Consider the following 57671-nt stretch of genomic DNA (forward strand, 5'->3'; position numbering starts at 1 on the left):
TTTAATTTCGGGGTCATGATCATGACACCCTGTACTATACCAAGAGGGCTCTTTTTTGTTCAATCCTCAAATTTCTTCATTACAGGAATGCTCCTCGTACTAGAAATTTAATAAGTCCAAATTGCTGACGATAATTAAGTCATGCTTTATTATCTGAAAACGAATTTGACGGAAAATTACGATATTTAAATTTCCTAAAAGAGTCGCTATACCCTTAATTCCCTTTTGCAACAATTTCTGGTAAGAATATTACGCTTGTAGTAAAAAATAATTTTATGGAGTAGAAATCTTGCCCAATCATCCCTCGCGAGAGAGACTAGCTGAGCAAGAAGCAATCACTTTTACGTTTATAGAAGATCAACATCCTCCTTTTAGTTTAGCTTCTATTAGTTCAAATTGGGCAGGAATATCAATCCTTGGTTGCACTTGAGAAAAGGAGAAGGAACATCATTAACATTATACTTAGATAGATGCCCATATCTCCTATTTATACAATAATGCTTCGTTATGACTTCAACCACTCTAACGAAAAGGAAGCAAACTGGATATCCATTTTATTCCAGTCATTATGATCATGAATGCGTTCATAGAGAACACCGATTTCTCCATTTTTCATCACCGTTAAACATGAATAACCATAATAACCATCCTCAATCACCTTGCTGTATGGCCATGTCTTTCCGCCGTCTTCACTTAAGCGAATCGTGCCTGTAATTCTTTTCTCCTCATTAGCAGGATTTGAAAATAAAACACGCGTTTTGCCATCGCCAAGATCTGGATAGAGAATGACACTTGATTGGCAAATCGGGTCAAGCAGTGATTCATCAAATTGAACTTCTCCCCAGGTTTCTCCACCATCTGTACTTGATGTGACAGCTGTCCTTTGTCTTCCATAATGATTCCGTAAGTAATATTTCAACTCACCAGTCGGTAGTTCAAGCACTTGTGATTCCGTTAAAAATTGCTTTTCTTCTGAAATTGTTTCTGCTGTCAGTTTCTCTCCATCTAGTACTCGACCATCATTTGGTGATTCTCCCCGCTGCCATGTAGCACCATGATCATCACTATAAATACAAGCACAAGACAAACAGCCAGTTTCATTAGAAAAATAAATCGGAAAAATTAAACGGCCCTTTTTATCCCCATGTTTTATTTGAATACCAAATCCAGGCCCTGAGCCGATAAATCGCATCCATTCTTCTTTTACCATAAGATTGAGTTCCCTTGGTTTTGACCATGTTAAACCATCATTATCACTTTGAATAATATGCAAAAAAGAAGTTCTTTCTTCTAGCAAACTCTCATTTAAATCAATCCCCTGTTTTAAATAAATATTCCCTTTTCTTTCCTTCCCTTTGAATACTTCGCCATCTTCATCAACTGAGTAATCAGTTTCCTGTCCATCTTCATCTAGAACCCTACCATCTGTTTCCAATAGAAATAACTTTCCTTCATGATCATATAGTTTTTTACGTCCCTTAATATCAAATCCAACTCCAGGAACACTATTCCATAAGCCAATCCCACCAGGTGTATGACAATAGATCATAAATATCGATCCTGTTTCCTCATCCTGTAGTAACGATGTATCAATCGCTGCTGCTCCATCTAGGCCCTCGCCCGCAAAAGCTACTAAATTTTGCACAGGTTCCCATGACTCACCATGATCTTCACTACGCCTTATAGTCGCAACAATTTTATTAGGATTATCCCTTTGATCTACGATTCTTGCATCAATACCAGCAATTACCGTTCCCTCTTTCGTTGTGATCATAGATGGAATTCGATAAGCTTTTGAACCAGCCAAATCCGGATAAAAAACCGCTTGTTTATGAATATTTGTCATGTTTATACCCCCAACTCATCACTTTTCTCGGTCAAAACCTGAATCAATTCCTCAATTTCAAGATTAAGGGCCTTTAGCTCGCTCCAATTCTCCTCTTTAACTGATAGAAGTGGTAAGCGAGGAGAACCCGTTTCAATACCTCTTAAACTTAAAATGGCCTTACAGGCACCATACAAGGAAGGAAATGTTAATAGTCTCGTTATAAAACGGTTAATATTTGATTGAATAAATTGCGCTTTTTCAATTTCACCTGCAATAAAACATTTATCCAATTCACAATACAATTCAGGCATTATTCCATAAGTCCCACCAATTCCACCATCTGCTCCCATGATTCTACCACCTAAAAATTGCTCATCCGGACCGTTAAATACTAAAAATTCCTTACCAGCATTTGCTTTTAACTGCTGCAGCTCATAAACACTCTCGGCTGACATCTTAATCCCAATAACTTTTTCTTGAACTACCATTTTTCTATACAGCGTTGGACTTAAGTCAAATCCTGTTGTTTGCGGTATATGATAAATAATAAATGGTAATGATGTAGCATTAATCATTGCCTGCCAATGACTTTCAACTGATTCTTCTGGCAATCGATAATAGATGGATGGAACTGAAGAAATCGCTGCTACACCGCATTTTTCCGCATGTTGAGCCAATTCAACACTTTCCTTGGTCGAGTTTGCCCCTACATGAGCGATAATAGTCAACTGATCCCCAACTGCTTTCACAACTGCCTCTAACACTTTTTTACGTTCGGCTACTGTTTGCAAAATACCTTCTCCTGAGCTTCCTCCTACATATAACCCCTTAATACCAGAACCAACATAATACTGGGCTAATTCAGCAACTCTTTTCTCACTTACTTCTCCAGCCTCATCATAAGCCGAATACATGGCCACAAAAACACCCTTAAACTGTTCAATATTCCATACCATAATTAAATTCATCTCTTTTCTCTATCATTGATGTTATAATATGGTAGGACCACATAAATAAAATAAGTAGTATGGTCTTACCAATTAATGTTAACTTAACGCTAAACGCTTTCATTTGGATTGTCAAGAACATTTCGTTAAATTTTTCTATTTTCTTTAAAAAGGTCAATTGCCTTTCATTTTACTACGGATAGAGTTTATTATTTTATTATAAAGCCTTTTCGCATCGATGCGGAAAAATAGCACGACTATCCAACATTGCTAAACTCTCAGATATAAATCTAAAAAATATATTGTGAGGAAGAGAAAAATGAGAAAACGTAAACCAACATTATCAGAAATTGTGATTGAACGAATTAAGACCCATATCGCGGAACATCAATATCAATCAGGTGATCAGCTCCCCTCTGAAAAGGAAATGATTCAAATGCTTGGCGTAAGTAGAACGGCCGTTAGGGAGGCCTTAAAATCTCTTCAATCGCAAGGTATTATTGAAATAAGACCTGGAGTTGGCCTTTTTGTAACAGAGGTTCATCTGCAAAACTATTTAAAAAATATCTCACCGTTTCTTACCATCGACAAAACAAAATTCAAAGAGTTAATTGATGCACGTATTGTCCTTGAACTCGGTGCAATCGAGCTTGCAATCCAACATCACCAAACAGATTTGATAGCGCAAATGGAAAAATGGAATGATTTAATATTGACGAAGGCCCAAAATGGAGAAAGACCAAAAGAGGAAGATCGGCTATTTCATAAAGCTTTATTTGATGCGACCGGAAATGACACCTATATTCAGCTTTCCTACATTGTTAATGAGTACTTTCAAGCGAATCAATTAGAAGAAGTTGTCGATCTCGAAGAATATCAAATATCTTATAAAGAGCATAAAAAGGTTATAGAAAAAATACAAAAAAAAGAGATAGAAGCTGCTAAACAAGCAATGAGAAGGCATTTGAGTCATCTTTACGACTCGTTGAGTGAAGGGAGCAACAGTAAAGATTTATAACAAGACAAACACCTTTAATATGGTATCTTTTTACTTTAATAGTTTCTTCTTGGTATAATATGAAAGGAGATCATATGGTATTACCAGATATTCTCTTTTTTCTATCAAAATTTATCCAAGATTTTGTTTGATTAATTAATTCTAGTAGGCGGGGATATCAATGAAACCAATTCAGGAGAATGAACGCTTTACTTTAAGTAAAATTATTAGTGATGATTTAAAGGAATATATTCTTAAAAATAAATTAACAACAGGGGATCGTCTGCCATCTGAAAGGGAACTCTCCACGAAGATGGAGGTTAGTAGAGTCATTATTAGGGAAGCATTAAGATCTTTGGAAGCAACCGGGATCATTACAATTAGACAGGGGGAAGGTGCCTTTGTTAATACAGATGATCCCCAGTTAATTTTCCAACACCTCTTTCATTTTTGGAAAATAAATAATGATAAAACGGGAGAGCTGCTCGAACTTCGTCTCCTATTAGAAAAAGCAGCCATTGAACAGATTTCTCAACAGCCTAATCCCGAGCAAATTGAGCAATTGGAAAAGCTTGTACGAAAAATGAAACTAACGGATGATCCCGTGGAATTTCAACAATATGATGCCGCCTTCCACACTGGGTTAATGGAGGCCACGCAAAACAGTTTATTCATTCAACTAGCGGATACGATCGTGCACTATTTTGCTGAATTACCTGCTATTCACTTTACGCAGGAAGAAAAATCTGTCACTGTAAATGAGCATAATATGATTTTACAAGCCATCAAGAAAGGTCACAGCGATCAAGCCATAGCGGTACTTGAAGCTCATCTACAGCGACCGAAAAAGTAAACTATCCTAGGGGGAAATATTCTCTCTTTTCCCACTAGGGTTCTTTGCGTAATTGAGGGGCAACAGTATCTGTCATGAGGTTGCTTTACTCTTCAAACGCTTTATGATGAGAATTGCAATTAAAAAGCAAAACAAAAGTGTTAGGATTAGCGCTCCCAATGGAACAAAATAACCATTGGCTTCACTGATCGCTGTAAATAAATTTATACTTCGCTCTTTCGTATACAAAGTGAGAACAGGGCCAATAAGACCAAATTCACTCACATCAAAAGATGAAACAGGTTGGCTTGGCTTTCGTGGAACTAGGATATTTAGATAGAAAATGAACATTGTGAGAAAGCCAACCATCAACCTCCTATTCACTTCAAAGCACCCCCTATAAGTAAATCACGGATACAGGTATTGACAATAAAATCACAATAGTTAATATATTTACCATAACAAATCAATATTCATAATAAAAGCCCCCTTTCACTGAAAGGGAGCTTTTATCAAGGATTATTCTTCTTCTCCAATGACCCCGTCTGCGATATTCACAGCATGATCACCGATTCTCTCTAGGTTACTTACAATATCGACATAAACGATCCCAGCTGTTCCTGTACATTGATTTTCATTTAGTCGACGAATATGTTGCTTACGAAGATCTCTCTCCATTTTATCAATTTGAATTTCTTTCTTTAATACTGCTCTTGCTTGCTCAATATCATCATTTTCTAATGCATGAATAGCTTGCTGTAATGTCGAGACCGTCAACTCAAACATTTCTTCTAAATCTTTTAAGGCTGATTCTGAAAACTTTACCTTATTATGGATTTGGTTATCAACTAATTCCATTATATTTTCAATATGGTCCCCTATTCTTTCAAGGTTAATCACTGTATCCATTAAAACATGATGTGTCTTTAAATTTTGATCTGACAAAGAATGGTAGGAAACTTGCATTAAATATTCGGTAATTGTCTTGTCTAAATTATTTAAAGCATCCTCGATTTGAGGTAATAGTTCGCGTTGCTTTTTTCCGTGTTCTCTAAAGTAATTGCCGACTTCTGTCATCCCTTGTTCTACCAACTCTGCCATCCGCAATACTTCTTTTTTCCCTTGACCTAAAGCAACTGATGGAGATTGGCGAATAAATTGCTCGCCTAAATGAATCGCTTTATGCTCAATTCTTTGATCTTCACCTGGAACAAGCTTTGTCACAAGCCAAGCAAGACCGGCGATAAATGGAAATTGAATGATTGTATTCGTCACATTAAAGGTTCCATGAGCAAAAGCAATTGTCATTTTATTATTTAAATCTAGGGAACTTTGGAAAAACTCAATTAAATGTGTAAATGGTCCAAGGAATATTAAGACTAATATTGTACCGATCAGATTAAAAAGAACATGAGTTAAGGCCGCTCTTCTAGCTGAAATAGAAGCACCAATGGCTGCTAAAACAGCCGTAATCGTCGTACCAATATTATCTCCAAATAAAATCGGTAAGGCCGTTTGTAAGTTAATGACATCTTGATCAAATAATGCTTGTAAAAGCGCAACAGAAGCTGACGAACTTTGAACAATCATCGTGAAAAGAGCCCCGGCTCCCACTCCAAAAATTGGATTTTCTCCTAAATTAACCATTAAATCGATGAAAGTTTGTGCCTCTCGGAGCGGCTTCATCGCATCTCCCATTAAATTTAGGCCAAAAAACAAAGCACCAAAGCCGAAAAATACCTGTCCAAAGTTATTTATTTTATGATTTTTAAAGAAGAAAATTAAAAAGGCACCTAAGGCAAGAATCGGTAATGCATATGAGCCTATATCGATACCGATAATGAAGGCCGTAACGGTTGTACCAATATTCGCCCCCATTATTACCCCAATGGCTTGTCTCAAGGTCATGAATCCGGCTGTTACAAGTCCAACCGTCAATACGGTCGTTCCTGAACTTGATTGAATTAAGACTGTCACAACCATCCCTGTTAAAACACCCATAATAGGCTTGGTTGTAAATCGATCAAGTAAATCTCTTAATCCATCACCTGCAACTTTTTGAAGACCATCACCCATGGAATTAATTCCATAAAGAAAGATCCCTAGCCCCCCGAAAAATGTAAAAAGCAATGTTTGCAAGTCCATGTCTTCTCCCCTATTTTAAGTAGTTTATTCGACATTGTTCGTTCCTTCCTCATCTTAATGAAGAACGTGGGAAAAGTAAATATGAAGAAATGTAAAGATTGTGTAAAGATATTCGTGCAATCGCTTAACATTTAGTATTGAGTGCAATTATTGGACGAAAATTTTCTTTCACATTATTCTTTACTTAATCTAATTTAGGAGGAGAAGCGTATGGACCAAATAAAATACTTTCAAGGCATTCCTTTATCTGTTTTGGATCTTGCTCCCATTACGGAAGGTAGTAATGCGACGCAATCTTTCAAAAATAGCGTTCAGCTAGCCCAACTTACGGAGAAATTAGGTTTCAACCGTTATTGGTTAGCAGAACATCATAATATGCCTGGCATTGCAAGCTCTGCTACCTCTGTTCTCATTGGACATATTGCTAGTGCAACCAAGAAAATCCGTGTTGGTGCTGGGGGAATTATGTTACCAAACCATGCGACTTTGGTTATTGCAGAGCAATTTGGTACTTTGGAATCTTTATACCCCGGGCGCATCGATTTAGGGCTTGGACGCGCCCCTGGAAGTGATCAGGCAACAGCTTACGCTTTAAGAAGAACTCTACAAAGAGGCGCGGAGGAATTTCCCTTGCAAGTTGAAGAATTGGAAGAATACTTTGCAGGTAGTGCTCGGGTCCGTGCAATTCCTGGAGAAGGATTAAATATTCCTATTTGGTTACTAGGCTCAAGTGGATTTAGTGCTCGTCTTGCCGCAGACAAAGGGTTACCCTTTTCCTATGCAAGTCACTTTTCCCCAGACTTTACTTTGCCTGCTATAGAGATCTACCGAGAAAACTTTCAACCATCAGAAGTGTTGGAGCAACCATATGTTATGCTCGGAGTTAATATCATTGCGGCAGATACAGATGAAAGAGCAAAGTGGCTATCAACATCCCAACAGCAGCAATTTTTAAGCCTAGCTAGAAATGCGCCAACTCCTTTAAAGCCACCGATTAAAAATATGGAGGAAATTTGGTCACCTATCGAAAAAGCACATATTGAAAAAACCCTTGATTCCCGTTCTACAATTGTCGGCAGCCCGGAAACAGTACACCGAAAATTATCAAAGTTTATAGAGGAAACAAAAGCCGACGAAATTATTATCAACTCACAAATCTTTGATCAAGAAGCACGCCTAAGCTCATATAAAATTATTGCAGACATGATGGTTCAATAGGGGGATTGGATGTGAAATGGTTTTTAGTGATTTTAAGCCTTTTACTCTTCGTTGGGCTAATCTTTGCTTTTCAAATCCCTTTACTGATCGACTTTGATTTAAAGATTCTATTATTTTTCGAAGATATTCGTACACCCTTTTTCGACCAATTTTTTACGATTATAACCGAAATTGGTTCCATTAGGGTTCTCTTTCCTCTTTGTATCGGGGTTTCTCTATACTTGGTCTATAAAAGGTGTTTTCTGGAACTTGTCTGCCTGTGGACTTTATTCTGGGGTTCAAGATGGTTAAACTTTTTACTAAAAGAGTGGGTCCAACGAGACCGACCTTCCTTACATCCATTAGTCGAAATAAAGGATTATAGCTTCCCCAGCGGACATTCGATGAATTCCATTGCTGTGCTTGGCTTTCTTTTCTATTTATTTATGACTACTTTTAAGCCAAAATCCAACTGGAAATTATTTTGGATTCTAGTGACCGGGATAACTATTTTCCTTATTGTGATAAGCAGGCTTTATCTAGGGGTTCATTATCCTACCGATGTGCTCGCGGGCCTATCCTTAGGTTATTTATTACTAGTTTCCCTTCTCTATCTATTCCGTGTTATCCGTAATAAGTGGCTAGCGGATTCCTCTTAGCAGGTCCGCTAGCCTTCTTAAATTTCTATTAGCTGTTGCTAGTGTTCTTTTAGCCATTGGACATGAGCTATTAGACGGTGCTAGTGTTCTATTAGCCGTTAGACATATTCTATTAGGCGTTGCAAGCATCTTTTAGCCTTTTTGTTGTTTAAAAATTAAATGCATCGACCGCTTTCTGATTTAGCTCAAGTTGCGCTTCTTTGGAGATCATTTTACTGTTCTTTGGATCATTCACACGCTCTAGAAAATCATTGCTAAACTTTTGGGCTTGCTTCTGAGAACCGTTATCCAAATGATGATAAACCTGTCCTAATTTGTTCGTTAATTGTTTCGCCAGTGGATGCTGAATATCACCTGTTTGGATCATATCTTTTAACATTAACTCGATATCAGGCTTTTGCTCAGGATCCGAATACACAGCTTCAAATTGGTCGTAGTATAGCATGCCGGCTGTTTTATTATTCTTATTCTTTTCCTCTAAAGCAAAGTAGCGAACTTTCAGGGGGAATACTGTCTCTTCTGGAACAGTGGCATAAACATATTTCCATCCTGTCCAATTCACTCCACCAATGGTCGTCATATTCCATAAAGCATTCTGGCCATTGCCATCCGTAATCCCCAATCGCAAATGATGGTATTGCTGATCCCCATAAACCCAAACACCAAATCGTGTTGGTTCACCCTTTACTTCCTTCCCAAGGTCGCCATTATCATCTAAAAATTGAATATATGCAGCTGAAGTCCCCTCTGTTCCGGTAAAATCATAGCTCAATTGTGCAGATTTCTCTCCATATAATACATATTCTGGTTCTGAAACAAGGTTCATTTGAACGGAACCAGGCACTGTACGCACTTCATTGGAACGAATATGAGACTCATCTTCAAAATCCTCTATAATCGGTGAAGGACCTACCTCTACTAAAGTCTCGACACGGAGATCGTGATATTGCGCTATAACTTTCCCTGCCGCTGTATTATTCCCCGTTTGTAGGACTCCCTCTTCTGAAATTTCACCAATGTTCCCTTCCACAGACCATTCAAGCACATTAGAGGAAATAAAGATTTCCTCACCTGCTTCGTCATACGCTTTTGCAGAAAACACTTGAGCTCTCCCAGGCTCTATGACAAAAGATGTTGGTGAGATTTTTAATGCTGCAATCTCATCTACAACTCTCACATTTTTCGTATCCGAGCTGGACTCTTTCTGCACAGTAATTTGCCCCTGTAGTTTTCCTTCTCCCGCTACAAATAAACCAGAACGGTCAACTTCACCAACCTCACCATTCACAGACCATTGCAATGATTTGGATTCAACAGCTACTGGATTCATGTATCCATCATACCCTTTGGCTTCCAATCTTATCTTACTTCCAGATACGATTTTGAGGTCGGTAGAAGGATACAAACGAATACCTGCCAATTCTGATTGCTGTGGTGCCTTAGAAATAACTAATAAGGAACTTCCTACAGGTCTCTCTAGCCCATCAGAAGGCCGATTTTGCAAGGACGGTTTTACATCGCCAGGTTGTCTAACATAATAAGTGGTGGATCCTCCACCATCAATATTGATTGCGTCCTCCATTCCTAATGACTGCAAATAGGCAGCAGCACCTGGCAAAGTCATGCCATCTGAATATCCCTCCTGTCTGCCATCAACAGCGAAGATATATAATTTTCCGTTTTTTATAGCTAACATGGTCCGTGGATGTTTTTCTGTATTATTTTTATTATCTTCAAGCAATTCTTCCCAGATCTTGCCCTCTTTTAATAGAACTGTCCCCAAGGTAGAATTACCTGAGACAACATCTTTTGCTTGATTAATATTTTTTGTAAAATTGAGGTCAATATTAACCTCATCTCCGACTCCTATATTCTTCATGATCCAATCTGCCTTTGTTCCTACCGCCGATAAAACAATCTTTCCTTTTTCTAGTTTGGTATCTGCTGTTTCCTCGACAGATGTCACAGTCCCTTGTATAGTTTGTCCCGCAATAAAACGGTCGCTTCCTTCGCCTACGTCCAGTATGACTTCTACCCCACCTTCTGGGGTTTTGGCAGATTCCCCAAAACGGTCATTAAATAAAAATGCACGATCATTATGTGTAGCGACTCTTGAACGGTTGACCATGTCTAGCCCCAAAACTTCTCCATTTTCTGCCTTCCATTCGGCCATCATCTCAACAGAATGTTCCATTTTAATGGAATCATCGGGAAAAATAGCTACAAGTGCTTTTATACTTCGTGGGGATGTATAAATTTCTCCATCTACAATTTGTAAACCTGATGGGATACCAACAGAGCTAAAGAAATCACCATTCACTCCTCCAACCACTTGCTTTCCTTGCTCTCCCATCTCATCAATGGTATTTCCAACTGTTTCTAGCCCATAGACTTTTCCATTGGATGAGTATGGCGTGAAATGAACAAATGAATCTTGAAGATCCACTTCCATCATACGAAGCGAGTTGAGGGTATCTCCTTCTTTCCATTTGATGCTTTTATGATACACACCAGGAGAGACTTGGTACTCCTCATTCACTATAATTTCCTCATGATCGCCTGCTTGTGTAGCTGTAGCCTGATGACCAATTATGATAGTAGTAAGCAACAATATACTTGTTAATAACTTCAACCCTTTTCTAATTCGCATGGAATCACCCTTTTTAGGTTTAATAGTATAAAAAGATTAAGACTTAGATTAAATTTGTCACTCCCATTCAATTTCAAGCAATTCTTCAATAGAATGAATAATCTGCTTTGGCTTATACTGCTCCCTAGGAAGCAGTTCCCCATATATCTTTCTTTGAAAGATTTCTGTTAGATAGTCGTGTTGCTGCACTCTTTGCTCGGGAGTGAGTAACTTCAGATTTTCCGGCATTCGCTGATCGATTAAGATGGATATCGCTCCTAATTGATTAGCAAAATATACATCATGATCTAAGCGATCTCCCACATGAGCAATTACTTCTCCATCTTTTAATAACGGGTCCGCCATGTGCATGGCCGGTTTCGCGCAGCCCACTTTACAAGGTGTGATCACTCGATCGATTTGCTCAACTAACTGAATAGCCTCCATAACAGGATATTGATATTTATAATAGCCATTTGTCACTACTCCTAAGGAAAAGCCCTTTTTCTTTAATTCCGCTAATACGGTCAAGGTATTATTTTCTAGTAAATATACTTTAGGATCTTCCGCATGTTTTTGTACTAATTCTGCGATATTGATAGTAAGCGGAATATTTTGCTCGAGCAAAATCTGTTCTAAAATCCCATCCCAATCATAAGCAGCTACATCTTTATTCTCTTTTAGGCGTTTTTTATGTTCTTTTCTAATTTCCGGAAATATCCCATCGTTCAGTGTTATATGAGGGGCTACTAAACTTTCAATTTCGGGAAAAACCCACTTACTAAATGGATTTTGCATCAAGGTTTCATCCAAATCAAACGTAATATATTTCTTCATTCATAATCCTCCTTACCTTTATTCTTTAGGCGACTTCTCCTGTAAATGGCCTAGCACAGGATAGTGATCAGAAATCGTATTAACAGACTCATCACGAATGATCATCGATTGTGGAGTTAGTTGCAACATCGCCTGATTAACTAGCATATAGTCAATTCGGACATAAATCGGCTCTTGTAATTCTCCTTTGATTTTTGTTGGTAGAGAATAATCCAAAGACTCACCAATTCCGATATCGTGCAATCCAGCATCTAGTAAAGTCTGCATTGGCAAGAAATTAATCTCTCCATCTACAATATGTTGTCGCTTGGAAAATGACCGTTGAATCATTCTATCTTTTGTATGATTTTTTCGATAATATTCCTGATCAAGTGGCGATAAAGTGTTTAAATCACCCATTAAAATAAGTGGCTCTTGGATAGATTGAATATAACGAGCAAGTTCTGCTGTTTCTTTCTCTCTTATCGTGGATTCAAACGGTGAAAGATGTGTTACGAGAAAATGAATCTGCTGAATTTTCACATGAAGTAAGCCATGATGAAATGGAGGAGCCTCTGTGGCATAAACCTTTTTCACGGGAAATTTTGAAGCAATCCCAATGGAATAGGGACTCGATTTCATCAAATAAAGATACGTATGGGGCATTCCCAATTTTTCCATTTCCCTCTGAAATTCCTCTTCTGTCCAATCATTCACTTCATTAAAACCAGCAATATCAAATTCCTGCTGTTCCAACCATTCAAAAAGCATGGCATAACGTTCCTTCGTACGGCACCCATCCAAAATATTGTATTGTACGATTTTCATATTAGAAGCTTCCTCCTCTATAGTTTAATGCCTTTATAAAATTCAATAATCCAATTTTAAATGGAGAAATTATACCAGTACATTAAGCCTCTATTAACATTCCATTTAATAAGAAACTGGTGACATTAGAGTTCACATAATCGGGGATGAGAGTGTCTCCCATCCCCATTCAATTCCAAATAGATTCAAATTATTGAGCTTGTTCTAGATAACGGTCATAAGCATTTTGGTAAATTTCCATATATTGATCTAAACCAACTTTTTTCACGGTTTCTACATACTTATCCCATTCATCAAACGATGTCTTTCCTGTGATAAATTTGGCTTGGGACTCAGTCACATAATCTTCAATATCTGTACCCACAGAAGACATGATTTCACTTTCTTCATTTGTATAATTAAATGGAGGCCAGATTTCCTCTGGTCGGTCATTAACAAATTTCTCTGCTGCTGCTTTGGAGGATTCTAAACCTTCTGATCCTTTAAAATACTCCTCTTTTACAATTCCTGGATACGTAACTCCACGCCAAGTCATATACTTAGAAATCGCTTCTACATAAGATAGCCCATCTGGATTATTATTTATAAGATCTGAGTATTCCACAGAGCCATCCTCATTTTCTACATAGGTTTCACCTTCAACTCCCATGAAGTAGAGCTTACTTCCCTCATCCCCATAAAAGTAATCTAGCCAACGCACCGTTTCTTCTGGATATTGATTTTTGTCTGTGATGGCAAATGCCCCAGTATGGACAAGCGGTGCACGGTAATTGGAATATAGCTTATCTCCATGTGGTCCTTCCAATGTTTGTGCCCCAATATATTCTTCGCGACCATATCCAGATTCTGGACTTGTTGTTAATGTTGCTGCAAATAATCCATCTGTTCCACGTGCATTCGTTTGTTCAGATTTAACAGTGTATAAATCTTCAATAATTAGTCCTTCTGAATATAATTTATTTAGATATTGAAGTGTTTCCTTATAACCATCATCAATTGGAATAAATCTCAATTCATCTTTCTCAGGATCCATATCGACATAAGGATGAGCAGTTCCTCTATTCCCTAGTCCGAATGAACCTTTAAATAGATTAATAATATTGCTATCACCACTTGCACTTAAACCAATCTCATCGGCTTTCCCATTACCATTTGGATCGTCATTCTTCGCTGCTTTCAGGTATTCATAGAATTCGTCTAATGTTGTTGGCTCTTCCATATCCAAAGCTTTTAGAAAATCCTCATTAATCCACAATTTCCATCCTGCCATAACGGAGGTAAACTCTGGGTCAAATATACGTGGAAATGAATAAATATTTCCATCTGGCATTGTAATTCCACGTTTAATATCGGGGTTTTCATCTAAAATTTTCTTCAAATTTGGAGCATACTTATCAATTAAATCATTTAATGGAATGAGGACACCCTGTCCACCATAGGTGATTAAGTCTTGTGTAGACAAACCAACACTATGAAAAGCGTCGGGGTAGTCTCCACCCGCAAGCATCAAATTTGTTTTTTCTTTCAAGCCATCCTTAGAAATCATTTCCCATTCAATATCCATGTTTGTCATTTCTTCATATTTGTTGTAGACAAGGATATCATTCCAATCAGGTGCTGCATCTGATGGGGCAACAAAAGTGAGCTTAATTTTGTCATTTACTATCGGAAAGCCTTCTTCATTAAAGTTTGCGGTTTTAGCTTCACCATCTTCCCCTTTTTCTTCCCCTTTTCCAGTGGATTCACTACTACAGGCTGATAAGATGGAAAAGATTAGCAATAATACAACTGCAAAAATGGAATACTTTTTAAGCTTCAAGATAAAACCCCTCCTATGTGATTTTATTTATATAAAGATGACTGAGGCTGAGACAAAATTGTTTTCACAAAGAGAAAACGAAAGTACTAAGTGCATATACCCCGCTCCGGAAATATACTTCGCTTTTCGGAGAAGTCTACTCATATTCTCCCGCTATGGAAATGGATTGATCAGCTTTGGAACTTAGCATTTTAGTTATCTCCCAGTCTCAACCATAATCCCTTTAGCAAGATATTCTCAGACAGCTACTTAGCTTGTTCGAGATAGCGATTATAGCCATCTTGATAAATCTCCATATATTGATCTAAGCCAACCTTTTTCACTGTCTCTACATACTTATCCCATTCATCAAATGATGTTTTACCCGTTATAAACTTCGCTTGAGATTCCGTAATATAATCTTCAATATCTGTTCCAACAGAAGACATAATTTCACTCTCTTCATTCGTAAAATTGAATGGTGGCCAGATTTCTTTTGGTCGATTTTCTTTAAACTTTTCAGCTGCCTCATTGGAAGTCTTTACTCCAAAATAATCTCTCTTAACAAATGCTGGGTAGGGTCCCGCCCTCCAAGTCAAATACTTAGAAATTGCTTCAGTTCGAGTAAGACCATCAGGGTTGTTTTCGATTAGATCCGTATATTCAACTGTTCCATCCTCATTTTCAACATAGGTTTCTCCTTCAACCCCCATGAAAAAGAGTCTACTTCCTTCATCACTATAGAAATAATCGATCCAGCGTATCGTTTCTTCGGGGTATTGATTTTTATCTGTAATTGCAAACCCGCCGACATTATTAAGTGAAGAACCATAATTTGAATGAAGTTTATCACCATGGGGGCCTTCCAATGTAACAGCCCCAATATATTCATCGCGACCATATCCAGTCTGAGGATTTGTTGTGACAGTTGCCGCAAACAATCCATCTGCCCCACGTGCATGAGTTTCCTCTGATTTCACCGTATATAAATCTTCAATAATCAATCCTTCTGAATATAACTTATTTAAATATTGAAGCATTTCTTTATAACCGTCATGAATCGGAAAAAATCTTAACTCATTGGTTTCAGGGTCCATATCGACATATTTATGGTCTATTCCTCTATTCCCTAACCCAAAAGAGCCTTTAAATATATTGATAAGATGGCCATCGCCACTTGCACTTATCCCAATTTCGTCCGCTTTCCCATTCCCATTTGGGTCATTATTCACCGCTGCTTTAAGATAGTCATAGAACTCATCAAGTGTCATAGGCTCTTCCATATTTAATGCGTTTAGGAAATCCTCATTAATCCACAGTTTCCAGTTCGCCAGTACCGCGTCAAAATCTGGCTCATATATACGAGGAAACGAGTAGATATTTCCATCAGGCATCGTGATTCCGCGTTTAATATCCGGATTTTCTTCTAATATCTTCTTAAAATTAGGGGCATACTTGTCAATTAAATCATTGAGAGGAACCAGGACCCCCTGCCCCCCATACGTGATTAAATCTTGTGTCGACAAGCCTACACTATGGAAGGCATCGGGGTAGTCTCCACCAGCAAGCATTAAATTAGTCTTTTCTTTTAGACCCTCTTGTGAAATCATTTGCCAGTCAATATCCACGTTGGTCATTTCTTTATATGTGTTGTAAATCAAGATATCATTCCAATCAGGGGAATCAGATGAGGGAGCAACAAATGTCAGCTTAATTTGATCGTTTACAATCGGAAATCCCTCTTCATTAAAATTCGCCTTTGCTTCCTCATCCTTCTCTTTTTCCTCTTCTTTTCCAGTAGAATCACTACTACACGCGGATAATAGGGTAAAGATTAGAAATAACATCACCGAAAACGCGGAAAGTGCTTTAATCTTCAAGACATAACCCCTCCTTAAATTTTATTTAAAGGTAATTAACCCTTAAGCGAGCCAATCATCACACCTTTAACAAAATATTTTTGGACAAATGGATACATAATCAAAACCGGAATATTAGCAACTACCACAAGAGCATATTTCATTCCTTCAACAGACATAGCCTGTTGAACAACTGACTCTGCCATTGTTGCATCCATATCTGCTACATCTTCTTGAATCAAAATTTCTCGCAAAATTAATTGCAATGGGAATTTTTTACGATCGGTCAAATAAATTAAGCCATCAAAGAAGGAATTCCAATGACTAACAGCATAGAACAAGACCATTACAGCAATAATTGGCGTTGAAAGGGGTAAAACAATTCGAAACAATGTTTGTAGATTTGAACAACCATCAATATGTGCAGCCTCTTCAATTTCATTTGGAATACTTGTCTGAAAGAAGGTCCTCATGATGATCAGATTATAAACAGAGATCGCTCCAGGTATAACCATAGCCCAAATCGTATTTAACATATGGAGGTCTTTAATAACTAAATAGGTAGGAATCATACCACCACTAAAAAACATAGTAAAAATGAGCAAAGCAGTGATAACATTACGCCCATAAAGGTTTTTTCTCGATAAGGCGTACGCTCCAGCTGTGGTCATCATCAAATTAATGACAGTCCCTACACCTGTATAAACAAAGGTATTTAAATATCCACGCATCACATCATTATTTTTGAATACTTTGGCATAACCTTCAAAAGTAATCTCCTTTGGTAATAATCGAATCTCACCTTTAAGCAGTAATTCGGGATTACTAATGGAGGCACTAAGAACAAAAATGAGTGGATAAATGACAATGACTAAAATTAGACAAAGTAATAAAAAGTTTACTATTCCAAAGGCTCGGTCACCGATCGTTTGTTTTTCCATCTTTCATTCCCCCCTTACCACAAACTTGTCTCACTGACTTTACGAGAGATTTGATTCACTACGACAAGTAAAATAAAGCTGATCACGGAGTTAAATAATCCTACTGCAGTCGAATAGCTATACTGCGCACCCATAATCCCTGTTTTATATACATGAGTAGCAATTACATCTGAAGCTTCCATATTTAATGCGTTCTGCATTAGGAAGACCTTCTCAAAGCCCACACTGATAATATTTCCGACATTTAGAATAAGAAGAATGATAATGACAGGAATAATCGCAGGGATATTAACATGCCTAATTCGTTGCAACCGACTAGCACCATCCATCCTTGCTGCTTCATGTAATTCTGGAGGCACCCCCGCCAATGCCGCTAAATAAATGATTGAACTCCACCCCATTTGCTGCCATACATGAGAAAGAACATAGATCGTTTTAAACCAAGCAGGTTCTGTCATAAAAGAGATTGGTTTTAAACCGATAGCAGACAATAAATTATTCACCATTCCATATTGTGGATTTAGAAAAAGGAACAACATTCCCACAATGACAACTGTTGATAAAAAGTGGGGAGCGTAGGTCACATTCTGCACAAATTTTTTAAATCGGTTTACTCGTACCTCATTTATCATTAAAGCTAGAATGATTGGAATCGGGAAAGCAACTGCAAGTTCATATATCCCAATACCTAATGTGTTTTTGATTAAACGCCAAAAATAATAGCTATCAAAAAAACGTGTAAAATGTTTCATTCCCACCCATTCACTACCTGTAATGCCTTTAGTTGCAATAAAATCTTTAAAGCCAATTTGAACACCATACATGGGAATATATTTAAAAATAATAAAATAGGCCAAAACTGGTACGAGGAGTAAATAGATATCCCAATTATTCAAAATTCGTCTCCGTACATTAAACTTTTTTTTGATCTTAACTGTTGTATTTTGTCCTTTTTCGACGTAAGCACTTTTCATTGTCAATCACCCCTTATTCCAGTTTGAATTTACTACATAAATTCTTAGGCTGCTTTCCATCATATTATAATAAATCAATTTGATTTTATCATTCAGCTCTCGTTAAGATTTTGTAAAGGTACCCTTTCAAATCTCCAACTTGCTTTTGGTACCATTGGATTTCCACTTCTATCCGCCGCTTCAACAACTACTTGATAGCTCCGTTTTTGAGAAGATGAAGCGATTTGAGCAGATACGACCCCAGTTGCGGAGTCAAAGGTATGCTCAACCACTTTTCCATTAATCCATACTTGGATCGAGGAAGGCTCCACGCCACTTTCATTATCTTTTAAAGTTAGCCTTACTATTGGATGGTCGTCTTTTACAATTTGATTTGGTGATGGGATAGGGTGACTAAACACTGGTCCTTCTAAGTCTTCATCTATTTTGACATACTCAGCCCGCAAACAATCAAAATAAAGGGTACCGGCATTTTTATTCGCATCATTCGTTTCTGTGATAAACAAGTAACGAACTGTAATAGGGAATGCCGTATTATCTGCTATATCTGCATAAACGTATTTCCAACCTGTCCAATTTAAGCCACCGGGTTCTGTTAAACTGAGAGACCGACTTTCTCCATTGGCATCAGAAATTCCTATGCGTAACCAATGATTATTTGAATCTCCATATACCCAAAGTCCAAACCGATAGGGTTCTCCCTCAACCTCTAATCCCTTTTGATCATTACTATCCAAAAGTTGAATCACTGCTTTCGAAGCACCTGATATATTCGTAAAGTCATAAGTTAATTTTCCAGAAAAGGTGCCGAATCGAACGGGCTCAGGTCTAGGAGCTAGCGTTAATGTAACGGAATTAGCAACCGCCTTCTCTCCATATACAGTTAGTCCCTGTAGGGTATCAAAATCGGCCAAAATCACTGGTGCCTTTCCTACGCTAACTTGAATTTCCGTTTCTAACTCTTTATATTTCGCAATGATCTTTCCCTGTTTGACTGTTTGGCTAGCCTGTAAAACTCCCCTTTCTGAAACACTGCCTATTCCTCCGTGAATAGACCAATCTAGTTGATCTGGAGAAATCCATACCTTCCTGTCCTCGTGATCAAAAGCGTGAATATCAAATTCTATTTCACCATTTGGCTCAACAACAATTGTTGTTGGGTGAATCTCAAAACGAGCAATTTCTTCGATTACTTGTATAGAGCATTGCTGTGTAACGTCACCCGAACGAACATTTAGCTTCCCACAACTTGCCCTTGTACCGGCTTTAAAAGTGTTATTCCCCTCCATATATCCAATATTTCCTTCAATAGAGCAAATAATTTTGGTAGGTCGAACGGTAACAGCGTTTAAAAAGCGGTCTTGCCCTTTTACTTCAATTTGAACCTTACTCCCAGCTAAAACAAGGATTGGAGAATCAGGTTTTATAATTAAAGTATTTAAAGTAGAAATAGGTGCGATTGATTGGAAAAACAGGCCATTTCCTACTGCTCTTTCAAATCCATCAGATGGACGGTTCACGATGGTCGGTAGTTCATCTCCAGGTTGGCGAATATAACAAGTCGTCGAACCGCCCCCATCGATATTAATGGCTGCCTCCATCCCAAGGTTTTGTAAATAAAAGGCTCCTTCTGCTAAAGTGATACCATTTGAATGACCCGGCTGTCTTCCATCTACAACGAAAATATATAATCTTCCTTGCTTCACCGCGATCATTGTTCGTGGGTGTCGATCATGGTTCAAAGGAATTTCTTGATCAAGTATTTTTGGTGAGATCATTCCATCCTTTAGAAGTACATACCCCAAAGTCGAATTGCCTGAAATAACATGACGAGCTTCATTTAAACCTTGCTCCAAGGAAATATCAATAGTAATCCGCTCCCCGATCTGCAGCTGCTCTTGAACCCACTCAGCCCCAGCTCCACTTACAGATAGTACAAGTTTTCCCTTTTCAATCTGGGTATTAGCCGATTGATTAATGGATTCTACCTCTCCCGTCATCTGTTTATTAGGAAAGATGCGCTCGTCAGGCACTTTGATGACAATTTCCACTACACCTTCGGGAGTGCGGGTCGACGAACCGAACCGATCATTATAGAGAAAGGCATGATCGGTATGTTTCAAATATCTTGTGCGGTTAATTGACTCTATCGGCATTTTGTAACCGCATTCAAACGAAATAGTTGCATTCATTTTTACTTGATCCTTTAACAAAGGCTGCCCATTTGCCATAATGGCTAGTAAAACCTTAATTGTGGATGGAGAGGTGAATATTTCACCATTACAAATTTGTAATCCCGTTGGAACTCCTAACCAACTAAAGAAATCTCCATTTACCCCAGCAATAATATTTTTCCCTACTTTAATAAGCTCCTTTTGCATATTTCCGACTGTCTCTAAAAATTCAACTTTTCCCTTAGATGAAAATACAATCGGGGTAATATACTGATTATGTGAATCTACTTGGAGAATGTGTATAGATTGCTGGAACTTTCCATTTCGTAATAATTGATGAGAATGCCTCACACCAGGTGCTACCTGAACGGTATCCTCCTTATCGATACTCCAAGTTGACTCATTCAGTGATTCTATTTGCTTCTGACTTTTAGATTCTGAACTGACTAATAAACTAACTTGCTCTGATGTATAATCTAATTTGTTTGGCTTGAGCAATTTCTCATCCCCACTTCATGCTAAAATATCCAAAACTTTACGCCTTTATCGGATTATATGATCCTAATAAATAACGCTCAATGGCTTTGGCTACACCATTTTCTTCATTTGACTCAGTGACAATATCGGCAATTTTCTTTAATTCAGCATCTCCATTTCCCATGGCAACACCTAGTCCCGCCGCTCGGATTAAACGTTGATCGTTTAAGTTATCGCCAACAGCCATCACTTGATCCATGGTAATTCCGAGAAGTTCGCAAACTCTTCGCACTCCTGTTTCTTTGGAAATCCCCTTTAATGATATTTCAATATTAATAGGTGCTGAGCGCGTAATCTCTATGCTCTCTCTTTCTAGTAATAACTCTCTTAACTTCTGAATCTCATCAAGATCGGTATGATGCATACCAAACTTTAGCCAATCTCTTGCAAACATTTCGTCTGTCCAATCCTTTTTATGAGTAAGACTCTCGACACTATAACCCCAGAATTTCGCACCTGCTCTCATTGCTTGTTCATGAAGCCAGCGAATATCATCTCTATTAATAAAATGTCGTTCCCATAATTGACCTGGTCCCTTCCATATTTCAGCTCCATTAACTAAAACCATTGGGGCATCAAGAGCTAATTCTTCCCAAATGGCTCCAGCAGTTTGGATGCCGCGTCCAGTTGAAAAGATAACTGTTACACCTTCCTCGACAGCTTTATGAATCCATTTTCTTGTTTCCTTCGTTATTTTCTTATCATCCGTTAAAACCGTTCCATCTAAATCAAGCGCTAGTAATTTATAATGTGGCATTTCATTTCAACACTCCTTCCCTTTACATTTACCGATTAATACCAATCGGATTGGATGCTTATAAAACTCCTGTATCTACTATAGGTGGTTCTCTTCCACTAAATTAGTAACCTTTATATCTCCCTCAAAATATAAAGCTCCTCCTACTCATTTACATCCCTTTGTGGATAGTCCTCTAAATCAAGCATTCATCCCTATCGTCCCTATACTTCCAATCGATTTGCCGTAAAGGCAAATAATATAAATCAATTTGATTGATTAAATCATAATGTAAACATATGGTAATTTCAAGACCCCTTTTTAAATTTTTAGAAACTTCTTCCCTATTTATTTTCTAAAACAATCAAATAGGGAAGCTGTTTTTCTATCTTTTTCATCCAAACTATATAAATTATAGATCTAAACCTAGCAGTCATTTTATCAGTTTTTCCATTCTTTCTTCCCTGTTTCTTTTAACAGTTTCATAGCCTTTTCAGGGTAATCTGTGAAAATAGCGGCTATTTTTATTTCAAAAAATCTAGTCATATCCTCTTCTTTATTAATCGTAAATACCCTCACTGGGAAACCTCGATGTTGCGCTTCAGCCACCATTTTACTATCCGTTTCAGGCCGATAGGTATGAAGAGCCTTTGCTCCAATTTCTGCCGCATACTCCCATGGATTCGCAAATTTTTTCATATACAAAATAGCACACTCAAGATTGTTATTAATCGAAACAACTTTTTGAAGTGATTCATGGTTGAAGGAAGATATAATCGACCGGTTGATATAGTTAAATTCCTCAAGTTGTTGAATCATTTTTTCCTCAATTCCAGTCTCTTCTTTAACAGGCTTTTTAATTTCCACATTTAGTTTAATATCAGTATTTTGAAATAGGGACAATACCTCACGAAAGGTAGGAATCGTTTCACCAGTAAATTCAGGCGAAAATTTAATGCCGGCGTCAAATGTTTTAAGTTCTTCTAACGTATAATCAAGGAGTTTTCCCGTTCCATCTGTAGTTCGATCTAATGTATAGTCGTGGATAACTACTAATTCGCCATCTTTTGTTAGTTGAATATCTAATTCAATGCCATCGACCCCAAGTCTAATTGCCTCTCTAAAAGCTGCGAGCGTATTTTCTGGATGTGTTCCTGAACTACCACGATGTGCAAATATTTTAGTCATAATAATAACTCCTTTATATAATATTATTCCTTTTCTTATCATATATGACTAGGTGCTCATTGACTATGATTCAATATCAATTTCTACTTCCTTATGACTTTCTAGTTTATTCTTCTCTAGTAATAATCCCACATTTGTAATTAAAAAGGAGACAACAACAGCACAAATAACAATCGCATAAAATCCTGCCCCTATCCCTATTCCAACCCCTCCTGCAAACAAGATCATGGCAGCAGACGTAAGACCAATCACTTTTAGTCCATCCTTCAAAATCATCCCAGCTCCTAAAAATCCTAGACCTGAAACAATTTGAGCGGCTAAGCGCATAGGATCCATCATTTTCCCACTATTTTCCTGACTCAGCATTTCTGCACTCTGAATTGAAATAATCGTTATAAGTGTGCAAGCGACACAAACATAGGTGTAGGTCTTGATTCCTGCTGGTTTGCTTTTAAATGAACGGTCCAACCCGATAAGAAACCCAAGGACCCCACTAATGATGACACGGATAAACATTTCCTGATGGCCTTGAATATATTCGTCAAACAGATAATATAAAAACGACATAATATCCCTTCCCTTTTCCACTTTTCTAGCCGGTATCATGATCAACAGCATTACATGCTCATCGAGAGGGAAAATTTCCATTTAAAAGTAACCGATAGGGACTACTCGCTTGATCTAGCAGCCCTTCCAGGAAGAAGTACACTGAAAGAGCGATGTGTAACACGAAACAGAATCTCTAGAGTCTATTTAGAGATATCTGCAATGTTTGCCAAATCATCGGAAGAGGAGTCAATGGAAAAGATATACAACAAGGGATGTTTAGGGTAAAAGAAAAAACCCTTAAAAAAGGTAATGAACACCAACATAAATTAGAGTCATTACTTTTTTTAAGGGTTCTCTTCTTCTCCACCCGAAATATTAACAAAGGTTGGGAGCATAATCTACCGGAGTAAAAACTCCTATGATCACGCTTTCAATATATTATACAGATGTATTGTATTTTTTGTCAATGCTATTTTCTTAATAATAGATGTCTGAGATTAGAAGCAATTATTCTTTGCGAGCCATTAACCCTCCATCTCCCTACTACCACTTTAACTGATAAGGTCATTGAATTAAAACCTATTCCACTTTTTCTCTTCATAACTTACGACCAATCAGGAAAAAATATGAGTGATGCCCCTGCTCCTTATACATATGCCATGTGTGCGAAGCCATTTAGTTTATTAACTATGATAGACTTCTCATCATTTTACTCATTATGATATGAATAAAAACTTTCTAGCGTAGCTCCGCCCCTTCTCCACAGTAAATAAGGGTTGTCTCGCCTACATAAGCAATGGGCAAAGACAACCTTTGAAATTTGTTATTTTAACACAGATTGAAGCTTTTGCATTTTATCTATATCAAATGTATTTTGGAAGGAGTTTTGCTTTCGAACACCTTTGCCAAAGTGATATTGAGTAGCCATTACTTTTGTATGTATATTCTCTATATTATCAGGATCAAGACCTCCCCCTAATAATATTTGCGGGCCATTTAACTCTTGTGCAAGCTGGACTAATGATGGCAATTGTTCTATTCCCTCTAAACATGAGGATTCCCCACCCGAAGTTAAAATTCTTTTAACATGTTTTTTATATGGGATTAAGCTTTCGTAAGCTTCCTTTAATGAACGTACTTCATCAAAGGCTCGATGGAACGTGATATCCAAATCTGGATAAGCCTTAATAATTGATTCAATAAATGGAAGATTTACTGTGTGATCAGGTGTAATCGCTCCAATCACAATCCCCTTTACTCCTAACTCATGCATATACTTAATCTCATCCAACATCACTGTCATTTCAAGTTCTGAATAAATATGACTATACCCATGAGGTCGCACCATAACTTGGACTGGAATTTCAATATGATTAAGCACACTCTTAATAATTCCATAACTTGGTGTTAAACCACCCTCTTCAATCCCTATCACAAGTTCTAAACGATCCGCCCCTAATTCTTGTGCCTTGATTGCATCGACAAAATTTTGGACAATCACTTCGATTTGCAAAAAAACTACCTCCATTTTTAAAAATAAAGAGAAACCTAATTTTTAGTTAAAGCCGCTATTCTAAAATTCTCTTCACCTGTTACCCCAATATCTCGATATTATTTCCCTACATACATTTAAAAACTTCATAATTTAAATAGTTAAAGGAAAACATACTCCTATATTCCTTTTTATACAAGAGACTAAAGGAGGTGAATTCCTTGTCTAAAGGTCAAGAAAAGCAAAATAAGCAACATTCAGGGCAACCTGAACCGCTAAGTGGTTCGAAAAAGGTAAAAAATAAGAATCACTCACGTCAAAATCATGCCGGGAAAGGCATGTAACCTATACAGAAACCTTTTAACAAAAGCGCCTGGACTATCCTTGGTGCTTTTTCTACTACTTGTATAACCATGTTTGAAGGGCTGCACCAATGAAGCCAGAATGATGATTAAGCTCAGAAAGTTTTATCTCCACATTCTCAACTAAAGATTTCATCCCCATTGTGCTAATTTTCTTGTGAACCATTTCAACAATCCATTGTCTTTCACTCATCACACCGCCACCTAAAATAATTACTTGGGGGTTGAACAAATGGATAAGATTAACAATTCCATAACTTAGACCATGAACCATATGCTGAATCACTTGAGTGGCGAGCGGGTCATTTTTCTCATACAATTCAAAGACATCCCTACTTGTTACATGATTAGATAGCCCCTTTTCTTTTCGGAGCATCTGCATGTGCTTGGCAATCCATGTTCCAGAAGCATACGTTTCTAAACAGCCATGAAGCCCACAATTACAAGGATCGCCATTCAAATCAATTGACATATGACCAAGCTCAGCGCCTCCTCCCCAAACTCCTCTAAGTAACTTCCCGTTTGTAAGAATTCCACCCCCTATTCCTGTACCAAGGGCTAGACATATTACTTCTTCATATCCTTTTGCGGCTCCAAAGGTCGATTCTGCTAACGCTAACACATTCACATCATTATCCACATAAACGGGCAAAGTCGAGTAAGTAGCAATATCTTCCCGAAGATTGACACCATTCCAGTCTTTAATATTCGATGTTCCAGATATGACTTTTCCTTCATAAAAATTAACTTGTCCTGCTGTCCCAATCCCGATCCCACTAAGAGGCAATGCATTCCGTTCAGCCCATTCTTCTAGCTCTAAAATAAGCGATTTTAAAAGAGCTAAAATTTCGCTTCTCCCCATTTTCGGAGTGGGAACTTTTTTATCGAATATAACCTTCCCTGTGTTACTAACAATCCCTGCTGCTATTTTTGTACCACCAATATCAATACCAATACCGTAAATCATCTGAAATTCCACCATTCTCTTAATCATTTTCTTGTTGACAATGTTTTTAACTTACTTTGAGCGCTTAAACTCATTCTTTATACAGGCACAATAGATGGCCATTGCAGTTCCAAGCCCTCATGAATTAAATGTTTTTGAAAGTCCTCTAACATGTTTTTACTGTTACGTACTTGTCGTGGTATCACTTTATTCTTTAGACAGTATGCTGCTAAGTAACCAGCTACCTCTCCAATATTCCATTCAACTGGATGTAACCGATAACAACCATTTGTAATATGAGTCACTCCTATATTTTTACAAGCTGGTAATAAATTGTTAATCCTTTCCGGAATAAGGCTACCTAAAGGGATTTGAAAAGGGAGACTCGAAATATCAATAAATGAACGAAGTCCAGTACTTGGATGAAGGTCAATCCGATAACTGCCAACTCCTACACTATCCTCAAACAGCTCAGCCTGTTCCGTTTCCCTGGCAGCTGTACTGACATGTTGCTCTAATACCGTGAATTCTGCCTTAATTCTTCTTGATTCCCGTATATAGGGAATCATGGCTAGTCCATTATCTGTTCCTACTACATCTGGGCGGAGACGTAGCCCCGGATAACCTTGTTTGTCGTCAGGACGAGGTGCCTCTGTTTGCAACCAATACAATAAAGATAGACTCAATTGTTTAGCCTGTTCTAAATGTTTGCTTTTTTCTTCTTCACTCACATCAATAATCGGACCTAGCCAATAGTCATTCTGTGGCCAATTTATCAGCGATATATCACTCTCATATAGTCCTTTCGAGAAATTTCCTTGATCAATTAAGCGCCGATATTCCCAAAGAGAAAACTTCCCTTCTTCTTTGAAAAATCCATATGTAACGGGAGCCAAAGTAATCGGACTTACTCCCGTCCAATTCAGTTGCCTATTCGGCCAAAATGGCGCTTGATAATCCCGCCAAAAGTCATAATCTTTTGGCTTAGAAATTGTGTAATCTTCACCCTCAACATAGTCAACAGCAAAGCAATGGGTAATTGCCTGCATGTCCATTGGGTCCGCCTCTCCCACTAAAGCATGAGGCTCTCCAGTTTCCTTTTGTGATTCAGCACCTGTCACATATTCAATCTTTGCAAGCGGTAATACATCTCCCATGTCGGTTGCATCTAAAAAATAAGGAGCCGCCAACACAAATTGTATATTCGTTTGGAGCTGTTTCACCTCAATAGCCATCACAGTATCTCCATCTGTTTCAACAGCCTTTATCTTTGTTTCTTCTAAGATTTTTAGTTTTCCGCTGTGAATATACGGAGCTAGCATATCTCTTAAAACGGCCAATGCCACTCGCGGCTCATGGGAGATTTGACTAACAATGGCATTCCCTGGATTAAAAAAAGGAGCCTTTCTTGCATGCTCATTCAATGGGAAATGCTGGTGATAATACTGTCTTACCCTTGCTCGGAACTCTCGATAGCTACGCGTACACCCAAATTGTTCAATCCAACCATGTTCATCTGGTGGTACAGCCTGATTCGTTAACTGACCACCAATCCATTTCGTTTCCTCAGTCACAATCACACTTGCTCCCGATTTACATGCTGCCAATGCCGCAGCACAACCACCCAAACTCCCACCAATTATGACAATCTCGGCTGTCATTTCCTGTTTATACATGAGCTTTCACCTTCCCATATTAATAGTTTTACTAAGAGCTAGAGGAATACCGTATGGTGTTAAATTCCCCCAGTCTTTTAATAAAAAACTATAATTCTTGAGATTCCAGTTTTAATGTAAAGCCAACTTCAAACATTCTACTCCATGGTAAATAAACATTATGCAAAGAGATTTTCCCTTCTTTTATACTAGATAAATGCTCTCCAATGAATTGATTTAATTGGTTTTCCACTTGCTGGGTCACCTGATCAACCTGGTCTTTTAAAAACCTCGGTGTTAAGTCTAATTCAGGAAGTATGTTCTGGGAGATATTCGTTCTTACGATCGTTTGATAGCCCCAATCTTCTACAAGACGTAAATAGAAAAACTCTCTACTCGCTTGCAGATGTCCTTGATGGGCTGGTCGTTCGTCTTGCATATGATAAGAGGTAATAATTGCGTGCGCAATCACAGTTCCCATTGTATTTCCATTTGTATTCCAACCAGCATAAGAGATTAGGTGATCAAACACATCTTTTTTTTCCAAAAGCTGCAGCAGTAAGTGGTCAGCCCCATTCGATACAGCAACATCAGCTATCGCAATAAGCTTCCCTTTATTAGCATGCCAAATAAGCGCTTCCACAAATTCTCGAATATTAACTTCAGAAAAATAGGAACGATGCCGTTTCTCTACTTTCAAACTCGCTTCAGCCATCTCCCTTTGTTCGATGGCAGGCGAGTGAACCATTAAAATAAAATGATTCTTCTCTTCATTATTTACTTGAATTCCACCTGCGGCTATTATATGAGACTTAATACTTTCAGATAATATGCGATCTTCATACTTTGGAATAATAAAAGGACCTTTTGTTGAAGAATAGCGAATGAAAATCTCTGGAACATACCGGTGAATTTCACAAAAAGCTCTAGCAAACAATGTGCAGCCAATTTCGTCAGCTCCTGGATAGATATTCACTTTATCTAGCAAATTACGTATAGCAATTACGTGCATTAACTCTCGTTGCTCTTTAGGCGAAAATCCAAATGGAGAGTTATCATCTAAAGGAACAATTTAGTAATCAATGATTTCCTCCTCCACCAAGTTCACCACTTCTTGCGTAACGGAGAAGTTCTTTGTTCTGCGCTGAAGAAAATCCTGTTGTACTTCAAGTGGAATTTTCTTTTCAATATCTTTTAATTCCATGCTGTCCTGCTCGTTTAATAGGGATTGATCTCTTTTATCATAGAGCCAACCTAGTCGAAATAAATCTTCACCAAATTCTTCGTAATAATCTGGCTCTTCTTCACTACTATTATAAGCAGGCACTCTCATGATCAAATCAAAGGCAAATATCTTCAAATTCGGTTTTTTTTCCTTTACTAACCTTAAAAAGGATAACCTCTCCATGCACGTTTCATATGTCAGTTGATGAAGCCGCGAAGGAACAATCCCTCCATATACCAACATATCGATCGAAATAAGCAAATGACTAACAGCTTCAATCTTTTGCTCCATCCATGAAACTAACAAGTCTATGTTAGCGGGTTTTTTCATATTTCCTAAAATAGACTTTTGGGGGACTAAAAGCTCTAACTCTGTCATTTTGGCTAATAACTGTGGATATTGATAGTTACAAGGTCGCTCGTCTAAAGGAATATACATGATTTTATTCATTTTTCTCCTCCATATCTTCCAAGAGAATCACTCTATTGGTCAGAACTTTTATCAATACAGTTTATTTGATACAGCCTTAGCCGTTTTCTTCAAAGTACTGATAGCTCGATTTTGTTCCTGCATTTCAATATATTTTGTCAATATATCTAGAACATGCATTTGAGAAATAGAAGATGAAAAGGCACCTCCATGCAGTGGGCTTTCCTTCGTCGATGTCAGCAAGACGATATCAGCAAATTTCGTAATAGGTGATCTCAAATGCTTTGTAAGACAAATAATAAAAACATCATTTTCTTTAGCAATTTTCAAGGCATCTACAAGATCTTTCGTACTCCCAGAGGTAGAAATTCCAATAATCACATCTCCTTGACCGGCTATTGCACTATTCATAGCAATAATATGTGAATCTGTTGCTGATTCTGCATTAAATCCCATTCTCATAAAACGGTATTGTGCCTGTTGAGCCATAATTCCAGAGGCTCCTACTCCAAATACATAGAGCTTATTCGATTGAATAATTTTCCTTCCTGCTTGTTCCAAATCTTTTATTTGAATGGTTTTAAATGTATTTTGAATCGTTGTCACATTTTCAGCAGTAATTTTTTGCGCTAACACCTCTAAACTATCTGCTTCTGTAATTTCACTGAAATCTTGACTATCAGTGTCAACCTTATTTTGGGCAACAGCGAGTTTGAAATCTTGATACCCTTTATAACCTAATTTTCTACAAAAGCGAATGACTGTGGTTTCCCCAACCGCTGCATACTCAGCTAAATCTGAAACCGACCAGTACACTGATTCATTCATACTCGTCTTCAACACATCTGCCACTTTCTGCTCTGATTTGGTTAAGCTATTATAGATACTTGAAATCATCACTTCGGGATGAAAAGTCTGGGTTGTTTTAAACAAAGGAATCTCTCTTTCTATATGTTTTAAATTTCTTTACTCATTGTTCTTTTGGATAGGCCGAATTTACTCTACTATTTGAATTTGTTTAGGACCCATTTGTTGATTTTACCCTAAAGTAATAAGCTCTCCCCTCCCATCCCTTAAGACTTGAACTCCTATATAAGCAAATGGAATATAACAGAGGATCCAAGCAAAACGCTGGGTAATCAATTCAGTAATGGGAAACTGTGTAGCTACCAATATTTCCCTAACTGCCTTTACTTAAATACTCCTCAACCAAACATTTTATTAACCTGAGAAGGCAATACTTCCTTATCAAGCTCCTATAAAATCGTACAGTTAACTAAATTATCATCGCAAATGAGGTGGATATTTCCTCCTTTATTTTTAAAAAATTTGGAATTAATCTCCATTTTAGCATTCCCCTCTTTTTTGTAAAGTTCCTATTTTCAAAATACTCTCAGAGCTTATTTGTTTCCCTCTACTTTTTATCTCGATAAATACCTTTCTATCAACGGACTTGTTTGCTTTTTTAGATTTGTCCATTCACTGCGAATAGCCTTGAAGGCAAAAATCTTCCCTTTTTCTTTGCAAAACAGGCAACTTGCTCTTCCTCCTATTTTTCCAGCTCATAAGAAATGCAGGAATTCCGCACCCAAGGGAGAATATTCTAAATAACGTCATATTTTAAAAAGTGAGGAAAAAGATGAGTGAAGATAGGCAATCTATGAATGTTGGAAGATTAGATGAGCATATGAAGGCTCATTCACTGTCTGGCATACCGCTACAATGGCATAATCCAAAACAGAGCCCATTCGAAATTAATGGCTTCGCTTGGTTTGAGGAAGATAGAACATTTCGGCGATTACCAAAGCAACCAAACTTTGAAGTGACAGAAGCGGTTGATGTTTTAGCTAATTGTACAGCGGGCGGGCAAATACGTTTTCGCACCTCTTCTAGGCAGTTAGCTTTAAAAGTAAAGCTTCAAGGAAAAGCCAATATGTTTCATATGCCAGCTACCGGACAATGCGGATTTGATTGTTATATAGGGGAACCTGGAGAGCAACAATTTGTTGGGGTCACGAAATATGACCACACCCAAGAAGAGTATGAAGTGACATTGTTTGAAAGACAGAATGGAGAGCCTGTGCTTATCACGTTAAATTTCCCACTCTATCAAGGAGTGAAAGAAGTAGCAATTGGGCTCGATCCAGATGCAGTTATACAGCCACCTTCGCCATATACAACCAGCAAGAAAGTAATTTTCTATGGAACTTCCATTCTTCAAGGAGGTTGTGCGTCCCGACCAGGTATGGCATATCCTAATATTTTAAGTAGGCGCTTTAATCAGGAATTTATTAATCTCGGATTCTCAGGAAATGGAAAGGGAGAAGCCAATATGGCCAGACTAATTCGCGAAATAAAAGATCCCGCTTGTCTTGTATTAGATTATGAACCAAATTGTGTCAGTACAGCCTTGTATAAAGAAACCTTGCCAAGATTTATCCAACTGTATCGAGAGTATCACCGTGATATCCCCATCTTGGTAGTTTCCAAATACCCGTATGCCTATGAAATTGTAAATCCCATTTTACGAGAGGAGCGATTAGAGCGTCTATCCTTCCAGAAACAACTTATTCAACAATTACAGAAAGCGGGCGATCAGCGGCTATATTTTTATGATGGGACCGACCTTTTAGGCGAAAACAACCATGAAAAAACGGTCGATGGCTCCCATGCTACTGATTTAGGATTTATGTGCGTCGCGGAGAAACTGACGCCGATTTTAAAAGGGATTTTATGTATTTAATACTTTAAACAAACATAAGGCAGGATCTTTCAGAATGATCCTGCCTGTTTTATTATGATTTTAATCCTTTAGGTGTTACTTTGTCTTCTAACAATTTTAATAATAGATCAAAAACGATCGCTAGGATAGCTGCCGGAATGGCCCCAGATAAAATCAGATTTTTATCCATGACATTCAGTCCCCTAATTATGAGATCACCAAGTCCACCCGCCCCTATAAAGGTTGCCAAGGCCGCTACCCCAATGGTTAAAACGGTTGATGTCCGAATTCCAGCCATCAAGATTGGTAAAGTAAGTGGCAATTCAACCATAAACAAGATTTGTTTTGAGGTCATGCCCATCCCCTTTCCAGCATCCACTAACGATTGATCCACTCCGATAATTCCTGTATACGTATTTCTTAGAATAGGAAGAAGCGCGTAAAGAGTTAACGCAATAATCGCAGGAACTTTACCGATTCCAAATAGCGGTAGCATAAAACCAAGTAAAGCTAAACTCGGTATAGTTTGAATAACAGCTGCTATACCGATAACAAATTCAGCTATTTTTTTATTCCGAGTCAAAACAATTCCTAGTGGCACAGCAATGATGATTGCTAGTACCATTGCAACACTGGCCAGAAATAGATGTTCTTGGAAGGCAATCCAGATGGCATCTTTTCTCTTAATAAATGTCTCGATTAGTTCCATCAGTCATGACCTCCATTTCCGTTCATATCGGCTAGTCCACGCATCATACTTGCTCTTGTTACAATCCCAACTAATTTCCCATCATCTAGCACCGGAATAGCACTTGTATGCCCTTCTGTAAATATTTCCGCTACATCTGTTAGGATTGCATCAGCTGTTAATGTTTGGACATTTGACTTCATAATATCTGACACGATCAAGTCTTCATTTCGGTAATTTTCTTTTAAAGCTTCAAGTGTCGCAACTCCGTGAAATTGTTTATCTTTATCAGTGATAAATAAATTATCCACTCTTTTCTCTCTCATTATATGAAGTGCGGAAGCTAGTCCTCGTTTAGGGGAAGAAGTCACTACTTCCGTGTACATCATATCGCTTGCAGTCGGTAATGTTATTCCTTGGTTAAGACGCTCTTCTCCAATAAATCCTTTGACAAAATCATTGGCTGGACGTCTGAGTATTTGCTCCGGTGTATCTACTTGAACAATCTCTCCATCTTTCATAATGACAATGCGGTTGGCAATTTTAATCGCTTCATCCATATCATGTGTAACAAAGACAATTGTTTTTTGAATTTCTTCCTGAAGATTGACAATATCATCTTGAAGTTGTTCACGACTGATAGGGTCCAAAGCGCTAAAAGGCTCATCCATCAAAATAATATCCGGCTCTGCCGCTAAAGCACGGATTACGCCAATTCTTTGTTGCTGCCCACCACTTAATTCTGAAGGATACCGTTTTTTAAATGTAGTAGGATCTAAACCGACAAGGTCTAGTAGTTCATCTACTCGCTTTTTTGTTTTTTCCACATCTGCCTTTTTTAACTTAGGAACGAGAGAGATGTTCTGCTCAATTGTCATATGTGGAAATAGCCCGATTTGCTGAATGACATAGCCGATATTTCTTCTTAACTCAACCGGGTCTGCTTTAGCGGTATCTTCCCCATTAATCAATATTCTGCCTGCCGAAGGTTCTGTTAAGCGGTTAATCATTCTCATTGTGGTTGTTTTCCCACAACCACTCGGTCCAATTAATGTAACAAGCTCCCCTTTATTTATTTCTAAATTAATACTTTTTATCGCAACAAAACCATCTTTATATTGCTTTTTTACATTTTCAAATTTAATCATAAAAGCCTCCCACTTTGTTCATTCCGAAAGAGTTGTGCACCTTGCTCCCAAAAAGGGAGATAAATGGACCCAGAGGCTAAGATCGCTGACGTCAATCGACGACGCCCGCCACTAGTCAATCTGTACGAAGGAAGTTCGCAAATGCGAAGTTTTAGATACCGAATTTTTACAAGATATACTGACTTCAGTGTTACTCACAGTAAATAATGACTTCGACGTTCCATACAGGACGTATCATCACTGAGTCGTAGATTATATATCCTGATGTATCAAAATACTAAGACCTGCTGAACATAGGTCACAAGGACGTGTTGCAAAATAAGCCTGTGATCCTCATTTTTAAGGACACAACTCACCTTATTTAACTAATCTATTAACCCTTCTTCTTTTAAAAATTCAAGTGCTACATCTTCTGGTTCTTTCTTATCCAAATTGACTTGGGCGTTCAGTTCCTGCATACGCTCATCGTCCAAGGTGTCCGCTAATTTGTTAAGTGTGTCTGCTAGGTCAGGATTAGCATCCAAAACTGCTTGGCGAATAATCGGTGCAGCATAATAAGGTGGGAAGAATTTTTTATCGTCTTCTAAAATGACCAAATTATATTGCTTAATTCTTGCATCAGACGAGAAAGCAGTGATAACATCAATCTCCGCATCTTTTGCCGCCAAATACATTAAATCTGGATCAATATTTACCTGCTTTGCGAACTCAGTATCATACTCCACAATAAGTGCATCATAACCATCTCCTCTTTCAAAGAATTCTGGATCTGCTCCAAAAGATAGTTTTGAGGCATGTTTGGCTAAATCTGAGTATGTTTTAACATCCAACTCTTCAGCCAGTTCCTTTCGTATAGCTAAAGCATATGTATTATTAAATCCAAGTGGCTCTAACCAGGTTGTATTAAATTCTTCTTCATAACCTTTTTTCGTTTCATCATACACTTCATCTGGGCTCATACCAGGTTTGTATTCCTCATCTAAAACATTCAAATAACCTGTCCCAGTGTATTCAACATATAAATCAATATCACCCTTCTTCATGGCTTCTTGGAGTACGAATACCCCACCTAAAGCATCTTTTACTTCAACATCTAGGTCTGTATTCGCTTTAAGATATTCTGCAAGCATATGTGTCATAATAATTTGCTCTGTAAACTCTTTCCCAGAAACAACAATTTTTCCTGACTCTGCTTGATCTGCTCCACTATTCCCACATGCAACTAGAATAAACAGAAGCATGCTAATGATCATAATAGATACTATCTTTTTCATCCTATAAAACCCCCATTGTATATTTTTTACTTGCAACTCCAGTTCGCTCCACTAATTGTTTGATTATTCGGTATATTTATTTTACGTTTGTATCGCTAAATTTTTAAATATAAAATTAGCTCAAAAATAATGTGAATAATTTCACAAGTGTTATTACATCATTTTCTCTTAGACCTTCTATGATCGTTCTAAGCAGATCAGTAGTATTTTAGGCTTGTAGATAAACAAGTTGGAGAACCTCTAAAAAACATTAGTTTGAAGATCATCGTTCTCTAGATGTCCGTGAACGATGCTTAACAACATAGCCTAGTTAATATGTCCTACTTTATTATCCCTCAATCTTCTCACAGACCGTATCCCTTTAAAATAGCTTGTCTAATATTTATTGAAAATAAAAACTGACGCAAAGAAAGACAACTCAAACGAAACGAACGAAACTAATGACTTCAATTATATAGTTTAACTGACTGTCGTACAATTCCGCTAATTCTCCATCTCCATCTATTAAACTCCAATACTCGGGTTGAGCTAAAGTCAGTGATAGGGAATCTTATAAGTTCTACAAAATGCTCTATAAAGCATAAGAATACTCGAAGGCGTTTTAACTGCCAACACTTCCGTACATCTCTTCAATTAAAACAAATCTCATAATAAAACATAATAATTGACCGCTTTCATCCAAATCGGTATTGTATGAATATGAAAATGGTAAAGGAGGAGAAGAAATTGAAGTACTTTCCAATAAAAAATACAAGTTTAAATGTTTCCAATATGGTGATGGGAAATATGCGTATCAATGAACTTACGAAAGTCGAGATTGGAAATTTGGTTCGCACAGCTATGGAGGAAGGTATTAATTTCTTCGATCATGCGGATATTTATGGTGGGGGAGAATGTGAATCCCTTTTCGCTGATGCCATCCAAATGAATGCAAGTATAAGGGATAAAATGATTTTACAAAGTAAGTGTGGTATTCATTCAAAAGATAATTATTATGACTTTTCAAAAAAGCATATTGTCAAGTCTGTTGAAGGGATTTTAAAAAGGCTCAAAACGGATTACTTAGACCTTTTGCTGCTGCATCGTCCTGATCCTTTGATGGAACCCGAGGAAGTAGCAGAAGCTTTCGATGAATTACATAATAGCGGGAAAGTTCGCTATTTTGGGGTCTCAAATCACAACCCTATGCAAATAGAATTACTACAAAAATATGTATCACATAAATTAGTCGTTAATCAATTACAGCTAAGTATTGCCCAGTCTGCTTTAATTGATTCTGGTATTGCATTAAATATGCCTGTCGATCAATCGATCAATCGCGATAGTAGTATTTTAGAGTATTGTCGTTTAAAAGATATTACGATTCAAGCGTGGTCTCCTTATCAAAACGGATTCTTTGAAGGGCCTTTTCTAGGTGACTTAGAGAAATTCCCGGAATTAAATCAAGTGATGGATGAATTAGCTGAAAAATATCAGGTCACCAATACAGCCATCGCATCTGCCTGGATTACTCGCCATCCAGCAAATATCCAAGTGGTCCTTGGAACAACGACTCCTCAGCGGATCAAGGATGCCTGTGCGGGCTCTGAGATCATCCTAACAAGAAAAGAATGGTATGACCTTTATAAAGCTGCTGGACATATCGTTCCTTAAGTTCTCCTCACACTCTCTTCTTTACTTAAAAGGAGAGAGTGTTTTCTATACGTCTCTATTCCCCTATGAGGACATCTATAAAACCGCCAACTCGAGGTGTATAATAAAAGGAATAAACTTTATGGCTTTTCGAAGTGCGAATGTATTTCGATTTTCTAAAGGTGGTGTTCATCATATTAAATTTGGCGCAATTTTGCTCCCCTTCCTTATCCCTTGCATAAGGACTCTTTACCATTTTCTTTAGAAACAATCCTATTATCCCTCCTCCGGTTCCGCTTGATACAAACCAGGTAGGACTTTTTTTATTTCTTCTTCATGGCTTTGCAAAGCTTCCATCCAAAGTTCCACTAGCTTTCTTCCATTAATTAATTCAATATTTAAAGGTTCCACATACTCTTTTGCTGCATCTGTAAAGTCCGAGGTAGTAATAACATATCCGCCAACCGCTTGCTTTTTTACCATATTAGAATGGATAAGAGCAATGGGCTCAAAATCGACATCGTCTTTCCAACACTTCACTTGTCCAAGAAATAAGCCTTCTTCTGTCTTATGTTTAAAATCAATTCCAAAATCTTGCCTAGATGGGAGGACATCTGTTTCTCCTCCCTTTGCTCTTTCGAAAATATCTGCTACAAAATCTTCAAATATTAAAGGATCCTCTTTAATAAATTTCTTCGTGTACTGTGAATCCACTTCCCTCTCTTGTTCATCACCTTCGAAAGCTAAATCTTCCTCCTGCTTAAATCTTAAATATAGTCCCATGGCTAAAGTCCATTTAACCTCTTCACTCGAATGTAATTGTCGGTTAATTAAATCTAGTTCATAACTATTTCTCCGCTTAGCACGTTGAAAGTGTATATATGCGGCCAATAATAAGACTGCGATTGCAACCTCTACATATACCATTTGGCAATACCTCCCTACGACAGTTATCACCTTTTTTGGGGATCCTTATTCTTGAGATCTCCTTAAAGGAATGAGTCAATTTATTTCATAATTGCTTTATAGTGAAAAGCACTCGAACTTTATTGTTAAAGAAAGGTAAATTGTTAGTCACTGTATTTTCCTTACCAGTTGATTAGAGTGGAAGCTGGCCCCTTGGAGATAAGTGTACAAAGACTAAATATATGCTGTCCTTGCGGCGGCACATAAAGCGCAAAACAACGTTGTGCAAATTTGCGCAAAAATCTCCATATAAATTTTTAACAATTACTCTTTGTAATGAATTTGAAATATTTTTAAACAAAATACAACAATTGAATAACATTTATTACAGTATATGGTAAAATAGAAGTATAACCTTTAGGGGGAATTTAATGAAAAAGAAATATTCAGGAATAGGATTATTTTTTATTTGTATACTCATTATTGGACTTTTTATTTCACGTCCAAAATTGATAAATGAACAAACTCATGTTGCCGCCTCGCCTGCTGTTATCCCAACTCTTTTTCTCCATGGTTATAAGGGGAGCGAACGCTCTTTTTCAACTATGTTAGAACGAATGGAGCAACAAAATTGGGGGACAAAAACCCTTGTATGTTTTGTCCACAAAAATGGCCGTGTTTCAATTAGAGGGACACTCCCTAAAAATGTTGAAAATCCATTTATCCAAGTCATTTTTGAGAATAATCGCGCCCAATTAAGCGATCAAACAAAGTGGCTACAAGAGATCATGAAACAATTAAAGGAACGTTATTATATTGAAGAAATCAATGTTGTCGGTCATTCAATGGGTGGGCTGGCTTTAACAAATTATATTCAGAGTACAGAAAATCAAGATGGCTATCCAAAAGTTCAAAGTCTAATAACAATTGGAAGTCCTTTTCTCGGAATTGATCAAAAGGGTTATTTTGAGAGAAACTATGGGAAAGCACTGATCGATTTAAAACCAAACTCCCAAGCACTAAATAAATTAAGCCATCATCGAACATCTTTTCCAGATGACATTCAAGTACTGTCAATTGCAGGAGTTGTAGAGGATCCTTTGACAGGGGACGGTCTGGTTTCATTAGAAAGCGCCCTAGCCAATCGAAATCTAATCAATTCAGACCAATTTACAGGGAAGGTTGTCACAAGTATAACGGCTACCCATTCTGGTTTACATGAAATTGAGGTAGTCGATCAACTCATCGCTAACTTTTTGTGGGAAAACATTGATGAGTAGAAATTAAAGTAAACCCCAAAGTACGTTTCCTTTAGGAGTGCCATGCAAACTCGATAGAGAAAAAAGAGAAGCCAGCGTAGCTTCTCTTTTTTAAAATTAATCCGTTATTTCTACATCAATCATTTTAAATTCCTTTACATCAACCAGCCCACGATTGGAAATTCGTACATCCGGTATGACAGGTAAAGCAATGAGAGAAAAGGTCATGAATGGTGCATGAATAGGACAACCTAATGTTTTCCAGGCTGCTTCAAGTTGTTGGACCTCTTTTACAACCGTCTCCAATGGTTGATCAGACATGAGACCTGCTATCGGCATACTTACTTGGGCCAAGATTCTTCCATCATCGACCACAATCATACCTCCACCGATTTTAGCTAACTCATTAGCAGCAAATGCCATATCCTCTGCATTTGTTCCCATCACGAGTAAGTTATGGCTATCATGGGCCACGGTTGAGGCCACAGCACCCTGTTTTAACTTAAAGCCGTGGGCGAAACCTAAGGAGATTTGCCCTGTTTGATGGTGACGTTCAATACACGCTAATTGCAGAATATCGTGCTCAAGATCTGGCTCAATGAACCCATCCTTAACCTTCAAAGCCGTAGTCATTTTCTCGGTACGGGCACTATTTTCTATGACATTAATGACATTGACTTTTGTTTCTTCATTATTACTTTTACTTTCAAGTTGAAAATCAGTTGCAGTTAAAGCTTGTTTTAGATTGATAGAATTCCGAATATGTTCCGGATATACAAAGGTTGGAAATTCCTTCATTAGCTGATGATCTTGATAGATCACTTCTCCGTCCGCAATGACTGTACTTGGTTCCAATTTCCGAATATCTTCAATCAACAAAATATCTGCCACTTTTCCAGGTGCAATCGAGCCTAAATCGCGGTCCATTTTGTAATAGCGAGCGACATTAATCGTTCCCATTTGAATCGCTGTAACGGGATCAACCCCTTCCTCGATAGCACGACGAACTACATGATTCAAGTGGCCTTTATCAACGAGTGTTTGGGGATAGACATCATCTGTCACCAAACTAATATTGTTTGTTTGAACATGTTCTTCTGTCACAACCTTGATAACTTCTTTCACATCCTGCCAAGCAGACCCTTCACGAATCACCAAATGCATACCAAGACGTAATTTTTCTAATCCATGTTCTTTTGTCACTGTTTCGTGACAAGAATCTGCTCCAGATGCAATATAGGCTTGTAGCATTTTGGAATCGTCCGCTGGAAAATGCCCTGTCACTGTTTTATTCGCTTTGATAGTTTCCGCAATTTCCCCAGTCATAAGCGGATCCCCATAAACAACTCCTGGAAAATTCATGACTTCGCCTAGTCCTGCAACATTTTCCCACTGCATCCCCGCTTTAATATCTTCAACACTTAAGGTTGCTCCCCCATCCTCAAAGTCTGTTGTAGCAGGAACGCATGAAGGAAAGGTTGTAAATACCTTCAAAGGCAGTTGTTGGCCTTCCTCATGCATCAACCGTACACCCTCTACCCCAAAAACGTTGGCAATTTCATGGGGATCCATAAAGATGGAGGTTGTTCCTTTGGCAAGTCCAGCCTTCGCAAACTCTGTCACAGAAAGCATCGTACTCTCTACATGCATATGGCCGTCAATAAATCCAGGGACTAGGTATTTGCCCTTAGCATTGATCACCTGCGTATTTTCACCTATCGTATGGTCAGACGTTCCAACATATGCTACTCTTCCCTCAACAATCGATACATCGATATTTTCCAACAGCTCTCCTGTAAAAACATTTACTAATATGCCATTGGTGATGACAAGTTCTGCTTTCTCTTCACCTCTTGCCACTTTCGATAGTTGCTGACTTACTTCATATATTTTCTTTCTCATGATGAGGTCTCCCTTCTCTTCTTGGACAGTTCGGATTTAAAGTAAAGTCCATCTTTCTATTTATAAAATAAAAAGCGAAGAATGCCCATTCTGTATTGAGCATTCCCGCTATCGGTCATGTTAAATCTATCACTCTACTAAGCTGCCCATCCTAGATAAATAACAAATACGACAAACAGCACATACATAATCGGATGAACTTCTTTAAATTTCCCTTTGAACACCATTGTTAATGGATAAAAAATAAAGCCGAGCGCAATCCCAGTAGAAATACTATAAGTCAAAGGCATCGTCACAACTGTCATAAACGCTGGAATCGCAAATTCAAAATCCTTCCATTTAATTTCTGCCAGAGAGGATGCCATTAGGATCCCGACAATAATTAGAGCGGGCGCCGTTACTTCCGATGTTACCACACTAAGTAATGGAGAAAAGAATAACGCTAAAATAAAGAACCCTGCTGTCACGACAGAAGTGAAGCCTGAGCGCCCACCTGCCGCCACACCTGAAGTTGATTCGACAAAAGATGTAGTCGTTGATGTTCCTAAAACTGCTCCAATCATAGTCGCAACCGAGTCTGCGGAAAGAGCCTTGCCAGCGCGTGGTAATTTTCCATCTTCCAATAACCCTGCTTGACGGGCAACAGCCATTAGTGTGCCAGCCGTATCAAAGAAATCTACGAACAAGAGAGTAAAGATGACAACGAGCAAATGAGGAGTGAATAAATCTCCCAAATTGCCGAACATAACGCCAAAAGTTGGTTTTAAGCTTGGAATAGTAGAAACAAGCGCATCTGGTAATGGAATTTGTTTGAATATAATCCCCGCAATCGCCGTTACAATCATTCCATAAAATATGGCCCCTTTAAATCCACGAATCATAAAGAATGCTGTAATGACAATCCCAAATATGGTCAATAAAGTTCCTGGGGCTGTAATATCTCCTAAAGCAACAACTGTTGTACCTGGATCAGCATCGACAACAATTCCTGCGTTCTGAAAGCCAATAAAAGTTATGAACAAACCAATACCTGCCGCAACAGCTAACTTAAGCTGCTCAGGAATGGCATTAATAATCGTTTCACGTATTTTTGTTAAAGTAAGAATAAAAAAGATTAATCCTGACATAAATGTTCCTGCTAAAGCCGTTTGCCAAGGAATACCCATGCCAAGTACAACTGTATAAGCGAAGAAAGCATTTATCCCCATTCCTGGTGCAAGAGCCACAGGGTATTTTGCCCATAACCCCATAATTAAACAGGCAATGGCTGAAGCCAATGCTGTTGCAACATAAACTGCCCCTTGATCCATTCCAGCATCACTGAGCACAGATGGGTTGACAAACAAAATATAAGCCATCGCCAAAAACGTCGTTAAACCAGCAACAGATTCTTGACGATAATTAGTATTTAATTCCCTAAAATTAAAATAGCGTTGCATTCATTATTCCTCCTATTATCTCTTCAAAGCTTAAAATGCTAGTAAACTTTTTAGGAACAGCATGTAGATCTTATACGTAGCTACTCACGCTTCATTGAATGCAAAAAGCCTGGGCTTCTTTCACCCAGGCACGCCTACATTGTAAATAGAAATAAAAATTGGGCCACTTTCTTCCTCAACCTAGATAGATGGTCCACGATTATTCTATCCTCATTCATGTAGTCCGGCAATTTACGGTTACCTGGTAGAAACGATTGGGCCATATTCCCAAACATATACATTCAATAAATAATGATTCAATTAAGTACATCTCTATTAATAGCATAAAAGACCTAAAAACGTCAATAGATTTCACGAATATTATTTTGTTTTTTACCATTAATGTTCGTGAAATCAAGTGTTCATTTAATCTTCACATCTTCCTAGCGCTTTTTATAGGATATTCCCAAGCAAAGTGTTAAACTTTTAAGGAATCATAGTTAGTTTTTTCATGGTCACACCTTAGAAATTACATAATACTGTGTAAGTAGTCGCAAACTTTCTGAGAAGATGAAGATTTATTGAGGCTGGGACAAAAGTGTTTTCGCTTAGGTAAAGTCACATGCAGGCGTTGCGACGTACCAGGAAGTACTAGTGTAGGTGAAGCAACAGGAAGTTGCGCTTTGAGCCTGCCGCCAGGACGGCGCGAACTTAGCCTGCGTTCCCGAGTGTCAAGCCTCCTCAGGCTTAGCATTTTAGTTATGTCCCAGCCTCTTCTCGCTTAGATAAGTAATCGAACTTACGATTAATATGGGAGTGAATGAGCTTGAGTCTTATTCTTTCATGTTAACTAGAAAGTCAACCCTGAGCTAGTTTTTAATATGTATTAATTTTAGTGATGAACATCTTTTATAGATCCTCGTCAAGCTATTCATTCATGATGATTTGGAGTGAGCAAGTTTATGGAAACAAAAAGAGCTTTACCCATTCTATTTGCTGTTATGTTTCTTGTCATGGTCGGATTTGGAATTATTATCCCTGTCCTTCCTTTTTACGCAGAAGATTTAGGAGCTAGCCCTACACAATTAGGTTTATTAATGGCTGTTTATTCTCTTATGCAGTTATTATTTTCACCGATTTGGGGGAAAATTTCCGATCGTATCGGCCGCAAGCCAGTTATGATGATTGGGATTTTCGGACTAGCCATCTCCTTCTTTTTAATGGCCTTCGCCACTAAACTTTGGATGCTATTTGCTGCAAGAATTATTGGTGGACTATTATCATCAGCAAATATGCCTACTGTAACAGCTTATGTAGCAGATATTACCTCTCCTGAAGATCGTGGCAAGGGAATGGGTGTTGTAGGAGCTTCGGTTGGTTTGGGTTTTATTCTAGGACCAGCTATTGGCGGAGTTTTTTCAGAGTCTAATTTAAGTACACCTTTCTTACTTTCTGGGGTTTCCTCCTTGATTACATTCTTCCTCGTTGGATTCATCCTTCGGGAATCACTTCCTGCTGAAAAGAGGGGAATGGAATCAGGAAAGAAAGAATCTATGTTTAAAGCATTAAATGGTCCCATTTCAATTCTCTTTATACTACAATTGTTTGTTTCTTTATCTATGGCTGGTCTTGAAGCGACTTTTGCTTATTTTGCTGCTAAAAAGGCAGGTCTAGGAACTGTTCAACTCGGGTATCTCTTTATGATTATGGGGCTTGCTGGCGCAATCGTTCAAGGTGGCCTAGTAGGTAGATTAACGAAGAAATACGGCGAAGGAGCTGTGATCCAACTTGGAATTATCATCTCCGCAATTGGCTTCGGACTCATCTTACTAATTGATAGCTTTACAACAGCCGCCATTTACTTAACAATATTCGGAATTGGAAATGGTGTGATTCGCCCAAGTGTATCAGCCCTACTAACCAAAACATCAACAACAGGGCATGGGAATACGACTGGATTATTATCTTCCTTCGATTCCATTGGCCGGATTATAGGGCCGCCATTAGGTGGTTGGCTCTTTAAAACAGCGACTGGGTTACCGTATATCTCTGGATTGATTTTATCCGTTATCGCATTAATTCTATATCAAGCTTATAAAACGGCTATTTCCAAAAAGACATTAGGAATGTAAATAGGTCTTCTTAGAACTCTACAGGAGCCATTTATCTATAAAGTGGCTGGGGGCATAACTAATATATTCACTAAAGACGAACAATGCACTCCCCTCACTCCTGCGGAAGGTCAGCGTTAAGGTGTCGAGTAAGATCGCGAAATAGGTTTCAGGATGGAAGAGCTCAGAGCGCAACATCGTGTTGGTCTGAAGCTTACCAGCCGTCCACAGAAACAATGTAACCCCAAAAATTAGGCTTTGTCCTCTACTTTTGGGGTTACATTCAAAAATGAAGCATATTATGGGGCGAGTTATATCCACATAGCAGTTTATTTTTTCTTTAGTGAGAGCGCCTTTGTCCCGATCTCCATTTTTTAATATCGTTCATAGCGTTTAAATGAATAGACAGTGAATAAAAATAAACCGATCAGTAACATTAGGCTTGCGATAATCATCAGCGTTAGTGAATCCCCCCATATCCCTCCTGTTAATAAATACTCGCTCGCCTGACTTTGAGCATTAGCGGGACTCCATTCCATATATTTCGGGAAAAGAGAGCTACCAAGTGATAAAACTGCCAATACCACCACACTTACACCAGCAATTCCTCCTACATTTTTCAAAAGCGTTCCAGTCAGCAATGTTATCGTTAAAACAAATAGAATCCATAGACTATAAATAAAAAGACTTCCTAAAAATGCCTTTATCTCGACTCGCTCAAACAGTAAATTCGTATAATAATAGGAGAGACTATAGCCTACTACAAAAGAAAATAAGAGGATGATCGCATTAGACACCCATTTACTTATGATATATTGAAAGGCTTGGACAGGACGAACCATCACAAGTGAAAGAGCCCCACTATTTCTCTCATGAGCGATACTGCCCATTACACTCAAAACAAAAATGGCTGTCCCGATAATCCCTAACTGTCCGAGCGTACCTGCCAACACCTCTCCCCCAGTAGGAACAGGGATTTCAATCACCGTGCCCTCCGGAAGATTACCGGCCATGTCTAAAATTTGCGGCATATAATATTGACTAATAGGTTGTGAGATCGCTAATAAGCTAATCACCACCGGAAGCCATATCCATTTTTTATCTCGCCACGCTTCTATCCAATCTTTTTGTACTAATGTTAGGAATACATTCATTGATTGACCACCTCCATATACGCCTCCTCTAATGAATAACTTTTCTGTTCAAAGCGGATAATAGTAAACTGATCCTTCAGACAATCTGCTAAAAGAAGATCTCGACCTTTATCATGGTTAAAGGTGAATTCTGCGGCATTAGGAGATAAAAAGTGGATATTTTGGAGATAACTTTTACTCGGAAGCCAATTTGTCAGGTTTTCCGATACTTCCAAAGCGAAGGTATCTGTCTGCTGTATGTTCCTTAAATCCACTAAAGAACCCGTCCATTTCATGCGCCCATCTTTCAGCATCACTATTTGATCACACACTTGTTCAGCATCATGAAGCACATGGGTTGAAAATAAAATTGCCATGCTTTTCTTTAATTCCTGCATAATCTTTAATACATCGCGACGGCCTTCAGGATCTAAAGCAGATACAGGCTCATCTAAAATCAATAACTTTGGTTCATGGACCATTGCCTGCGCTAATCCTAACCGTTGTTTCATCCCTCCAGAAAAACCGCCAATTCGCTTGTTTTTTACTTCTTCCAATCCAACAAATGCTAGCATTTCCTCACTATTTTGTTTCCGTTTGTTTGTCGAAAGTCCAGAAAGTTTCCCGGCAAAATCTAGATACTCTGTCGCCGTCATCCATGGAGGAAAAGCCGGATATTGGGGCAAATATCCTAACTCAAAGCGATTAATTTCAGGCTTCCCTAAAAATTGAATTGTGCCTGCTGTAGGTCGTAAAAGTCCAGCTAACATGTTTAAAGTTGTTGTTTTTCCTGAACCATTTGGTCCTAAAAGTGCAACACATTGATTGTTTGCAATGGTAAAGGACAACCCCTCTATGGCCATTTGATTTTTATACTTTTTTCTAAGTTGATGAACAGTAAGCAATGTGCTCTCCCCTCCTATTGTCTTTTTCTACCGAGAATAAAATAAAGGACAGGTCCAATTAAGTTTATACAAACAATAATGAGGATCCATAACCATTTTGGACCATTGGTTTCCTCTTCCTTGACACAACTTACAAGCGCTACGGTCATCAAAATAAGCTGCAAGCCAATGATTGGGGCAAGTATTTCCCAAGAAATGTTCACTTTACTAGTCCTCCTTTTTTCCTTTTCTGCGAGATGGTCGAATAACAAAGAAATAATAAAAAATGGTTGGGCATGGAAATTGTAGAAGTCCCAATATTCCCCAAACCCAAGCGTAGGATCCTTTTTTCTTGGCATCGATAAATAACAAAATACTTTGGGTAAGTAGAATCGGCGAAACGAGCAAGAGAATAAGCAACTTTTCAGAGTTCATAATCAGACACCTCATCTCGCTTTTTGCGTCGCTTTTTTTCCACAATAAACATGATCGGCAACCCACAAATAAGCAATCCTTGCATCCAAATAAAAATGGAGGTAAGTTTAAATGCCAGCACGCTATAAGAAGTGAGTATGAATAAGGCCGTGATGAGAAAAGCAATCAGTTCTCGCCGAAAGGCGCGCTTGCGCCTTGTTTTAAAATTCTGGAGAACCTGTATCATATGTGCTTGCTCCGGAACTTTTGCCTCAAACGGCTTTTCTAGCTTTTCTAAATCTTGTTTAAATCGAGAAAGCCACTCTTGCTCTCGGGAATCTTTCATTCACGACCACTCCTTCCGAATTTTCTTCATACCATGATGAACTCGTGTTTTAACTGTACCTTCTTTTAAGCCAAGCATCTGAGCAATTTCTTTATACGTGTAACCATAAAAGTGTCGTAAAAGAATCGGGGTTCGGATCGTTGGGTCTAGCATTGCAAATTGCGCCATATATTCCGTCCATTCAAAACCATCTATCGTTACATTCCATCGCATTTTTCTGATCGCTTCAGCCTGTAATTTTTCTTGTCTTTTTCGGTCTCGCTTTGTCTTCCGTTGATGGTCAATAAATAATCTTGACGCAATAGAAATGAACCATGTTGATAATTTCGATTCACCTTTAAAACTGGAGAAATGAATATAGGCCTTAAGCATTGTCTCTTGCATCAAATCTTCTGCCAAATCGGGGTCAAGACTTACTTTTACTAGGTATTTATAAACAAATTGATAATGCGTTTGGAAAAGTTGAGTGAAGGCCTCATCACTCCCCTTTATTGCCGCTTGTATCAATCGCTTTTCATCTCTCTCATTCAATAGAAGCCCATCCCCCTTTTGACCGTTCTATAGATTGGACGTTCCAGATTGTTAAAACGTTCATTTTTTTAAAAAGTTTTTTGACCAGATTGGGATTTATTAACCGTGATACAAAAACTCTTTGCTGACGCAAAGAGTTTCCGAACGTGGAAAAGTGAGGAACCTCTGCATGAAAGCCAAGGAACCAGGAATATGCCACATTCGTTTCAAGTTCCTTGATTGTCTGGCGCATGGAACGGATGCCGAACGTATACTGAATGGATGTCATCTTGATCAGTACGACAGGATCTATGCAGGGTCTCCCAATGGTTAGATAAAGGAGAAATCAATAGCCGCATCCAGTTTGCGCACCAGATGGTCTAGAGGAACCAACTTCTCTATTGTCAGCATTTCCAGCTGTTCGCGTTCATTAATTTGATTCTTCGTCATCATATCCATCACCTCATTCAGTTAATAGGAAACACGTTGATTGGAGCGGAGAGCGGCGACTCTAGCGGGAACAGCGCGAGCTGAAGACCCTGGACTGAGCGCAGCGAGGGAAGCGGCTGAAGCCGTGCCCGCGGAAAGCGTCCGCTCGCAGCGGAAATCGACCTTTCTAGCTTTATCTCTATTTTAAAAGAAAAAAACTGTAGGCAAACATCAAAATTCATGGTGTTTGTCTACAGTCTGAAACTCTTTGCTGACGCAAAGAGTTTTTCATTAGAATAAATTTAATTTCTCGATTCGACGAACAGCTTCTCTTAGCCTTTCTTCCTCAACTAACAAGCCGACTCGTACATACCCTTCACCAAATTCGCCAAAACCATTACCCGGAGCGACTGCTACGTCGGCTTTTTCCAATAATAAATCGGCAAATCCCTCACTCGTGTAACCATTAGCTACGGGAAGCCAAGCAAAGAAAGAACCTTGTGGTGCCGTTACGTCCCAACCAATACGATGGCATTCTTCTGTAAGAGCGTTACGACGCTGTTCATACAAAGCGACCAATTCCGCAACACATTCTTGCGAGCCCGATAAAGCTGCAGCGGCGGCATGCTGCACAGCTGGGAACAAACTAACAAAAAGATGATCCTGAATCAAATTGATCGCCTCAATGATATCCGCATTTCCAACCGCAAAACCAACACGCCACCCTGCCATATTATATGTCTTAGATAAAGTATACATTTCAACGCCAACATCCTTGGCCCCTTCGGCTTGCAGAAAACTAATCGGTTTTTTGCCATCAAAACCTATTGCTCCATAAGCAAAATCGTGAGAAACAGCGACGTTGTGTTCCTTCGCAAACGCTACGGTTTTTTCAAAGAAAGTTAAATCTGCTACAGCTCCTGTTGGGTTATTCGGATAATTGATATACAGGAGTTTTGCCCGTTCTTTGGCTTGTTCAGAAAGTGCAGCATAGTCAGGCAAATATTTATTTTTCTCAATTAACGGCATCGTTTCAAATTGAACGTCTGCTAATTTCACCCCAGATAAATAATCTGGATAACCAGGATCAGGTAATAACATTAGGTCACCTGGATCTAAAAGCGCTAATGGCAATTCCACTAAACCAATTTTAGTTCCAAAGAGAATGGCCACTTCTGTTTCAGCATCAATATCTACGTTATATTCTCGCTTATAAAAGTCTGCAGCTACAGTTTTTAATTCCTTTAAGCCTCTAAAAGGGGAATATTTATGATTTATTGGATCTTCTGCTGATTTTTGTAGAGCCTTTACAATATGAGGAGGTGTCGGTTGATCCGGATTCCCTTGCCCTAAATTAATAATATCTCTCCCTTCCGCCTTAGCTTTTTCTACCTTTTGTACAAGTGCAGCAAAAAACTGTTCGGGAAGAGTTCTCATTTTGCGTGAAAGTTTCATCGTTTGACCTCATTTACATTATATTGTGGATTCAAAAAAGTGGATATAAGTGACATTGTTCTAATATTAACTTGTTCTACTATTGCAAACTCAGATAAAAACTATTACAGAACGCGTCCCCTGCAGGCTTTTGATCATTCTTAACGGAAGGTCTACCTTCGCCAACTATAAATATCAATAAGTCATTTCTACCAGATTTTTTGAACATTCTCAAATAGTTGCAATTCTAAGCCAAATCTTATAATCTTTAAGTCAACTTGTCTAGAGGAGTGATTTAAAATGAAAATTGGATGCATTCAATTGGATATCGCCTTTTCTGATCCGGAAAAGAATTTCTCCCAAGTGGAAAAATGGGTTCGGGAAGCAGCGACAAAAGGTGCGGAGCTTGTTGTTTTGCCAGAGACTTGGAACACAGGCTTTGATTTACCTCACCTCGAAGAACTAGCGGATCAAGATGGAAAAAAGACTAAAGAGCTCCTTTCCAAACTTTCGAAGGAATTGAAGATTCACATTATCGGTGGATCGGTTGCTACGAAAAAAAACGAGCAATTTTATAATACAATGTATATATACTCCAATCAGGGTGAGTTAGTAAGTGAGTATGATAAAGCTCATCTCTTCCAATTAATGGATGAACATTTATATTTGCAAGCCGGAGATGCTATGAATCGATTTTCTTTAGATAATATCGAAGCAGGCGGCGTAATTTGCTATGATATACGCTTCCCGGAATGGCTACGAGCCCATGCTCTAGCGGGTGCCAAAGTACTTTTCGTACCTGCTCAATGGCCAAAACAACGCGTGGATCATTGGAAAATTTTATTACAAGCACGAGCGATCGAAAATCAATGTTTTGTCATTGCTGTAAATCGACGTGGTCATGATCCAAATAATGAATTTAATGGTCATTCGATGATTATTGAACCTTGGGGAAATGTCCTATGGACTGGTGCTGAGGATGAAGAACTTGCGGTGATTGATGTTGATTTTTCGATTGTAGATGAAATAAGAACCCGAATCCCCGTGTATGAAGATCGACGAACAGAATTATACAACTCCATCCTTAGTCCTAAAAATTAATTGACAGAGTATAAAATCTAGCGTATGATTTTATCATACTTTACCAATTACATATGGAATTTATCCAGAGAGACTGAGGGAAGGGCCCTATGACGTCCGGCAACCCCTTGCATAGCAAGGAAGGTGCCAACTCCTACAGAATGTATCCATTCTGAAAGATAAATCATTTCCTTTAATTAATGATACTCTTTCAATGGAAAGAGTTTTTTTGTTTTTGATAAGAAAAACGTAAGGCGCCTGGGGCTAGATTACATGGTGAGGCATCGTCAATGCTAACTTAGAAGTCGAACACCGGAATTTTGCTAGTCTTGGCAGCTGGATCTAGTATTAATCCAAATTTACTTTCTGATTCTTTAGAAAATCATCATTCCCTAACATTGTTTTTAGGAGCCATTCCACCCAGAATATACTTGATTGAAGAAAAGGTGAATGCCATGTTAAATATTAAAAATGTATCGAAAATATATAAAACAAAATCTGGTACCGTTACAGGAGTTGACAAAGTTTCTCTTACGATTGAGAAAGGAGAAATCTTTGGAATCGTCGGTTATTCTGGGGCAGGAAAAAGCTCCTTACTTCGCTGTATTAATATGTTAGAGCGGCCGACGAGCGGGCAAGTTTTCATTGAGGGAATCGATTTAACTACCCTTAATGCAAAAGAGCTTCGCCAAGCTCGCCTCAAAATCGGGATGATTTTTCAGCACTTCCATTTAATCAGTCAAAAAACTGTTGGCGAAAATATTGCCTTTGCTCTAAAAGCCGCTCAAACACCTAAAAATGAGATCAAACCGAGGGTAAAGGAATTATTGGACATGGTTGGTCTCGCGGACAAACTGAATGTTTATCCTAGCCAACTAAGCGGTGGGCAAAAACAACGTGTAGGTATTGCTAGAGCACTAGCCAATAACCCTTCCGTCTTACTATGTGATGAGGCTACTTCTGCTCTTGATCCAACAACCACCCTTTCCATTTTACATTTATTAAAAAAGATTAATCGCGAGTTAGGGTTGACGATCGTGTTGATTACCCACGAAATGGATGTAGTAAAAGAAATTTGTGACCGAATGGCTGTCATGCAAGATGGCCGTGTTGTCGAGGAGGGAACGGTTTATGAACTCTTTTCTAATCCACAGGAGCCTTTAACGAAGGAATTTATTAGTAGCATTGTTTCCTTTACTATCCCAGAGGCGATTTTAAATGAAGTGTCAGGACAGCTGGTAAAAGTTCTATTTAAAGGTAAGATTGCTGGTGAAGGTATCATTTCCGATACAATTGAGCGATATCAAGTAAAAGGGAACTTCCTACATGGCACCATTGAATATATTCAGGAGCAACCTTTAGGTATCTTTTTAATGGAGCTAACTGGTGAAACGGAACGAATCCAGATGGCTATTGATTATATGGAAAAACGCGGAGCACAAGTGGAGGTGATCAAGCATGTTTGATTTCCAACATTTCATTGAGATGTTACCAGACATTTGGAAAGCTTTCGGTGAGACCTTGCAAATGATTGGAATTTCCGTTGCCTTTGCGATTTTATTTGGAATTCCGTTAGGTATTATCTTATTCATAACGAATAGAGGACTTTTCCTAGAAAATCGATTATTGAATGGTGTGCTAGGCTTCGTAATTAATTTGGTTCGTTCCATTCCATTTTTAATTTTAATTGTTGCGCTTATTCCTTTAACAAGATTGATTGTAGGAGAAACCATCGGCCCTATTGCCGCCAGTGTTTCTTTATCCATTGCAGCAATCCCCTTCTTGGCGCGGATCGTCGAAACATCCTTACGTGAAATTGATAAGGGTGTGATTGAAGCAGCAATTGCGATTGGGGCAACACCATGGATGATTATTAAAGGAGTCCTGTTGCCAGAAGCCAAGTCTAGTATCATCCAAGGGATCACATTAACGATTATCAGCTTAATTGCCTTTTCCGCAATGGCGGGAACGGTTGGCGGCGGTGGTATAGGTGACCTTGCTGTTCGCTTTGGCTACTATCGTTATGATAATACGATTATGATTTCGACCATAGTGATTTTAGTCATTCTTGTCCAATTGCTTCAGCAAGCGGGCGATCTCATTGCAAAAGTAATAGATAAACGATAATTCAAGGAGAGATAGAAAATGAAAAAATTATTATTTAGTCTTTTAACTCTGGCACTTGTAATAGGTTTGGCTGCTTGTGGCGGCGAGAAAAAGGATGAAAAATCGATAACTCTCGGTGCGACTGCCGGCCCTTATAGCGATATGCTAAATAAAGCTATTAAACCTTTATTAGAAGATAAAGGATATAAGGTAGAGATTAAAGAGTTCAGTGATTATATCCAGCCTAATATCGCTTTGAATGAAGGAAGTCTAGACGCTAACTTGTTCCAACATACTATTTACCTAGAAAACTTTGAGCAAGAAAATGATATGGATCTTACCGCATTAATTATTGTACCAACTGCGCCAATGGGAGTTTACTCAGAAAAGTACCAATCATTGGATGAAATTGAAGACGGGGCAACTGTCGCTATTCCAAACGACCCTTCAAACGCAGCTAGAGCTTTATTAATGCTACAGGAAAATGGCTTGATTAAAGTAGACCCTAATGTTGAAGACTTAAAGGCTTCAGAAAAGGATATTAAAGAAAACGAGAAAAATCTTGACTTCAAACCACTTGAAGCTGGCAGCTTACCACGTGCTGTAGAAAGTGTTGATCTTGTTACAGTACCTGGAAACTTTGCCCTTGCTGCGAAAATGGATCTACTCGATGCCATCGTACTCGAAAACATGCCTGATGAATATCGTAACGTCGTTGCCATCAAAGCCGACAATGAAGATTCCCAACTAGCCAAAGACCTAAAAGAAGTCGTCCAATCACCGGAATTCGAAAAAACCATCGACCAAGACTTCCAAGGCTTCGGCAAACCAGAATGGATGCAATAAGGGGACTGTCCCCCACTTTGGTAAAGCATTAACGTGGTGGGGGACTGTCCCCCAAAAAGGAGTGAAACTCGATGGCTGAGTTAGTGGTACGGGGTGCCCCAGCGGAATATGTTTGTAGGGTTGGGGTTTTAGAAGAATTAGAAGAAAAATTATTGTTGCGGAATATTCAGCGTGTGCTCATTGTTACAGGAGTTCAATCATGGATTGCGGCGGAAAGCTTATTTCCTTCATTTCATACAGTAGAGAGTAGACGGATTACTTATAATGGGGAATGTACGCTTGAGGAAATGGATCGTCTTGCCAATGTTGCTCATGCCTTCCAAGCAGATGCCATAATCGGGGTTGGTGGCGGAAAAGTGCTTGATGTTGTTAAGGGCGCTTGTCATCAATTAGGTAGAAAATCCATTCTAATTCCTACACTCGCCTCCAATTGTGCTCCTTGGACACCATTAAGCGTGATTTATACTGAAGATGGGCAAATGACCCATTATGATATTTACCCATCAAGTGTGGATCTTTTACTTGTTGAACCGCAAATTTTAATTAGTGCACCCGTTTCTATGTTAATTGCAGGAATCGGTGATACATTGGCTAAATGGGTAGAAGCTGATGTCTTGATTTGTCAACTCCCCCATCTCTCTCTGCCTGTAAAAATTGCTCATGACACCGCGAAGCTTTGTGCAGATGAAATGTTTGCGCATGGGGAAGCAGCTATAAAAGCCAGCAAAGAAAAGCAAGTCCATGATTCTTTTATAAGAATTGTGGAAACCATTATTATGCTTGGTGGCATGGTCGGTGGTTATGGGGATCAATACGGACGAATTGCTGGTGCCCATTCTATCCATAATGGCCTCACGGTTGTACCTGAAGCTCATTCCATTCTCCATGGCGATAAAGTGGCATATGGCATCCTTGTTCAGCTTACATTAGAAGGAAAGAGTGATGAAGTCGCGCGCTATATATCCTTTTATGAGCGATTAGGTCTTCCAAAAAGCTTACAAGATATGAAGATTGCTAATAAGTGGATTAAGAAGATTGCCGAGCAAACAACACGCACGAATGAATCCATTCATCTTATGAAGGATGGTGGAGTAACGGCAGAAGAAGTTACTTCCGCTATTCTTGCATTGGAATCATCTATATAACAGAAACATTCAGAACCTTTTAGGCTAAGAAAACTAAAAGACCAAACAAAACGCTTGAATGCATTCAAGCGTTTTGTTCTATTTAATCCTCCTGACCAAATTTTTCAAAAAAGATAGTTTCTTCTCGCTTCAGCAGCTTTTTTTCTTTCGGTTCTCCTTCCGGAAACCCCATTCCCAAGATCGCCACAATCCTTCTGTCTTCCGGAATGTGAAGTGCATTCCTAACATAGGACTCACGTGTCTCCGATTCCCTCTCATCTTCAGAATGATAGACAGCTCCAAAGCCGACTCCGATCCCAAGATCTGTCGCTCCCAGCCAGATGAAAGCTGAAGCAATAGAAGCATCCTGTAACCAATATTTACTTACATCTGGTCTTCCTGTTACAATAATGGCCACTTGAGCGGTGGCCATCCATTTCATAAACGGTGTTGTTTTCTCCAAATAGTCTAACATTTCTCGACTTTCAACAATGATAAATTCTCTCGAAAGTAAATTATTGCCTGATGGCGCATAATACGCAGAATCAATGATATCCTTTAAAATTTCTTGGGGAATTTGCTTGCCTTGAAAATTTGTGGCCTCTCGACGCGAACGAATGACATCCAACACAGACATAAAAGTATCCTCCCTTATAATAGAGAGTGTCTCTATATACATTTTATCCTATCGTATAACTAGGTTTATTTTCAAGAGGATTCATCCTTTAACAAAGGGTTAAAATCAAAAAATGGGAGTCATATTTTTATTGACCCCCATCTTCTTAGATATATTTAAAGCTATTTCTTCCTATAAAAAGCTATTTATTTTTTATATTTCTTTTCAAAGCTATTTAGAATTTCAACTGATTTATTTTCCAGATAAGTATAAACCGAATTGGGCGAGGAGAGCACTGCCTACATAAGTCCCTGTAAAAACAAAAACAGCTACTATCGCGACTTTCCAAGAAGTTTTCCTCAAATCAACTAAACGATCAGCCACAGAAATACCTGCAAAGGCTAAAATTGGCGTGGTGATAGATAGAAAATCGACCGCGGCAATAGCTTGTACAAAAAAGTCTGAAATCAAACATAGAATTAAGGAAACAATAGAAACCCAACCAAGTATCGGGAAGTCACGAATTACCTTTACAGGTACCTTTTGCATCAGGTCTGAAATTAAAATTCCAATCATGGAAAAAGCCCAAAGAACAATCAATCCCGCAATTGTCATCATCGTGATCGGCGTTGATTCTGGATCTTTCAGTAATTTAATTTCTTGAGTAAATAAAATTAATGCCACACTAAGCAATAGCACAAGGCTAAACTTTACATACTTATTTGATAACTTTTCCATTATTTCTCACCTCTGATGAAGAGCCCATACATGAACTTTTGCAGTGGCGCTGCTAAAAACACCATTGTGAAGGTTCCTAGGAAACTCGTTAATAGTTGGCTTGCAGAAGCATAGGCTCGAATCGTCTCACCTAATTCAGGCATACGCGCTACTAATGTTGAAGAAGCAGCTGTCATCATACTTCCAGAACCAACCCCTGACGCCATAGCGAGCGCTTCGACCCGAAAGCCCAGATCTAAAAGAACAGGAGCAAAGATGCTGAAGAAGATCGCGCCAAATAACGTTCCAATAATATATAGGGAAAGCACTCCTCTACCTTCAGGTGATTCCAACGTATATTTTTCGGAAATATAAGCAAGTTCCCCTTCTCTTCCAATTCCGAGTGTTGCCCCAATTGCTTCACGTCTTAAGCCAATTAACAATGCAATCGGCAGACCTAAAACAACGGTTCCCAAATTTCCTACTTCCTGAATTAAGAATACCCAACCGATACTCAAAATTTCTTTTAATTTTGGGGCCACATCTGCGCCATATCTGGCCATTAAAGGCAACATAATAAAGATTAGATACTTACTAGCAAAATTCACGTTTTCTTTACTATAAATTTTCTTTATAATGCCTTTTCTGAAAATTTGGATCCCCAAAACCATGGTAATAATAATAGCAAAAACAAGTGGCAGCAAACCGATATTAAATTTTCCAATCGGGATCGACTGGAAACCAATTCCTTCTGAAATTGCAATCACGACCAATACAAAAATCAGTAATAATAGAAAATTTCTCTTCATGATGACACTCCCTTATTAATGAATGTTCAAAAGAAAGATAAAAGGGACCAAGAAATTCACAGTGTCATTTTTACCGTGGCCTGCACGACAGAATGCTGCGAATTTAGCCTTTGATTCTTCCCTTTTGAACATCCCCAGTTAGTCTACAATTGTTTTAATTAATGCTTCATATTCAGTAAATGAGCGCTTATATAACTGATTTTTGTCTACTTTTCCACTCATATGGATAAAAACTTGAGATAAAAATTCTGGGAAAATTTCAAACAAAAACTCTTGATCTATATCGATAAAATCGTCTCCATGGATCGTACCCGTAAAGCCGCTATGGCCAATTTGAATACAAGGGATCATAAAGGATAGATCCCCAATATCTCCACCTGCACTAATAGCATTATTATCAAGAAGAACATCTATCTTTTC

The 57671-nt window shown here is 38.4% G+C and carries 49 protein-coding genes, 2 pseudogenes and 2 riboswitches (1 of these 53 running past the window's edge); of the genes and pseudogenes, 14 read left to right on the forward strand and 37 right to left on the reverse strand.

Annotated elements, in window-relative coordinates; genetic code table 11:
- Window positions 1–505: 505 nt before the first annotated feature.
- Together J2Z23_RS05090 and J2Z23_RS05095 are read right to left on the reverse strand one after the other, a co-directional pair.
- The gene (locus J2Z23_RS05090) at window positions 506–1846 is read right to left on the reverse strand and encodes a sialidase family protein (protein WP_057986301.1); all 1341 of its coding nucleotides are present in this window, start codon (window positions 1844–1846) and stop codon (window positions 506–508) included.
- Window positions 1847–1848: 2 nt separating this feature from the next.
- Entirely contained in the window at window positions 1849–2796 is a 948-nt protein-coding gene (locus tag J2Z23_RS05095) for a dihydrodipicolinate synthase family protein (protein ID WP_205634430.1), read from the reverse strand.
- Between the two features lie 298 nt (window positions 2797–3094).
- On the opposite strand from J2Z23_RS05095, the gene J2Z23_RS05100 reads away from it, so the two are divergent.
- Both J2Z23_RS05100 and J2Z23_RS05105 read left to right on the forward strand, forming a co-directional pair.
- Window positions 3095–3793 (forward strand): FadR/GntR family transcriptional regulator, encoded by a 699-nt coding sequence (locus J2Z23_RS05100; RefSeq protein ID WP_057986303.1) that lies wholly within the window; start codon window positions 3095–3097, stop codon window positions 3791–3793.
- Window positions 3794–3953: 160 nt separating this feature from the next.
- The gene (locus J2Z23_RS05105; protein ID WP_064468793.1) at window positions 3954–4625 is read left to right on the forward strand and encodes a FadR/GntR family transcriptional regulator; all 672 of its coding nucleotides are present in this window, start codon (window positions 3954–3956) and stop codon (window positions 4623–4625) included.
- 72 nt (window positions 4626–4697) lie between these two features.
- On the opposite strand, the gene J2Z23_RS05110 is transcribed toward J2Z23_RS05105, so the two are convergent.
- Both J2Z23_RS05110 and J2Z23_RS05115 read right to left on the reverse strand, forming a co-directional pair.
- On the reverse strand, window positions 4698–4988 hold the full coding sequence (locus tag J2Z23_RS05110) for a hypothetical protein (protein WP_128738684.1): 291 nt from the start codon (window positions 4986–4988) through the stop codon (window positions 4698–4700).
- A gap of 135 nt (window positions 4989–5123) precedes the next feature.
- A complete protein-coding gene (locus tag J2Z23_RS05115) occupies window positions 5124–6749 on the reverse strand; it encodes a Na/Pi cotransporter family protein (RefSeq protein ID WP_057986308.1) in 1626 nt (541 codons plus the stop codon).
- A 210-nt stretch (window positions 6750–6959) separates the two neighbouring features.
- Here J2Z23_RS05115 and J2Z23_RS05120 point away from each other — a divergent pair, with 210 nt between their 5' ends.
- Both J2Z23_RS05120 and J2Z23_RS05125 read left to right on the forward strand, forming a co-directional pair.
- Window positions 6960–7967 (forward strand): LLM class flavin-dependent oxidoreductase, encoded by a 1008-nt coding sequence (locus J2Z23_RS05120; RefSeq protein WP_064468792.1) that lies wholly within the window; start codon window positions 6960–6962, stop codon window positions 7965–7967.
- Window positions 7968–7978: 11 nt separating this feature from the next.
- On the forward strand, window positions 7979–8605 hold the full coding sequence (locus J2Z23_RS05125; protein ID WP_057986312.1) for a phosphatase PAP2 family protein: 627 nt from the start codon (window positions 7979–7981) through the stop codon (window positions 8603–8605).
- A gap of 148 nt (window positions 8606–8753) precedes the next feature.
- Here J2Z23_RS05125 and J2Z23_RS05130 read toward each other — a convergent pair whose 3' ends face one another.
- The 12 genes from J2Z23_RS05130 to J2Z23_RS05185 all read right to left on the reverse strand — a co-directional run bounded on the left by J2Z23_RS05130 (window position 8754) and on the right by J2Z23_RS05185 (window position 25147).
- Window positions 8754–11255 (reverse strand): phosphodiester glycosidase family protein, encoded by a 2502-nt coding sequence (locus J2Z23_RS05130; RefSeq protein WP_057986314.1) that lies wholly within the window; start codon window positions 11253–11255, stop codon window positions 8754–8756.
- Between the two features lie 57 nt (window positions 11256–11312).
- Window positions 11313–12071, reverse strand: a complete 759-nt coding sequence (locus J2Z23_RS05135; protein WP_057986316.1) for an HAD family hydrolase — start codon at window positions 12069–12071, stop codon at window positions 11313–11315.
- A gap of 18 nt (window positions 12072–12089) precedes the next feature.
- Entirely contained in the window at window positions 12090–12878 is a 789-nt protein-coding gene (locus J2Z23_RS05140; protein WP_057986318.1) for an endonuclease/exonuclease/phosphatase family protein, read from the reverse strand.
- A 190-nt stretch (window positions 12879–13068) separates the two neighbouring features.
- Window positions 13069–14697, reverse strand: a complete 1629-nt coding sequence (locus tag J2Z23_RS05145; RefSeq protein WP_057986320.1) for an extracellular solute-binding protein — start codon at window positions 14695–14697, stop codon at window positions 13069–13071.
- 245 nt (window positions 14698–14942) lie between these two features.
- Window positions 14943–16556 (reverse strand): extracellular solute-binding protein, encoded by a 1614-nt coding sequence (locus J2Z23_RS05150; RefSeq protein ID WP_128747532.1) that lies wholly within the window; start codon window positions 16554–16556, stop codon window positions 14943–14945.
- A 35-nt stretch (window positions 16557–16591) separates the two neighbouring features.
- Window positions 16592–17476, reverse strand: coding sequence for a carbohydrate ABC transporter permease (locus J2Z23_RS05155; RefSeq protein WP_057986322.1), 885 nt, complete (start codon window positions 17474–17476; stop codon window positions 16592–16594).
- Between the two features lie 14 nt (window positions 17477–17490).
- Complete coding sequence (locus J2Z23_RS05160) at window positions 17491–18450, reverse strand: ABC transporter permease (protein ID WP_057986324.1); 960 nt, start codon at window positions 18448–18450, stop codon at window positions 17491–17493.
- Window positions 18451–18542: 92 nt separating this feature from the next.
- Window positions 18543–21122 (reverse strand): phosphodiester glycosidase family protein, encoded by a 2580-nt coding sequence (locus J2Z23_RS05165; protein ID WP_057986326.1) that lies wholly within the window; start codon window positions 21120–21122, stop codon window positions 18543–18545.
- A 37-nt stretch (window positions 21123–21159) separates the two neighbouring features.
- Complete coding sequence (locus tag J2Z23_RS05170) at window positions 21160–21918, reverse strand: Cof-type HAD-IIB family hydrolase (RefSeq protein WP_057986329.1); 759 nt, start codon at window positions 21916–21918, stop codon at window positions 21160–21162.
- Between the two features lie 420 nt (window positions 21919–22338).
- The gene (locus J2Z23_RS05175; protein ID WP_057986331.1) at window positions 22339–23085 is read right to left on the reverse strand and encodes a glycerophosphodiester phosphodiesterase; all 747 of its coding nucleotides are present in this window, start codon (window positions 23083–23085) and stop codon (window positions 22339–22341) included.
- 63 nt (window positions 23086–23148) lie between these two features.
- Window positions 23149–23652 carry an MgtC/SapB family protein gene (locus tag J2Z23_RS05180; RefSeq protein WP_057986333.1) on the reverse strand — a complete coding sequence of 168 codons (504 nt, stop codon included), beginning with the start codon at window positions 23650–23652 and terminating at the stop codon, window positions 23149–23151.
- Window positions 23653–24457: 805 nt separating this feature from the next.
- Window positions 24458–25147, reverse strand: coding sequence for a copper homeostasis protein CutC (locus J2Z23_RS05185; RefSeq protein WP_057981844.1), 690 nt, complete (start codon window positions 25145–25147; stop codon window positions 24458–24460).
- A gap of 200 nt (window positions 25148–25347) precedes the next feature.
- Between J2Z23_RS05185 and J2Z23_RS05190 the strand changes: the two genes are divergently transcribed.
- Entirely contained in the window at window positions 25348–25470 is a 123-nt protein-coding gene (locus J2Z23_RS05190) for a small acid-soluble spore protein P (protein WP_238482622.1), read from the forward strand.
- Between the two features lie 55 nt (window positions 25471–25525).
- On the opposite strand, the gene J2Z23_RS05195 is transcribed toward J2Z23_RS05190, so the two are convergent.
- From J2Z23_RS05195 to J2Z23_RS05210, 4 genes and pseudogenes are all read right to left on the reverse strand, one after another.
- Window positions 25526–26482: an ROK family protein gene (locus J2Z23_RS05195; protein WP_083492300.1), complete on the reverse strand. Its 957-nt coding sequence runs from the start codon at window positions 26480–26482 to the stop codon at window positions 25526–25528.
- Between the two features lie 50 nt (window positions 26483–26532).
- Complete coding sequence (locus tag J2Z23_RS05200; RefSeq protein ID WP_057981842.1) at window positions 26533–28110, reverse strand: FAD-dependent oxidoreductase; 1578 nt, start codon at window positions 28108–28110, stop codon at window positions 26533–26535.
- An 88-nt stretch (window positions 28111–28198) separates the two neighbouring features.
- A pseudogene (locus J2Z23_RS05205) lies at window positions 28199–29764 on the reverse strand (DUF4127 family protein).
- Window positions 29765–29815: 51 nt separating this feature from the next.
- Complete coding sequence (locus J2Z23_RS05210) at window positions 29816–30676, reverse strand: MurR/RpiR family transcriptional regulator (protein WP_238482623.1); 861 nt, start codon at window positions 30674–30676, stop codon at window positions 29816–29818.
- Between the two features lie 706 nt (window positions 30677–31382).
- Between J2Z23_RS05210 and J2Z23_RS05215 the strand changes: the two genes are divergently transcribed.
- Window positions 31383–32486 (forward strand): SGNH/GDSL hydrolase family protein, encoded by a 1104-nt coding sequence (locus J2Z23_RS05215; protein ID WP_057981840.1) that lies wholly within the window; start codon window positions 31383–31385, stop codon window positions 32484–32486.
- Window positions 32487–32538: 52 nt separating this feature from the next.
- On the opposite strand, the gene J2Z23_RS05220 is transcribed toward J2Z23_RS05215, so the two are convergent.
- From J2Z23_RS05220 to J2Z23_RS05230, 3 genes are all read right to left on the reverse strand, one after another.
- Complete coding sequence (locus J2Z23_RS05220) at window positions 32539–33174, reverse strand: ABC transporter permease (protein WP_057981839.1); 636 nt, start codon at window positions 33172–33174, stop codon at window positions 32539–32541.
- Window positions 33174–34301: an ABC transporter ATP-binding protein gene (locus J2Z23_RS05225; RefSeq protein WP_057981838.1), complete on the reverse strand. Its 1128-nt coding sequence runs from the start codon at window positions 34299–34301 to the stop codon at window positions 33174–33176. Before J2Z23_RS05225 ends, J2Z23_RS05220 begins: the two co-directional genes overlap by 1 nt.
- A gap of 365 nt (window positions 34302–34666) precedes the next feature.
- Window positions 34667–35575, reverse strand: a complete 909-nt coding sequence (locus J2Z23_RS05230) for a glycine betaine ABC transporter substrate-binding protein (RefSeq protein WP_209973399.1) — start codon at window positions 35573–35575, stop codon at window positions 34667–34669.
- Window positions 35576–36301: 726 nt separating this feature from the next.
- On the opposite strand from J2Z23_RS05230, the gene J2Z23_RS05235 reads away from it, so the two are divergent.
- A complete protein-coding gene (locus tag J2Z23_RS05235; protein WP_064468779.1) occupies window positions 36302–37228 on the forward strand; it encodes an aldo/keto reductase in 927 nt (308 codons plus the stop codon).
- Between the two features lie 255 nt (window positions 37229–37483).
- Here the strand turns inward: J2Z23_RS05235 and J2Z23_RS05240 are convergent, their stop codons facing one another.
- Window positions 37484–38134 carry a restriction endonuclease gene (locus tag J2Z23_RS05240; RefSeq protein WP_064468777.1) on the reverse strand — a complete coding sequence of 217 codons (651 nt, stop codon included), beginning with the start codon at window positions 38132–38134 and terminating at the stop codon, window positions 37484–37486.
- 410 nt (window positions 38135–38544) lie between these two features.
- On the opposite strand from J2Z23_RS05240, the gene J2Z23_RS05245 reads away from it, so the two are divergent.
- On the forward strand, window positions 38545–39393 hold the full coding sequence (locus tag J2Z23_RS05245; RefSeq protein WP_209973401.1) for an alpha/beta fold hydrolase: 849 nt from the start codon (window positions 38545–38547) through the stop codon (window positions 39391–39393).
- Window positions 39394–39489: 96 nt separating this feature from the next.
- On the opposite strand, the gene ade is transcribed toward J2Z23_RS05245, so the two are convergent.
- Window positions 39490–41274 (reverse strand): adenine deaminase, encoded by a 1785-nt coding sequence (ade, locus tag J2Z23_RS05250; RefSeq protein ID WP_209973403.1) that lies wholly within the window; start codon window positions 41272–41274, stop codon window positions 39490–39492.
- Between the two features lie 137 nt (window positions 41275–41411).
- Entirely contained in the window at window positions 41412–42713 is a 1302-nt protein-coding gene (locus J2Z23_RS05255) for an NCS2 family permease (protein WP_209973405.1), read from the reverse strand.
- Between the two features lie 199 nt (window positions 42714–42912).
- Window positions 42913–43014, reverse strand: a riboswitch (purine riboswitch).
- A gap of 640 nt (window positions 43015–43654) precedes the next feature.
- On the opposite strand from J2Z23_RS05255, the gene J2Z23_RS05260 reads away from it, so the two are divergent.
- The gene (locus J2Z23_RS05260; RefSeq protein WP_057981829.1) at window positions 43655–44824 is read left to right on the forward strand and encodes an MFS transporter; all 1170 of its coding nucleotides are present in this window, start codon (window positions 43655–43657) and stop codon (window positions 44822–44824) included.
- A 353-nt stretch (window positions 44825–45177) separates the two neighbouring features.
- On the opposite strand, the gene J2Z23_RS05265 is transcribed toward J2Z23_RS05260, so the two are convergent.
- From J2Z23_RS05265 to J2Z23_RS05295, 7 genes and pseudogenes are all read right to left on the reverse strand, one after another.
- Window positions 45178–45957, reverse strand: a complete 780-nt coding sequence (locus J2Z23_RS05265) for an ABC transporter permease subunit (RefSeq protein WP_057981828.1) — start codon at window positions 45955–45957, stop codon at window positions 45178–45180.
- On the reverse strand, window positions 45954–46841 hold the full coding sequence (locus J2Z23_RS05270; RefSeq protein WP_057981827.1) for an ABC transporter ATP-binding protein: 888 nt from the start codon (window positions 46839–46841) through the stop codon (window positions 45954–45956). The genes J2Z23_RS05265 and J2Z23_RS05270 overlap by 4 nt, the downstream gene beginning before the upstream one ends.
- Window positions 46842–46855: 14 nt before the next feature.
- Window positions 46856–47044, reverse strand: a complete 189-nt coding sequence (locus J2Z23_RS05275) for a PLD nuclease N-terminal domain-containing protein (protein ID WP_057981826.1) — start codon at window positions 47042–47044, stop codon at window positions 46856–46858.
- A gap of 200 nt (window positions 47045–47244) precedes the next feature.
- Window positions 47245–47580 (reverse strand): YxlC family protein, encoded by a 336-nt coding sequence (locus J2Z23_RS05280; RefSeq protein WP_057981824.1) that lies wholly within the window; start codon window positions 47578–47580, stop codon window positions 47245–47247.
- On the reverse strand, window positions 47581–48111 hold the full coding sequence (gene sigY / locus J2Z23_RS05285; protein WP_057981823.1) for an RNA polymerase sigma factor SigY: 531 nt from the start codon (window positions 48109–48111) through the stop codon (window positions 47581–47583).
- Window positions 48112–48246: 135 nt separating this feature from the next.
- Window positions 48247–48543, reverse strand: a pseudogene (locus tag J2Z23_RS05290) (transposase); the annotation flags it as partial.
- A 267-nt stretch (window positions 48544–48810) separates the two neighbouring features.
- Window positions 48811–49974, reverse strand: a complete 1164-nt coding sequence (locus J2Z23_RS05295) for a pyridoxal phosphate-dependent aminotransferase (RefSeq protein ID WP_057981820.1) — start codon at window positions 49972–49974, stop codon at window positions 48811–48813.
- Between the two features lie 279 nt (window positions 49975–50253).
- On the opposite strand from J2Z23_RS05295, the gene J2Z23_RS05300 reads away from it, so the two are divergent.
- From J2Z23_RS05300 to J2Z23_RS05320, 5 genes are all read left to right on the forward strand, one after another.
- Entirely contained in the window at window positions 50254–51054 is an 801-nt protein-coding gene (locus tag J2Z23_RS05300) for a carbon-nitrogen family hydrolase (protein ID WP_057981819.1), read from the forward strand.
- Between the two features lie 57 nt (window positions 51055–51111).
- Window positions 51112–51219, forward strand: a riboswitch (SAM riboswitch).
- Between the two features lie 269 nt (window positions 51220–51488).
- The gene (locus J2Z23_RS05305) at window positions 51489–52499 is read left to right on the forward strand and encodes a methionine ABC transporter ATP-binding protein (RefSeq protein WP_057981878.1); all 1011 of its coding nucleotides are present in this window, start codon (window positions 51489–51491) and stop codon (window positions 52497–52499) included.
- Window positions 52492–53160: a methionine ABC transporter permease gene (locus J2Z23_RS05310; RefSeq protein WP_057981818.1), complete on the forward strand. Its 669-nt coding sequence runs from the start codon at window positions 52492–52494 to the stop codon at window positions 53158–53160. The genes J2Z23_RS05305 and J2Z23_RS05310 overlap by 8 nt, the downstream gene beginning before the upstream one ends.
- 18 nt (window positions 53161–53178) lie before the next feature.
- Window positions 53179–53985, forward strand: a complete 807-nt coding sequence (locus J2Z23_RS05315; RefSeq protein ID WP_057981817.1) for a MetQ/NlpA family ABC transporter substrate-binding protein — start codon at window positions 53179–53181, stop codon at window positions 53983–53985.
- Between the two features lie 71 nt (window positions 53986–54056).
- Window positions 54057–55130 (forward strand): iron-containing alcohol dehydrogenase family protein, encoded by a 1074-nt coding sequence (locus J2Z23_RS05320; protein WP_057981816.1) that lies wholly within the window; start codon window positions 54057–54059, stop codon window positions 55128–55130.
- Window positions 55131–55212: 82 nt separating this feature from the next.
- On the opposite strand, the gene J2Z23_RS05325 is transcribed toward J2Z23_RS05320, so the two are convergent.
- From J2Z23_RS05325 to J2Z23_RS05340, 4 genes are all read right to left on the reverse strand, one after another.
- The gene (locus J2Z23_RS05325; protein ID WP_057981815.1) at window positions 55213–55746 is read right to left on the reverse strand and encodes a nitroreductase family protein; all 534 of its coding nucleotides are present in this window, start codon (window positions 55744–55746) and stop codon (window positions 55213–55215) included.
- 231 nt (window positions 55747–55977) lie between these two features.
- On the reverse strand, window positions 55978–56463 hold the full coding sequence (locus J2Z23_RS05330; RefSeq protein WP_057981814.1) for a hypothetical protein: 486 nt from the start codon (window positions 56461–56463) through the stop codon (window positions 55978–55980).
- Window positions 56463–57251: a DUF3100 domain-containing protein gene (locus J2Z23_RS05335; RefSeq protein ID WP_057981813.1), complete on the reverse strand. Its 789-nt coding sequence runs from the start codon at window positions 57249–57251 to the stop codon at window positions 56463–56465. The genes J2Z23_RS05330 and J2Z23_RS05335 overlap by 1 nt, the downstream gene beginning before the upstream one ends.
- A gap of 138 nt (window positions 57252–57389) precedes the next feature.
- A protein-coding gene (locus J2Z23_RS05340) for a M20/M25/M40 family metallo-hydrolase (RefSeq protein ID WP_057981812.1) crosses the window boundary here: on the reverse strand, window positions 57390–57671 show its 3' portion. Its footprint extends 972 nt past the window's final position; the window shows 282 of its 1254 coding nt (coding positions 973–1254); the start codon falls outside the window, past its right edge; it ends in the stop codon at window positions 57390–57392.

The sequence above is a fragment of the Lederbergia galactosidilytica genome (assembly GCF_017873565.1).
Lineage (GTDB): Bacteria > Bacillota > Bacilli > Bacillales > Bacillaceae_C > Lederbergia > Lederbergia galactosidilytica.

What these genes read in the sequence shown, in the direction of transcription:
- ade (WP_209973403.1), bottom strand. Translation starts at nt 41,274, where the DNA reads ATGAGAAAGAAAATATATGAAGTAAGTCAGCAACTATCGAAAGTGGCA.
- J2Z23_RS05135 (WP_057986316.1), bottom strand. Translation starts at nt 12,071, where the DNA reads ATGAAGAAATATATTACGTTTGATTTGGATGAAACCTTGATGCAAAAT.
- J2Z23_RS05120 (WP_064468792.1), top strand. Translation starts at nt 6,960, where the DNA reads ATGGACCAAATAAAATACTTTCAAGGCATTCCTTTATCTGTTTTGGAT.
- J2Z23_RS05170 (WP_057986329.1), bottom strand. Translation starts at nt 21,918, where the DNA reads ATGCCACATTATAAATTACTAGCGCTTGATTTAGATGGAACGGTTTTA.
- J2Z23_RS05265 (WP_057981828.1), bottom strand. Translation starts at nt 45,957, where the DNA reads ATGAATGTATTCCTAACATTAGTACAAAAAGATTGGATAGAAGCGTGG.
- J2Z23_RS05330 (WP_057981814.1), bottom strand. Translation starts at nt 56,463, where the DNA reads ATGGAAAAGTTATCAAATAAGTATGTAAAGTTTAGCCTTGTGCTATTG.
- J2Z23_RS05310 (WP_057981818.1), top strand. Translation starts at nt 52,492, where the DNA reads ATGTTTGATTTCCAACATTTCATTGAGATGTTACCAGACATTTGGAAA.
- J2Z23_RS05230 (WP_209973399.1), bottom strand. Translation starts at nt 35,575, where the DNA reads ATGAAAAAGATAGTATCTATTATGATCATTAGCATGCTTCTGTTTATT.
- J2Z23_RS05260 (WP_057981829.1), top strand. Translation starts at nt 43,655, where the DNA reads ATGGAAACAAAAAGAGCTTTACCCATTCTATTTGCTGTTATGTTTCTT.
- J2Z23_RS05300 (WP_057981819.1), top strand. Translation starts at nt 50,254, where the DNA reads ATGAAAATTGGATGCATTCAATTGGATATCGCCTTTTCTGATCCGGAA.
- J2Z23_RS05180 (WP_057986333.1), bottom strand. Translation starts at nt 23,652, where the DNA reads ATGTCGTTTTTATATTATCTGTTTGACGAATATATTCAAGGCCATCAG.
- J2Z23_RS05130 (WP_057986314.1), bottom strand. Translation starts at nt 11,255, where the DNA reads ATGCGAATTAGAAAAGGGTTGAAGTTATTAACAAGTATATTGTTGCTT.
- J2Z23_RS05105 (WP_064468793.1), top strand. Translation starts at nt 3,954, where the DNA reads ATGAAACCAATTCAGGAGAATGAACGCTTTACTTTAAGTAAAATTATT.
- J2Z23_RS05200 (WP_057981842.1), bottom strand. Translation starts at nt 28,110, where the DNA reads ATGTATAAACAGGAAATGACAGCCGAGATTGTCATAATTGGTGGGAGT.
- J2Z23_RS05255 (WP_209973405.1), bottom strand. Translation starts at nt 42,713, where the DNA reads ATGCAACGCTATTTTAATTTTAGGGAATTAAATACTAATTATCGTCAA.
- J2Z23_RS05225 (WP_057981838.1), bottom strand. Translation starts at nt 34,301, where the DNA reads ATGATTAAATTTGAAAATGTAAAAAAGCAATATAAAGATGGTTTTGTT.
- J2Z23_RS05195 (WP_083492300.1), bottom strand. Translation starts at nt 26,482, where the DNA reads ATGATTAAGAGAATGGTGGAATTTCAGATGATTTACGGTATTGGTATT.
- J2Z23_RS05160 (WP_057986324.1), bottom strand. Translation starts at nt 18,450, where the DNA reads ATGAAAAGTGCTTACGTCGAAAAAGGACAAAATACAACAGTTAAGATC.
- J2Z23_RS05240 (WP_064468777.1), bottom strand. Translation starts at nt 38,134, where the DNA reads ATGGTATATGTAGAGGTTGCAATCGCAGTCTTATTATTGGCCGCATAT.
- J2Z23_RS05280 (WP_057981824.1), bottom strand. Translation starts at nt 47,580, where the DNA reads ATGAAAGATTCCCGAGAGCAAGAGTGGCTTTCTCGATTTAAACAAGAT.
- J2Z23_RS05325 (WP_057981815.1), bottom strand. Translation starts at nt 55,746, where the DNA reads ATGTCTGTGTTGGATGTCATTCGTTCGCGTCGAGAGGCCACAAATTTT.
- J2Z23_RS05220 (WP_057981839.1), bottom strand. Translation starts at nt 33,174, where the DNA reads ATGGAACTAATCGAGACATTTATTAAGAGAAAAGATGCCATCTGGATT.
- J2Z23_RS05245 (WP_209973401.1), top strand. Translation starts at nt 38,545, where the DNA reads ATGAAAAAGAAATATTCAGGAATAGGATTATTTTTTATTTGTATACTC.
- J2Z23_RS05215 (WP_057981840.1), top strand. Translation starts at nt 31,383, where the DNA reads ATGAGTGAAGATAGGCAATCTATGAATGTTGGAAGATTAGATGAGCAT.
- J2Z23_RS05295 (WP_057981820.1), bottom strand. Translation starts at nt 49,974, where the DNA reads ATGAAACTTTCACGCAAAATGAGAACTCTTCCCGAACAGTTTTTTGCT.
- J2Z23_RS05175 (WP_057986331.1), bottom strand. Translation starts at nt 23,085, where the DNA reads ATGACTAAAATATTTGCACATCGTGGTAGTTCAGGAACACATCCAGAA.
- J2Z23_RS05095 (WP_205634430.1), bottom strand. Translation starts at nt 2,796, where the DNA reads ATGAATTTAATTATGGTATGGAATATTGAACAGTTTAAGGGTGTTTTT.
- J2Z23_RS05140 (WP_057986318.1), bottom strand. Translation starts at nt 12,878, where the DNA reads ATGAAAATCGTACAATACAATATTTTGGATGGGTGCCGTACGAAGGAA.
- J2Z23_RS05090 (WP_057986301.1), bottom strand. Translation starts at nt 1,846, where the DNA reads ATGACAAATATTCATAAACAAGCGGTTTTTTATCCGGATTTGGCTGGT.
- J2Z23_RS05315 (WP_057981817.1), top strand. Translation starts at nt 53,179, where the DNA reads ATGAAAAAATTATTATTTAGTCTTTTAACTCTGGCACTTGTAATAGGT.
- J2Z23_RS05100 (WP_057986303.1), top strand. Translation starts at nt 3,095, where the DNA reads ATGAGAAAACGTAAACCAACATTATCAGAAATTGTGATTGAACGAATT.
- J2Z23_RS05115 (WP_057986308.1), bottom strand. Translation starts at nt 6,749, where the DNA reads ATGGACTTGCAAACATTGCTTTTTACATTTTTCGGGGGGCTAGGGATC.
- J2Z23_RS05155 (WP_057986322.1), bottom strand. Translation starts at nt 17,476, where the DNA reads ATGGAAAAACAAACGATCGGTGACCGAGCCTTTGGAATAGTAAACTTT.
- J2Z23_RS05335 (WP_057981813.1), bottom strand. Translation starts at nt 57,251, where the DNA reads ATGAAGAGAAATTTTCTATTATTACTGATTTTTGTATTGGTCGTGATT.
- J2Z23_RS05305 (WP_057981878.1), top strand. Translation starts at nt 51,489, where the DNA reads ATGTTAAATATTAAAAATGTATCGAAAATATATAAAACAAAATCTGGT.
- J2Z23_RS05320 (WP_057981816.1), top strand. Translation starts at nt 54,057, where the DNA reads ATGGCTGAGTTAGTGGTACGGGGTGCCCCAGCGGAATATGTTTGTAGG.